The 56,317-nt window shown below is 76.5% G+C and carries 56 protein-coding genes, 1 tRNA gene and 1 riboswitch (1 of these 58 running past the window's edge); of the genes, 20 read left to right on the forward strand and 37 right to left on the reverse strand.

What is annotated here, in order from left to right:
* Nucleotides 1-10: 10 nt before the first annotated feature.
* The 4 genes from hpt to dacB are packed head-to-tail and all read right to left on the reverse strand — an operon-like array spanning nt 11 to nt 4,088.
* On the reverse strand, nt 11-592 hold the full coding sequence (hpt, locus tag BLT39_RS02020) for a hypoxanthine phosphoribosyltransferase (protein WP_091057767.1): 582 nt from the start codon (nt 590-592) through the stop codon (nt 11-13).
* Complete coding sequence (gene tilS, locus BLT39_RS02025) at nt 589-1,560, reverse strand: tRNA lysidine(34) synthetase TilS (RefSeq protein WP_091057770.1); 972 nt, start codon at nt 1,558-1,560, stop codon at nt 589-591. Before tilS ends, hpt begins: the two co-directional genes overlap by 4 nt.
* A gap of 1 nt (nt 1,561) precedes the next feature.
* A complete protein-coding gene (locus tag BLT39_RS02030; protein ID WP_207507520.1) occupies nt 1,562-2,635 on the reverse strand; it encodes a zinc-dependent metalloprotease in 1,074 nt (357 codons plus the stop codon).
* Between the two features lie 46 nt (nt 2,636-2,681).
* On the reverse strand, nt 2,682-4,088 hold the full coding sequence (gene dacB / locus BLT39_RS02035) for a D-alanyl-D-alanine carboxypeptidase/D-alanyl-D-alanine endopeptidase (RefSeq protein ID WP_242658089.1): 1,407 nt from the start codon (nt 4,086-4,088) through the stop codon (nt 2,682-2,684).
* Nucleotides 4,089-4,194: 106 nt separating this feature from the next.
* On the opposite strand from dacB, the gene BLT39_RS02040 reads away from it, so the two are divergent.
* A complete protein-coding gene (locus tag BLT39_RS02040; protein ID WP_091059257.1) occupies nt 4,195-4,689 on the forward strand; it encodes an inorganic diphosphatase in 495 nt (164 codons plus the stop codon).
* A gap of 73 nt (nt 4,690-4,762) precedes the next feature.
* Here the strand turns inward: BLT39_RS02040 and BLT39_RS02045 are convergent, their stop codons facing one another.
* The 4 genes from BLT39_RS02045 to arsM all read right to left on the reverse strand — a co-directional run bounded on the left by BLT39_RS02045 (nt 4,763) and on the right by arsM (nt 8,097).
* Complete coding sequence (locus tag BLT39_RS02045) at nt 4,763-5,737, reverse strand: NAD(P)H-dependent flavin oxidoreductase (RefSeq protein ID WP_091057777.1); 975 nt, start codon at nt 5,735-5,737, stop codon at nt 4,763-4,765.
* 61 nt (nt 5,738-5,798) lie between these two features.
* Nucleotides 5,799-6,212, reverse strand: coding sequence for an arsenate reductase ArsC (locus tag BLT39_RS02050; RefSeq protein WP_479723789.1), 414 nt, complete (start codon nt 6,210-6,212; stop codon nt 5,799-5,801).
* Nucleotides 6,209-7,339, reverse strand: coding sequence for an ACR3 family arsenite efflux transporter (gene arsB / locus BLT39_RS02055; RefSeq protein WP_091057784.1), 1,131 nt, complete (start codon nt 7,337-7,339; stop codon nt 6,209-6,211). The genes BLT39_RS02050 and arsB overlap by 4 nt, the downstream gene beginning before the upstream one ends.
* Nucleotides 7,336-8,097: an arsenite methyltransferase gene (gene arsM / locus BLT39_RS02060; RefSeq protein WP_091057788.1), complete on the reverse strand. Its 762-nt coding sequence runs from the start codon at nt 8,095-8,097 to the stop codon at nt 7,336-7,338. The genes arsB and arsM overlap by 4 nt, the downstream gene beginning before the upstream one ends.
* Nucleotides 8,098-8,197: 100 nt before the next feature.
* Between arsM and BLT39_RS02065 the strand changes: the two genes are divergently transcribed.
* Nucleotides 8,198-8,554, forward strand: coding sequence for an ArsR/SmtB family transcription factor (locus BLT39_RS02065; protein ID WP_091057791.1), 357 nt, complete (start codon nt 8,198-8,200; stop codon nt 8,552-8,554).
* A 30-nt stretch (nt 8,555-8,584) separates the two neighbouring features.
* On the opposite strand, the gene BLT39_RS02070 is transcribed toward BLT39_RS02065, so the two are convergent.
* The 7 genes from BLT39_RS02070 to BLT39_RS02100 all read right to left on the reverse strand — a co-directional run bounded on the left by BLT39_RS02070 (nt 8,585) and on the right by BLT39_RS02100 (nt 16,199).
* A tRNA-Thr gene (locus tag BLT39_RS02070) sits at nt 8,585-8,657 on the reverse strand.
* Between the two features lie 59 nt (nt 8,658-8,716).
* On the reverse strand, nt 8,717-9,898 hold the full coding sequence (locus tag BLT39_RS02075) for a DNA polymerase III subunit delta' (protein WP_242658090.1): 1,182 nt from the start codon (nt 9,896-9,898) through the stop codon (nt 8,717-8,719).
* Nucleotides 9,895-10,533, reverse strand: coding sequence for a dTMP kinase (gene tmk / locus BLT39_RS02080; RefSeq protein ID WP_091057795.1), 639 nt, complete (start codon nt 10,531-10,533; stop codon nt 9,895-9,897). Before tmk ends, BLT39_RS02075 begins: the two co-directional genes overlap by 4 nt.
* A gap of 36 nt (nt 10,534-10,569) precedes the next feature.
* Nucleotides 10,570-11,316, reverse strand: a complete 747-nt coding sequence (locus tag BLT39_RS02085; protein WP_091057799.1) for a class I SAM-dependent methyltransferase — start codon at nt 11,314-11,316, stop codon at nt 10,570-10,572.
* Nucleotides 11,317-11,321: 5 nt separating this feature from the next.
* Nucleotides 11,322-14,228: a type I DNA topoisomerase gene (topA, locus tag BLT39_RS02090; protein ID WP_091057802.1), complete on the reverse strand. Its 2,907-nt coding sequence runs from the start codon at nt 14,226-14,228 to the stop codon at nt 11,322-11,324.
* A gap of 136 nt (nt 14,229-14,364) precedes the next feature.
* Nucleotides 14,365-15,885: an alpha/beta hydrolase gene (locus tag BLT39_RS02095; RefSeq protein ID WP_091057805.1), complete on the reverse strand. Its 1,521-nt coding sequence runs from the start codon at nt 15,883-15,885 to the stop codon at nt 14,365-14,367.
* Entirely contained in the window at nt 15,882-16,199 is a 318-nt protein-coding gene (locus tag BLT39_RS02100; protein ID WP_091057809.1) for a hypothetical protein, read from the reverse strand. Before BLT39_RS02100 ends, BLT39_RS02095 begins: the two co-directional genes overlap by 4 nt.
* Nucleotides 16,200-16,357: 158 nt before the next feature.
* On the opposite strand from BLT39_RS02100, the gene BLT39_RS02105 reads away from it, so the two are divergent.
* Complete coding sequence (locus BLT39_RS02105; RefSeq protein ID WP_242658091.1) at nt 16,358-18,952, forward strand: DEAD/DEAH box helicase; 2,595 nt, start codon at nt 16,358-16,360, stop codon at nt 18,950-18,952.
* Between the two features lie 26 nt (nt 18,953-18,978).
* Here the strand turns inward: BLT39_RS02105 and BLT39_RS02110 are convergent, their stop codons facing one another.
* The 7 genes from BLT39_RS02110 to ssd form a co-directional block, all read right to left on the reverse strand.
* Nucleotides 18,979-19,341 (reverse strand): Rv3654c family TadE-like protein, encoded by a 363-nt coding sequence (locus BLT39_RS02110; protein ID WP_091057812.1) that lies wholly within the window; start codon nt 19,339-19,341, stop codon nt 18,979-18,981.
* Nucleotides 19,338-19,667 (reverse strand): TadE family type IV pilus minor pilin, encoded by a 330-nt coding sequence (locus BLT39_RS02115; RefSeq protein ID WP_091059264.1) that lies wholly within the window; start codon nt 19,665-19,667, stop codon nt 19,338-19,340. Before BLT39_RS02115 ends, BLT39_RS02110 begins: the two co-directional genes overlap by 4 nt.
* Before the next feature lie 41 nt (nt 19,668-19,708).
* Complete coding sequence (locus tag BLT39_RS02120) at nt 19,709-19,897, reverse strand: DUF4244 domain-containing protein (RefSeq protein WP_091057816.1); 189 nt, start codon at nt 19,895-19,897, stop codon at nt 19,709-19,711.
* Between the two features lie 141 nt (nt 19,898-20,038).
* Nucleotides 20,039-20,755: a type II secretion system F family protein gene (locus BLT39_RS02125; RefSeq protein WP_091057819.1), complete on the reverse strand. Its 717-nt coding sequence runs from the start codon at nt 20,753-20,755 to the stop codon at nt 20,039-20,041.
* A complete protein-coding gene (locus BLT39_RS02130) occupies nt 20,752-21,516 on the reverse strand; it encodes a type II secretion system F family protein (protein WP_091057821.1) in 765 nt (254 codons plus the stop codon). The genes BLT39_RS02125 and BLT39_RS02130 overlap by 4 nt, the downstream gene beginning before the upstream one ends.
* Nucleotides 21,513-22,649 carry a TadA family conjugal transfer-associated ATPase gene (locus tag BLT39_RS02135; protein WP_091057824.1) on the reverse strand — a complete coding sequence of 379 codons (1,137 nt, stop codon included), beginning with the start codon at nt 22,647-22,649 and terminating at the stop codon, nt 21,513-21,515. The genes BLT39_RS02130 and BLT39_RS02135 overlap by 4 nt, the downstream gene beginning before the upstream one ends.
* Complete coding sequence (gene ssd / locus BLT39_RS02140) at nt 22,642-23,679, reverse strand: septum site-determining protein Ssd (protein ID WP_242658092.1); 1,038 nt, start codon at nt 23,677-23,679, stop codon at nt 22,642-22,644. The genes BLT39_RS02135 and ssd overlap by 8 nt, the downstream gene beginning before the upstream one ends.
* A gap of 151 nt (nt 23,680-23,830) precedes the next feature.
* Here ssd and BLT39_RS02145 point away from each other — a divergent pair, with 151 nt between their 5' ends.
* Genes BLT39_RS02145 through BLT39_RS02165 form a run of 5 tightly spaced genes read left to right on the forward strand, consistent with a single transcriptional unit; the run spans nt 23,831 to nt 28,286 of the window.
* Nucleotides 23,831-24,631: an HAD family hydrolase gene (locus BLT39_RS02145; RefSeq protein WP_091057833.1), complete on the forward strand. Its 801-nt coding sequence runs from the start codon at nt 23,831-23,833 to the stop codon at nt 24,629-24,631.
* Nucleotides 24,628-25,764 carry a MacS family sensor histidine kinase gene (macS, locus tag BLT39_RS22670; RefSeq protein WP_091057837.1) on the forward strand — a complete coding sequence of 379 codons (1,137 nt, stop codon included), beginning with the start codon at nt 24,628-24,630 and terminating at the stop codon, nt 25,762-25,764. Before BLT39_RS02145 ends, macS begins: the two co-directional genes overlap by 4 nt.
* Entirely contained in the window at nt 25,761-26,408 is a 648-nt protein-coding gene (locus BLT39_RS02155) for a response regulator (protein WP_242658093.1), read from the forward strand. Before macS ends, BLT39_RS02155 begins: the two co-directional genes overlap by 4 nt.
* Nucleotides 26,409-26,437: 29 nt before the next feature.
* Nucleotides 26,438-27,850 carry an argininosuccinate synthase gene (gene argG, locus BLT39_RS02160; RefSeq protein ID WP_091057845.1) on the forward strand — a complete coding sequence of 471 codons (1,413 nt, stop codon included), beginning with the start codon at nt 26,438-26,440 and terminating at the stop codon, nt 27,848-27,850.
* Between the two features lie 10 nt (nt 27,851-27,860).
* Nucleotides 27,861-28,286: a YkvA family protein gene (locus BLT39_RS02165; RefSeq protein WP_091057849.1), complete on the forward strand. Its 426-nt coding sequence runs from the start codon at nt 27,861-27,863 to the stop codon at nt 28,284-28,286.
* Here BLT39_RS02165 and BLT39_RS02170 read toward each other — a convergent pair.
* Nucleotides 28,264-29,286, reverse strand: a complete 1,023-nt coding sequence (locus BLT39_RS02170; RefSeq protein ID WP_091057853.1) for an aldo/keto reductase — start codon at nt 29,284-29,286, stop codon at nt 28,264-28,266. The two genes, BLT39_RS02165 and BLT39_RS02170, sit on opposite strands and share 23 nt — an antisense overlap.
* Nucleotides 29,287-29,296: 10 nt before the next feature.
* A complete protein-coding gene (locus tag BLT39_RS02175; protein WP_242658094.1) occupies nt 29,297-30,121 on the reverse strand; it encodes a Fic family protein in 825 nt (274 codons plus the stop codon).
* A gap of 24 nt (nt 30,122-30,145) precedes the next feature.
* On the opposite strand from BLT39_RS02175, the gene BLT39_RS02180 reads away from it, so the two are divergent.
* From BLT39_RS02180 to BLT39_RS02190, 3 genes are read left to right on the forward strand one after another with little or no spacing between them, the layout of a single operon-like run.
* Complete coding sequence (locus BLT39_RS02180; protein ID WP_091057858.1) at nt 30,146-30,682, forward strand: histidine phosphatase family protein; 537 nt, start codon at nt 30,146-30,148, stop codon at nt 30,680-30,682.
* Nucleotides 30,679-31,200: a bifunctional adenosylcobinamide kinase/adenosylcobinamide-phosphate guanylyltransferase gene (cobU, locus tag BLT39_RS02185; protein ID WP_091057862.1), complete on the forward strand. Its 522-nt coding sequence runs from the start codon at nt 30,679-30,681 to the stop codon at nt 31,198-31,200. The genes BLT39_RS02180 and cobU overlap by 4 nt, the downstream gene beginning before the upstream one ends.
* Nucleotides 31,197-31,967 carry an adenosylcobinamide-GDP ribazoletransferase gene (locus tag BLT39_RS02190; RefSeq protein WP_242658095.1) on the forward strand — a complete coding sequence of 257 codons (771 nt, stop codon included), beginning with the start codon at nt 31,197-31,199 and terminating at the stop codon, nt 31,965-31,967. The genes cobU and BLT39_RS02190 overlap by 4 nt, the downstream gene beginning before the upstream one ends.
* A gap of 163 nt (nt 31,968-32,130) precedes the next feature.
* On the opposite strand, the gene BLT39_RS02195 is transcribed toward BLT39_RS02190, so the two are convergent.
* The 6 genes from BLT39_RS02195 to BLT39_RS02220 all read right to left on the reverse strand — a co-directional run bounded on the left by BLT39_RS02195 (nt 32,131) and on the right by BLT39_RS02220 (nt 41,880).
* The gene (locus tag BLT39_RS02195) at nt 32,131-32,706 is read right to left on the reverse strand and encodes an FKBP-type peptidyl-prolyl cis-trans isomerase (RefSeq protein ID WP_242658096.1); all 576 of its coding nucleotides are present in this window, start codon (nt 32,704-32,706) and stop codon (nt 32,131-32,133) included.
* The gene (cobN, locus tag BLT39_RS02200) at nt 32,703-36,317 is read right to left on the reverse strand and encodes a cobaltochelatase subunit CobN (RefSeq protein WP_207507522.1); all 3,615 of its coding nucleotides are present in this window, start codon (nt 36,315-36,317) and stop codon (nt 32,703-32,705) included. The genes BLT39_RS02195 and cobN overlap by 4 nt, the downstream gene beginning before the upstream one ends.
* A 51-nt stretch (nt 36,318-36,368) precedes the next feature.
* Nucleotides 36,369-36,434: riboswitch (cobalamin riboswitch) on the reverse strand.
* Nucleotides 36,435-36,459: 25 nt separating this feature from the next.
* Complete coding sequence (locus BLT39_RS02205; protein ID WP_165640099.1) at nt 36,460-38,196, reverse strand: SpoIIE family protein phosphatase; 1,737 nt, start codon at nt 38,194-38,196, stop codon at nt 36,460-36,462.
* An 81-nt stretch (nt 38,197-38,277) separates the two neighbouring features.
* Nucleotides 38,278-39,933, reverse strand: a complete 1,656-nt coding sequence (locus tag BLT39_RS02210) for a class I adenylate-forming enzyme family protein (RefSeq protein WP_091057870.1) — start codon at nt 39,931-39,933, stop codon at nt 38,278-38,280.
* Nucleotides 39,930-40,898 carry a cyclase family protein gene (locus BLT39_RS02215; RefSeq protein WP_091057873.1) on the reverse strand — a complete coding sequence of 323 codons (969 nt, stop codon included), beginning with the start codon at nt 40,896-40,898 and terminating at the stop codon, nt 39,930-39,932. Before BLT39_RS02215 ends, BLT39_RS02210 begins: the two co-directional genes overlap by 4 nt.
* Nucleotides 40,899-40,977: 79 nt before the next feature.
* Nucleotides 40,978-41,880: a TetR-type transcription factor C-terminal domain-containing protein gene (locus BLT39_RS02220; RefSeq protein ID WP_091057876.1), complete on the reverse strand. Its 903-nt coding sequence runs from the start codon at nt 41,878-41,880 to the stop codon at nt 40,978-40,980.
* A gap of 92 nt (nt 41,881-41,972) precedes the next feature.
* On the opposite strand from BLT39_RS02220, the gene BLT39_RS02225 reads away from it, so the two are divergent.
* Nucleotides 41,973-43,208, forward strand: coding sequence for an acyl-CoA dehydrogenase family protein (locus BLT39_RS02225; protein ID WP_091057880.1), 1,236 nt, complete (start codon nt 41,973-41,975; stop codon nt 43,206-43,208).
* 102 nt (nt 43,209-43,310) lie between these two features.
* Nucleotides 43,311-44,222, forward strand: coding sequence for an NAD(P)/FAD-dependent oxidoreductase (locus BLT39_RS02230; protein ID WP_091059283.1), 912 nt, complete (start codon nt 43,311-43,313; stop codon nt 44,220-44,222).
* On the opposite strand, the gene BLT39_RS02235 is transcribed toward BLT39_RS02230, so the two are convergent.
* A complete protein-coding gene (locus BLT39_RS02235; protein ID WP_242658097.1) occupies nt 44,209-44,961 on the reverse strand; it encodes a putative protein N(5)-glutamine methyltransferase in 753 nt (250 codons plus the stop codon). The genes BLT39_RS02230 and BLT39_RS02235 overlap by 14 nt on opposite strands.
* Nucleotides 44,962-45,003: 42 nt before the next feature.
* On the opposite strand from BLT39_RS02235, the gene BLT39_RS02240 reads away from it, so the two are divergent.
* Nucleotides 45,004-46,650: a hypothetical protein gene (locus BLT39_RS02240; RefSeq protein WP_131801382.1), complete on the forward strand. Its 1,647-nt coding sequence runs from the start codon at nt 45,004-45,006 to the stop codon at nt 46,648-46,650.
* A 124-nt stretch (nt 46,651-46,774) separates the two neighbouring features.
* A complete protein-coding gene (locus BLT39_RS02245) occupies nt 46,775-47,062 on the forward strand; it encodes a hypothetical protein (protein WP_091057888.1) in 288 nt (95 codons plus the stop codon).
* Here the strand turns inward: BLT39_RS02245 and BLT39_RS02250 are convergent, their stop codons facing one another.
* On the reverse strand, nt 47,063-47,893 hold the full coding sequence (locus BLT39_RS02250) for a helix-turn-helix domain-containing protein (protein ID WP_091057892.1): 831 nt from the start codon (nt 47,891-47,893) through the stop codon (nt 47,063-47,065). It lies immediately after the preceding gene.
* Nucleotides 47,894-47,930: 37 nt separating this feature from the next.
* Between BLT39_RS02250 and BLT39_RS02255 the strand changes: the two genes are divergently transcribed.
* On the forward strand, nt 47,931-48,473 hold the full coding sequence (locus BLT39_RS02255) for a TIGR03086 family metal-binding protein (protein ID WP_091057896.1): 543 nt from the start codon (nt 47,931-47,933) through the stop codon (nt 48,471-48,473).
* 1 nt (nt 48,474) lies between these two features.
* Here BLT39_RS02255 and BLT39_RS02260 read toward each other — a convergent pair whose 3' ends face one another.
* Nucleotides 48,475-48,798: a tetratricopeptide repeat protein gene (locus BLT39_RS02260; protein ID WP_091057900.1), complete on the reverse strand. Its 324-nt coding sequence runs from the start codon at nt 48,796-48,798 to the stop codon at nt 48,475-48,477.
* A gap of 126 nt (nt 48,799-48,924) precedes the next feature.
* Between BLT39_RS02260 and cobG the strand changes: the two genes are divergently transcribed.
* From cobG to BLT39_RS02275, 3 genes are read left to right on the forward strand one after another with little or no spacing between them, the layout of a single operon-like run.
* Nucleotides 48,925-50,073 (forward strand): precorrin-3B synthase, encoded by a 1,149-nt coding sequence (gene cobG, locus BLT39_RS02265; RefSeq protein WP_091057905.1) that lies wholly within the window; start codon nt 48,925-48,927, stop codon nt 50,071-50,073.
* A complete protein-coding gene (locus tag BLT39_RS02270) occupies nt 50,070-50,693 on the forward strand; it encodes a precorrin-8X methylmutase (RefSeq protein WP_091057909.1) in 624 nt (207 codons plus the stop codon). The genes cobG and BLT39_RS02270 overlap by 4 nt, the downstream gene beginning before the upstream one ends.
* A complete protein-coding gene (locus BLT39_RS02275) occupies nt 50,690-52,243 on the forward strand; it encodes a precorrin-2 C(20)-methyltransferase (RefSeq protein ID WP_091057913.1) in 1,554 nt (517 codons plus the stop codon). The genes BLT39_RS02270 and BLT39_RS02275 overlap by 4 nt, the downstream gene beginning before the upstream one ends.
* Nucleotides 52,244-52,298: 55 nt before the next feature.
* Here BLT39_RS02275 and BLT39_RS02280 read toward each other — a convergent pair whose 3' ends face one another.
* The gene (locus tag BLT39_RS02280; protein ID WP_242658098.1) at nt 52,299-53,240 is read right to left on the reverse strand and encodes a hypothetical protein; all 942 of its coding nucleotides are present in this window, start codon (nt 53,238-53,240) and stop codon (nt 52,299-52,301) included.
* Nucleotides 53,241-53,425: 185 nt separating this feature from the next.
* Here BLT39_RS02280 and BLT39_RS02285 point away from each other — a divergent pair, with 185 nt between their 5' ends.
* Nucleotides 53,426-54,622, forward strand: coding sequence for an MFS transporter (locus tag BLT39_RS02285; protein WP_242658099.1), 1,197 nt, complete (start codon nt 53,426-53,428; stop codon nt 54,620-54,622).
* Here the strand turns inward: BLT39_RS02285 and BLT39_RS02290 are convergent.
* The 3 genes from BLT39_RS02290 to BLT39_RS02300 form a co-directional block, all read right to left on the reverse strand.
* Complete coding sequence (locus BLT39_RS02290) at nt 54,609-55,217, reverse strand: PilZ domain-containing protein (protein WP_091057920.1); 609 nt, start codon at nt 55,215-55,217, stop codon at nt 54,609-54,611. The genes BLT39_RS02285 and BLT39_RS02290 overlap by 14 nt on opposite strands.
* Nucleotides 55,218-55,320: 103 nt before the next feature.
* Nucleotides 55,321-55,968, reverse strand: coding sequence for an HAD hydrolase-like protein (locus BLT39_RS02295; RefSeq protein ID WP_091057923.1), 648 nt, complete (start codon nt 55,966-55,968; stop codon nt 55,321-55,323).
* On the reverse strand, nt 55,956-56,317 hold the 3' portion of the coding sequence (locus BLT39_RS02300; RefSeq protein ID WP_207507524.1) for a cobalt-precorrin-6A reductase. Its footprint extends 349 nt past the window's final position; only the last 362 of its 711 coding nucleotides appear in the window; its start codon lies beyond the right edge, outside the window; it ends in the stop codon at nt 55,956-55,958. The genes BLT39_RS02295 and BLT39_RS02300 overlap by 13 nt, the downstream gene beginning before the upstream one ends.

Raw genomic sequence — 56,317 nt, forward strand, 5'->3', positions numbered from 1 at the left:
GATCAACCCGCTAGGAGGAGTACACCTCGGGCTTGAGGGTGGCGATGTAGGGCAGGTCCCGGTACCGCTCGGCGTAGTCCAGGCCGTAGCCCACGACGAACTCGTTGGGGATGTCGAAGCCGACGTACTCGACCGGGACGTCGACCTTGACCGCGTCGGGCTTGCGCAGCAGCGCGCACACCTCGAGGCTGGCCGGCCCGCGCGAGCCCAGGTTCTTCAGCAGCCAGGACAGGGTCAGCCCGGAGTCGATGATGTCCTCGAGCACCAGCACGTGCTTGCCGGTGATGTCGCGGTCGAGGTCCTTGAGGATCCGCACGATGCCCGAGGAGCTGGTGGCCGAGCCGTAGGAGGAGACGGCCATGAACTCCATCTGGGTGGGCAGCTGCAGCGCCCGGGCGAAGTCGCTCATGAACAGCACCGCACCCTTGAGCACCCCGACCAGCAGGACCTCGCGGCCGGCGTAGTCGACGGCGATCCGGTCGGCGAGCTCGCGGATCTTGTCGTCGATCTGCTCGGTGGTCAGCAGCACGTGGTCGATGTCGGGGCCGTAGCCGTGGTCCGGGCCGAGGGGGCCGCGGGGCGTCTCGCTCACGGGTGGGGCTCCTCGCTGGGGGGTGCGCTGGGGTCTGCTCGGGGGCCTTGCAGCGCAAGCCTGCCAGACGCCCGGACGACGCCCCCACCGCCGGGGAGGTCCACCCGGCCCTGCCCGCGCCAGCCGACGACGAGGGCGTCGACGGCGTGCAGGTGGACGGCGGCCAGGTCACCGGTGCCCGCCTCGAGCAGCCACCGGCGCAGCACCCGGCGGCGCAGCGCGGCCGGCAGCGGGGCCAGCGCGGCGCAGTCGGTGGGGTCGGCGACGGCGGCGGCCAGCTCGTCGAGGGCCTCGGTGTCCTCGCGCAGCAGGTCCGCCGTCCGGGCCAGGGCCGCGGCGACCCCGCCGCCGAGCACGTCCTCCAGCAGCGGCAGCACCTCGGTGCGCAGCCGGACCCGGGTGAACGCGGGGTCGGTGTTGTGCGGGTCGTCCCACACCGGCAGGCCCAGGGCGGTGCACGCGGCCCGGGTGCTGGCCCGCGGCAGGCCCAGCAGCGGGCGCCACCACGGCGGGCGCGACCCGGCCATCCCGGCGATCGACCGCGGGCCGCTCCCCCGCCCCAGGCCCAGCAGCACGGTCTCGGCCTGGTCGTCGCGGGTGTGGCCCAGCGCCACCCGCGCGCCGTGCTCGCCGGCGGCGGCCGACAGCGCGGCGTACCGGGCCTCCCGCGCCGCCGCCTCCGGGCCCCCCGCCGTCCCCACCCGGACGCGGCGGACCAGCACCGGGTCCAGCCCGAGGTCGCGCAGCAGCCCGGCCGTGGTCGCCGCGCGCTCGGCGGAGCCGGGCTGCAGGCCGTGGTCGACGGTCACCGCCCCGGCCGGCACCCCGGCGCGGGGTGCCTCGAAGGCGACCGCGGCGGCCAGCGCCAGGGAGTCCGCGCCGCCGCTGCAGGCCACCAGCACCGGGCCGGTGAGGCCGGGGCGCACCGCCGAGCGGACCGCGGCGACGGCGGGGTCGGGTCCGGCCACCTCAGTAGGGGGTGATGACCCGGTCGACCCAGCGCTGGGGGTCGGTCAGCTCCTCCTTGCGCGGCAGGGTCCCGGGCGACGTCCAGACCGTGTTGAAGGCCTCCATGCCGACCCGGTCGACGACGCCGGCGACGAAGTGCCGGCCGTCGGCGTACTGCTGCATCTTCTGCTCCAGGCCCAGCAGCCGGCGCAGCACGCGGTCCAGCGGGCCGACGCCCTTGCGGCGCTGGCCGAAGCGCGTGCGCAGGGTGCGCACGCTGGGGACGACGTCGGGGCCCACCCCGTCCATGACGAACTCCGCGTGCCCCTCCACCAGGCTCATCACCGCGGTGACCCGGTCGAGCACGGCCTGCTGGGCGGGGTCGCCGACCAGCGCCATCAGCCCGCCCGGGGCGTCGCCGTCGACGGGCTTGCCGCGCACGGCGTCGGAGAGGCTGGCCACCACGTCGCGCAGCCGCTCGCGCAGCGCCGCGGGGTCGAGGTCGCTGACCCGGACGAACTCCTGGACCTGGGACTCCAGGTAGGTGCGCAGCCACGGGAAGGCGGTGAACTGCAGCTGGTGGGTGACCTCGTGCAGGCAGACCCACAGCCGGAAGTCATGCGGGTCGACGCCCAGCTTCCGCTCGGCGTCGACGATGTTGGGCGCCACGAGCAGCAGCCGGCCGCCGGTGCCGAAGACCTCGTACTGGCCGAGCACCTTGGACGACACGAAGGCCAGCACACCGCCGGCCTGCAGCCCGGTCGCCCGCCCGCCGACCGCCCGGGCGACCGCGCCGGGGCGGGTCCCGCTCCGCTCCTGCAGCGCCTCGGTCAGCGGGTCCAGCAGCGCAGCCATGCCGCCGGTGTTGGCCCGCACCCAGCCGGGCCGGTCGACCACCGCGGTGACCGGGGTGGGGGCGCCGGCGGCGGGGGTCAGCCCGGTGAGGCCCTCGACGTGGGCGACCGCGGTGCCGGCGCACCGGTGCAGCTCCTCGACCACCGCGGCGGCCTCGGCGCGGGTGGTCTCCGGGCCGGCGCCGGCCAGCCGCGAGGCCGTGCGCGCGGCCAGGTCCCAGTCCACCAGCGAGTCGGGCATGCGCCGACGGTACGGGCCCCGGCGGCACGGGCCCCGACGTCGCGGCTCAGGAGCAGCCGCAGGCGGCCATGCGGGCGGCGACGGCGTCCAGCGCGGCCTCCGACGCCGACACGTTGCCCGGTGTGCCGTCGGCGAGCAGGGCGAAGGCGAGCAGCCGGCCGTCGGCGGTGACCACCAGCCCGGCGAGCGCACTGGTGGTGGCCAGCGTGCCGGTCTTGGCGCGCACCGTGCCGGGCGCGGTGGCGGGGTCGGCGTCGCCGCGGTCGGCCAGCGTCCCGGTGTAGCCGGCGACCGGCAGGCCGGACAGCAGGGCGCCGAGCTCGGGCTGCGCGCCGCCGGCGGCGGCCTCCAGGACGTCGACCAGCAGCCGGGCGGGCACCCGGTCGGTGCCCGACAGCCCGCTGCCGTCGGACAGGGTCAGCCCGGTGGTGCCGAACCCGGCGGCGGCGACGGCGGCGGTGACCGCCTCGGCGGAGCCGGCGAAGCTGGCCTCCCGGCCGGTGGCCAGCGCGACCTGGCGGGCGAGGTCCTCGGCGAGGAGGTTGTCCGAGGCGGTGAGCGCCTGCTCGACCAGCCGCTCGACCGGCGCCGACCGCACCGTGCCGAGCACCTGCGCGCCGGCCGGGGCGGTGCCGAGGGAGACCGGGGCGCCGGGGACCCCGAGCGCGGTGGCCAGGGCGGCGCCGGCGTCGGTGCCGGGCTGGCCGCTGCGCTGGGCGAGGCCGGGGTCGACCCGGGCGCCGTCGACGGCGGCGGCGGTGACCGGGGCGGCGTAGGTCGAGGGCGCGTCCTCCGAGCCCCAGGCGGGGGCGGTGAGCGGGCCGGTGTAGAGCGAGCCGTCGACGACGACCGAGGTGACCGGCGCCCCGCCGAGGGCGGCCTGCACCTGGGCGGCGAGGTCGGCGACCGTGGCCGCGCCCGGGTAGCTCTGCGAGGGCGCGGTGGTGGACAGCGTCGGGTCACCGCCGCCGACGAGCACGACCTCGCCCGGCTGCGCACCGGCGACCACCCGGGTCTCGATGGTGGCGCCGGGCCCCAGGGTGGTCAGCGCGGCGAGGCCGGTGAGCAGCTTGGCGGTCGACGCCGGGGTGCCCGGGTCGTCGGCGTCGGTGTCGAGCAGGGTGGTGCCGGTCGCGACGTCGACCACCTCGGCGGACAGGCCGCTGCCCAGCGCGGGTGCGGCCAGCAGGGGAGCCAGCGCGGCCTGCAGCGTGACCGGGTCGGGGGTCGGGGCGCCGGTGGACAGCGCGGCCAGCGCCGCGGCGGGCTCGGTGAGCTCCGGCAGCTGCGCCTCGGGGACGGCGACGGCGTCGGTGGGGACGGCGGCGACGGCGTCCGGGTCGGGGTCCTCGCGGGTGGCCAGCAGCACCGCGCCGGCCCCGAGCGCGGCGACCACGCAGAGGGCGACCAGGACCTGCCAGAGGCGCTTGCGCCAGTTCCTGCGGGGCCGCACGGAGACCGGTGCAGGGGCCGGCGGGGCGCTGGCGATGACCCCTCCCCCACAAGGTTGTCCGACCCTCGGGGTCCCACGACCGCCGGGCGTGGGCCACACTACGTCGGTGCAGTTCGACGTGACGGTAGAGATCCCCAAGGGCCAGCGGAACAAGTACGAGCTGGACCACGCCACTGGACGCATCCGGCTGGACCGGATGCTGTTCACCTCGACGCGGTACCCGGCCGACTACGGGTACATCGAGGCGACCCTCGGTCAGGACGGCGACCCGCTCGACGCGCTCGTGCTCCTGGAGGAGCCGACGTTCCCCGGGTGCCTCATCACCTGCCGGGCCATCGGCATGTTCCGGATGACCGACGAGGCCGGGGGTGACGACAAGGTGCTCACCGTGCCGGCGACCGACCCGCGGATGGCCCACCTGAAGGACATCACCGACGTGTCGGAGTTCGACCGGCTGGAGATCCAGCACTTCTTCGAGACCTACAAGGACCTCGAGCCCGGCAAGAGCGTCGAGGGCGCCAACTGGGTCGGCCTCGCCGAGGCCGAGGCCGAGATCAACGCCTCCTTCGAGCGCGCCAAGCAGGCCTCGAACCACCACTGACCACGCCGGCCCACCACCGCACCCGGACGACCGAGGGGCGCCGCACCGAGCAGGTGCGGCGCCCCTCGTCGTGTCAGACCGGCGCGGGGGTGATGACGGCGGCGTCGAGGGCGGCCTTGGCCTCGGCGTACTCCCGGCCCAGCCGGGCGACCAGCTCGGCGGCGGGGACGACGGCGTCCACCGTGCCGATGCCCTGGCCCGAGCCCCACACGTCGCGCCAGGCCTTGGCCCCGCCGTCGGACCCGAAGCTCATCGCGCTGGGGTCGGAGGTGGGCAGGTCGGCCGGGTCGAGACCGGCGGCGCGGATGGAGCCGGCCAGGTAGTTGCCGTGCACGCCGGTGAACAGGTTGCTGTAGACGATGTCGGCGGCGGAGCTGTCGACCACCATCTGCTTGTAGCCCTCGGCCGCGCGGGCCTCGGTGGTGGCCAGGAACGCCGAGCCGACGTAGGCGAGGTCGGCGCCGGCGGCCTGCGCGGCCAGCACGGACGAGCCGTGCGCGATGGCGCCGGACAGCGCCAGCGGGCCGTCGAACCAGCGGCGGATCTCCCGCACCAGCGCGAACGGCGACGTCGTCCCCGCGTGGCCGCCCGCGCCGGCCGCGACCGCGATGAGCCCGTCGGCGCCCTTGTCGACCGCCTTGTGCGCGAACCGGTCGTCGATGACGTCGTGCAGCACGATGCCGCCGTAGGAGTGCACCGCGTCGTAGACGTCCTCGCGGGCGCCCAGCGAGGTGATCACGATCGGGACCTGGTGCTCGACGCAGAGCGCGACGTCGGCCGCGAGCCGGTCGTTGGAGCGGTGCACGATCTGGTTGACCGCGTAGGGGGCGACGGTCGCGCCGGTGGCCGCGGCGGCGGCGAGCCGCTCGTCGATCTCGGTCAGCCAGTCACCGAGCTGGGCGGCCGGGCGGGCGTTGAGCGCCGGGAAGGAGCCGACCACGCCGGCCGAGCACTGGGCGACGACCAGGTCGGGACCGGAGACGATGAACATCGGCGAGGCGACGACCGGCAGGCTCAGCCGTCCCCGCAGCACGTCGGGCAGGGTCATGGCCGGGACGGTACACAGTCAGCCCTGACCGCCCACGACGACGCTGCCGGGCGGCCCGGGGTCACCCGGTGGCCGGTGCGGTGCCCAGCTCGACGAGCAGGCCGCGGATGCGCGCCTCGATCTCGTCCCGGATGGGCCGGACCGCGTCCACGTCCTGGCCGGCGGGGTCGGGCAGGTCCCAGTCCAGGTAGCGCTTGCCCGGGAAGACCGGGCAGGCGTCGCCGCAGCCCATGGTGATGACGACGTCCGAGGCCTGCACGGCCTCGGCGGTGAGCACCGTCGGGGCGGCGGCGGAGATGTCGACGCCGACCTCGGCCATCGCCGCCACCGCGGCGGGGTTGACCCGGTCGCCGGGCAGCGAGCCGGCGGACCGGACCTCGACGGCGTCCCCGGCCAGGTGGGCCAGCCAGCCGGCGGCCATCTGCGAGCGGCCGGCGTTGTGCACGCAGACGAACAGGACGCTGGGGGTGCTCACCACTGGCTCCTCGAGGACGGGGTGACAGGGACGGTGGGGTCGCCGGGGAACCAGCGGCGGGCGGCCCACAGGGAGACGTAGACCAGGGCGACCAGGACGGGGACCTCGACGAGGGGTCCGACGACGCCGGCGAGGGCCTGCCCGGACGTCACCCCGAAGGTGCCGATGGCGACGGCGATGGCCAGTTCGAAGTTGTTGCCGGCGGCGGTGAAGGCCAGCGTGGCGGTCCTGGCGTAGCCCAGGCGCAGCCGCAAGCCGAGCAGGAACGACCCGCCGAACACGAGCGCGAAGTAGGCGACCAGGGGGACGGCGATGCGGACGACGTCCCACGGCTTCGAGGTGATCGCCTCCCCCTGCAGGGCGAAGAGCACCACGACGGTGAAGAGCAGGCCGTAGAGGGCGACGGGCCCGATGCGGGGCAGGAACCGGGACTCGTACCAGTCGCGGCCGCGGGTGCGCTCGCCGACGGTGCGGGTGGCGAACCCGGCGGCCAGCGGGATGCCGAGGAAGACCAGGACCGAGGTGACGATGGCCCAGACGCTGACCTCGGCCGAGGTGGTCGACAGGCCCAGCCAGCCAGGCAGGACCTGCAGGTAGAACCAGCCCAGGGCGGCGAAGGCCAGGATCTGGAAGACCGAGTTGATGGCGACCAGGACGGCGGCGGCCTCGCGGTCCCCGCAGGACAGGTCGTTCCAGATCAGCACCATCGCGATGCACCGGGCCAGGCCCACGATGACCAGCCCGGTGCGGTACTCGGGCAGGTCGGGCAGCAGCAGCCAGGCCAGCGCGAACATGAGCGCCGGGCCCACCAGCCAGTTCAGGGCGAGGGAGGCCAGCAGGAGCCTGCGGTCGCCGGTGACGCGGTCGAGCTCGGCGTAGCGGACCTTCGCCAGCACCGGGTACATCATCAGCAGCAGCCCGACGGCGATCGGCAGGCTGACGTCGCCGACCGTGACCGCCTCGAGCGCAGTGCCGAGGCCTGGGACGGAGCGGCCCAGCAGGAGCCCGAGGGCCATGGCCGCGACGATCCAGACCGGGACGAACCGGTCCAGGGTGGACAGCTGCACCAGGACCGGGGTGCCGGGGGTCGAGCCCGGGCGGCGGGCCTCGCGGACGGGATCGCTCACGGGGCGGGCTCGGCGGGCTTGGTGGCGGCGACGACCGCGCCGTGCAGGCCGTCGGCGACCTCGTGGGTGAAGGTGACGGTGGCGTCGACGAACCCGGCCGCGGCCAGCCCGGTCAGGTACTCCTCGCGGGACAGGGCGCCGGCGATGCAGCCGACGTAGGAGCCGCGCTCGGCGCGCTCGTCGGGGGTGACGTGGTCCTCGGCGACGACGTCGGAGATCCCGATCCGACCACCGGGGGCCAGCACGCGGAAGGTCTCGGCGAGCACGGCGGGCTTGTCGGTGGACAGGTTGACCACGCAGTTGGAGATCACCACGTCGACCGCGGCGTCGGGCAGGGGGAGCTCCTCGATGGTGCCGGCCAGGAACTCCACGTTCGTCACCCCGGCCTTCGCCGCGTTGGCGCGGGCCAGCTCGAGCATCTCGGCGGTCATGTCCACGCCGTAGGCGAAGCCGGACGGGCCCACCCGGCGGGCGGACAGCAGCACGTCGATGCCCCCGCCCGAGCCCAGGTCCAGCACCCGCTCACCCGGGCGCAGGTCCGCCACCGCCAGCGGGTTGCCGCACCCCAGCGAGGCCAGCACCGCCTCGGCGGGCAGCTGCGCGCTGGACCCGGCGTCGTACAGCGCGGCACCGAACCGGTCGTCGACCTGCAGCACCTCCGCCGCGGGAGCGCAGCACCCGTCCGTGCCGCCGTCGGTGACCGCCCGGGCGGCAGCGGCGTACCGCGCCCGGACCTCCTCGCGCAGGCCGTCGGCCATGGCCCCTCCGATCCATCGACGACTGTCGATGGGGACCCTGCCGCAGACATCGACGATCGTCAATATCGACAGCTGTCGATGCGTGCGGCACACTCGGCCCATGACGACGGCGCTGCACACGACGGCCGCCACCCAGGCCTGCTGCGCACCGCTGGTCGCCGCTCCCCTCGACCCGCAGGACGCCGAGGCGCTGGCGCGCACGCTCAAGGCCCTCGCCGACCCCACCCGGCTCCGGCTGCTGTCGCTGGTCGCCGCGCACGAGGGCGGGGAAGCCTGCGTGTGCGACCTCACCGACCCCGTCGGCCTCTCCCAGCCGACGGTGTCCCACCACCTCAAGGTGCTCGTCGACGCCGGCCTGCTCACCCGCGACAAGCGCGGCGTGTGGGCCTACTACGCCCTGGTGCCCGGCGCGCTGGACGCGGTCGCGGCCGTGCTGGGCACGCAGCTGCGCCGCTGAGGAGGGCCCCGGCGCTGCGGGTGGGAGGAGAGCCGCCTGTCGGAATCGAACCGACGACCTTCTCATTACGAGTGAGATGCTCTACCGACTGAGCTAAGGCGGCGTTGGTGCGTCGAGGAGCCTACGCGACGGCGGTGCCGCACCCGGGCGCCACCCCGGACCTCACGCGGGCAGCCGCAGCGCCACGCACATCGCCTCGATCGCGATCTGCGGCTTGACCGCCTGCTCCAGCGCGGTGCGGGCGGCGAGGACGGCGTCGATGCGGCGCAGCGCGCCCTCGGCGCCGACCCTGCGGGCGAGCTCGAGGGCGTCGGCGCTGCGGTCGGGGTGGTTGAGGTGCCGCACCCGGGCCAGGTCGCCGCGGACCGTCGCGATCACCAGCGCGTCGCGGTAGAACGCGGCCAGGTCGACCAGCGCCCGGTCGAGGGTGTCGCGCCCGATGCGGGTGGCCCGCGACTTCTGCTGCTTCTCCAGCTCCTTGAGCTGACCCGCGCCCCGCGACGCCGCGGCCACCCCCGGCCCGCGGGCCCCCACCCCGAGCGAGGCCTTGACCGCCTCGGTCTCCGCGGCGTCCAGCGCCCCGCTGGCCGCCGCGGACTCCGCCGCGGCCGTGCCGACCAGGTCGTCGGCGGCCCGCAGGCACGCGCCCAGGCTGGACAGCGCGAGCGGGACGTCGAGCACCGCCTTGCGGGCCGCGCGGGCGTCCTCGTCGCGGGCCAGCCGCCGGGCCCGGCCGATGTGGCCGCCCGACGCCGCGGCCGACCACTGCGCGAGCACCGGCTCGACGCCGTCGCGGCGGACCAGCACCTCGCTGATCGCCGCGGCCGGCGGGGTGCGCAGGGACACCACCCGGCAGCGCGACCGGATGGTCACCGACACGTCGTCGGGGTGCAGGGACGGCGCGCACAGCAGGAAGACCGTGCGCGGCGGCGGCTCCTCCAGCATCTTCAGCAGCGCGTTGGCGGCCTGCTCGGTCATCCGGTCGGCGTCCTCGACGACCACCACCTGGAACCGGCCCTGGGACGGCGCCCGCCCGGCCAGCCCGATGACGGTGCGCATCTCCTTCACGCCGATCGACAGGCCCTCGGGCACCACCAGCCGGACGTCGGCGTGGGTGCAGGCCAGCACCGTGCGGCAGGCGTGGCAGGTGCCGTCGCCGCCGTCCGGGCACTGCAGGGCCGCGGCGAAGGCCCGGGCGGCGACCGACCGGCCGGAGCCGGGCGGGCCGGTGAACAGCCACGCGTGGGTCATCGAGGCCGGGGAGGCGACGGCGTGCTGCAGCTCGGCGACGGCCTCCGGCTGGCCGACCACGTCGCGCCAGACGCCCTCGGGCAGGGCGGTCACGGGGTCTCCCCCACCAGCTCGGCGACCCGCGCGCGCACGTCGCCGGCGACGTCGTCGGCCGGGCGGGCGGCGTCGAGGACGAGGTAGCGCTCCGGCTCGGCACCGGCCAGCGCGAGGAAGGTGGCCCGGACCCGGCGGTGGAAGCCGACCGGCTCGCCCTCCAGCCGGTCGGCCGCCGCCCGGCCGCGGGCGCGGGCCAGCCCGACCTCGGGCGGCAGGTCCAGCAGCACGGTCAGGTCGGGCCGCAGCCCCGCGGTCGCCCAGCGGGAGATGCCGGCGACCTCGTCGACGGCGAGCTCCCGGCCGGCGCCCTGGTAGGCCAGCGAGCTGTCGACGTAGCGGTCGGTGACCACGACCTCGCCGGCGGCCAGCGCCGGGCGGACCACCTCGTGCACGTGCTGGGCCCGGTCGGCCGCGTAGAGCAGCGCTTCGGCCCGGGGGGCCAGCCCGGTGGTGGCGGGGTCGAGCACCAGCGACCGCAGCACGGCGCCGACCGCGGTGGGTGCGCCCGGCTCCCGGGTGGTGCGCACGGCACGGCCCCGGCCGGCGAGCCAGTCGTGCAGGAGGGCGACCTGGGTGGACTTCCCGACGCCCTCACCGCCCTCGAAGGCGATGAACACCCCGGCTGCGGACACGCGGCCACGGTACCGGCGGGGTCCGACGGTCCGGGCTCAGCGCGGGGTCAGCCGGACCGAGTGCGTGGCGTAGGGCAGCTCGAGCTCGGTGCGCCCGGCGGTGCCGGGGTGCTCGGCCAGCAGGGTTCGCAGGTCGTCGAGGAACGCCGTCCGCTCCTGGTCACCCATCACGGCCACGTAGCTGCGGGTGGCGATGCCCGCGACCACCTGGTCGGGGGTCAGCCGCTGCACGTACCGCGACTCGTGCTCGGCGACGTCGGCGGGCAGCTCGGCGGCGAACCGGTGCACCACGCCCTGGTCGGCCTCGTGGTCGCGGGCCTCGGCGGTCAGCCGCTCCCCCAGCGCGCCCACCCACGGCACCGTCTCGTCGCGCACGTTCCAGACGAATCCGACCACCCCGCCGGGCCGCAGCACGCGGCGCAGCTCGGGGGCGGCCCGGGGCGGGTCGAACCAGTGCGCGGCCTGCCCGGCGACGACGGCGTCCACGCTCGCATCCGGGAGCGGCACGGCCTCGGCGCCGCCGACGGCGGTGGCGACACCGGGGTGGCGGGCAGCGAGCTCGGCCAGCATGCCCTCGGACGGGTCGACCGCGACCACCTCGTGGCCGGCGGCCAGCAGCTCGTCGGTGAGCTTGCCGGTGCCGGCGCCGAGGTCGAGCACCCGCAGCGGACGGTCGCCGAGCAGGAACGCGACGGCCTCGGCCGGGTAGCCCGGGCGCAGCTGGGCGTACGCCCGGGCCACCGAGCCGAAGGACAGCCGGCGGGCGTCGAAGGCCCCGGGCACGCGGGTCAGCTCCCGGCGGGGACGGCGCCCTCGCCCGCCGTCGTCCGGGCCGCCGCCGTGGTCGCCTTGGTCGCCGTCTTCTTGGCGGTGGCCGTCTTCGTGGCGGTGGTCGCCTTCTTCGCCGTCGCCTTCGCGGCGGTCGCCTTCTTCGCCGTCGTCTTCTTCGCGGCCGCCTTCTTGGTGGCCTTCTTCTTGACCGGGGCGCGCTCGCGGCGGTCGGCCAGCAGCTCGGCGGCCCGCTCCAGGGTGATGGTCAGCGGGTCGTCGCCCTTGCGCAGGCTGGCGTTGGACTCCCCGTCGGTGACGTAGGGCCCGAAGCGGCCCTCGCGGACGGTGACCAGGCCGTTGGTGACCGGGTCGGGTCCGAGCTCGGCCAGCGGCGGCTTGGCCGCGGCGCGGCCACGCTGCTTGGGCTGGGCGAAGATCGCCAGTGCCTCGTCGAGCGTGGTGGTGAAGAGCTTGTCCTCGCTGTCGATCGAGCGTGAGTCGGTGCCCTTCTTCAGGTAGGGCCCGTAACGGCCGTTGAGCGCCTGGATCTCCTCGCCGTCCTCGGCCTTGCCGACGGTGCGGGGCAGCGACAGCAGCTTGAGGGCGTCCTCGAGGGTCACCGTCTCGGGCTGCATGGTCTTGAACAGGCTGCCGGTGCGCGGGGACTCCTTGCTGCCCTCGGGCACCACCGTGGTGACGTAGGGGCCGTACCTGCCGGCCTTGACCACCACGGGCAGGCCGGAGTCCGGGTCGGTGCCCAGCTCGCGGTCGCCCGAGGGCGCCTCGAGCAGCTCGCGGACCTTGTCGGTGGTGAGCTCGTCGGGGGCGATGTCGTCGGCGATCGAGACGCGGGCACCCTCCTCGCCGCCGGCCTGCAGGTAGGGGCCGTAGCGGCCCACCCGGACGACGACCGGCTCGCCGTGCGGACCGGTGGCGCGCAGCGGGATGGAGTTCACGCCGCGGGCGTCGATCTCCTCCAGCCGCTGGCCGACGACCTGCTTGAGCCCGCCGGAGGCCGCGATGCCGCCGGCGTGGCCGCCCTCGCCGCCGAAGTAGAACTCGGTCAGCCAGTCGACCCGGCGCAGCGTGCCGCCCGCGATCTCGTCGAGCTCGCCCTCCAGCGAGGCGGTGAAGTCGTAGTCGACCAGCGCCGTGAAGTGCTGCTCGAGCAGGTTGACCACCGCGAAGGCGATGAAGGTGGGCACCAGCGCGGAGCCCTTCTTCCACACGTACCCGCGGTCCTGGATGGTCTGCATGATCGAGGCGTAGGTGGACGGGCGGCCGATGCCGAGCTCCTCCAGCGCCTTGGTCAGGCTGGGCTCGGTGTAGCGCGCCGGGGGCGAGGTGGTGTGGCCCTTGGCGTCGAGCTTGGCGGTGTCGAGCACCTGGCCGCGCTGGACCCGGGGCAGCCGGCGCTCGGAGTCGTCGGCCTCCGCGTCGTCGCCGGTGGCGCCCTCGTCCTTGCCCTCGACGTAGGCGCGCAGGAAGCCGGGGAAGGTGATGGTGCGGCCCGAGGCGGAGAACTCGGCGACCTCGTCGGTGGAGGACCGGCCGGTCAGCCGGATGGTGACCGTCTGGCCGACGGCGTCGGCCATCTGGGAGGCGACCGTGCGCTGCCAGATCAGCTCGTAGAGCCGGAACTCCTCGCGGGCGAGCTGCCCGGCGAGCTGGCCGGGGGTGCGGAAGGAGTCACCGGCCGGGCGGATGGCCTCGTGCGCCTCCTGCGCGCCCTTGGACTTCTTCGAGTAGTGCCGCGCCTCGGCCGGCACGAACGCGTCGCCGTAGAGCTCGCGGGCCTGGGTGCGGGCGGCGCGCAGCGCGGTCTCGGACAGGTTCGTCGAGTCGGTGCGCATGTAGGTGATGTGGCCGTTCTCGTACAGCCGCTGGGCCGTGCGCATCACCTGCTGGGAGGACCAGCCGAACTTGCGGCCGGCCTCCTGCTGCAGCGTCGAGGTGGTGAAGGGGGCGTAGGGCCGGCGGGTGTAGCGCTTCTCGTCGACCCGGGTGACGCTGACCTGGCTGCCCTCGAGCCGGGCGGCGAGCCCGCGGGCCCCGGCCTCGTCCAGGTGCACCACGTTGCTGGCCACGGCACCGGTGTCGGGGTCGAAGTCGCGACCGGTGGCGATGCGGCTGTCGTCCAGCGCGACCAGGTTCGCGGTGAGCTGGCGCGGCTCGCCCTCGTCGGCGGTGTCGGCCGCGGCGACGTCGAAGGTGCCGGTCAGCGACCAGTAGTCGGCGGCGGTGAACCGCATCCGGGCGCGCTCGCGCTCCACGACGATGCGGGTGGCCACCGACTGCACGCGGCCGGCCGAGAGCTTGGGGAGCACCTTCTTCCACAGCACCGGGGAGACCTCGTAGCCGTAGAGCCGGTCGAGGATGCGGCGGGTCTCCTGCGCGTCGACCAGCGCGGTGTCCAGCTCGCGGGGGCTGGCCACGGCGCGGGCGATCGCCTCGGGGGTGATCTCGTGGAACACCATCCGGCGGACCGGGACGCTGGGCTTGAGCGTGTCGACCAGGTGCCAGGCGATGGCCTCGCCCTCGCGGTCCTCATCGGTGGCGAGGTAGACCTCGGAGGCGTCCTTCACCAGCTGCTTGAGACGGGTGACCTGCTGCTTGCGGTCGGGGCTGATCACGTACAGCGGGGTGAACCCGTTGTCCACGTCGACGCCCAGGCGCGCCCAGGACTCGCCCTTGTGCGCGGCCGGCACGTCGGCGGCGTTGCGCGGCAGGTCGCGGATGTGGCCGACGCTGGCCTCCACGACGTAGTCGTTGCCGAGGTAGCCCGCGATCGTCTTGGCCTTGGACGGCGACTCCACGATGACCAGCGGCTTGCCACCGCGGGCCCCGGCGGCGCGCTTGCGCGGCGGGGTCGCGGGGGCCCCGGCGTCGGTGGCGGCGGCGGGCTTCGCGGTCTTGGTGGGCAACGCGGGACTCCTGTCGGTGGTGCTGACTGCACGTGCCGGGCCGGCGACGCTGCGCCCCTCGGCGGACGCCACGGTAGGCCACCCGCCGCCGACGGGGCCCGGCGACGGCGCCCGCCCGGCGCGGCGGCGGCCCCGGTCAGCCACCGTCGCGGCGGCCGACGAGGACCTCGGCGACCGCCTGCAGGGTGGGGTGGTCGGCGTCGAGGTACTCGGTGTGGCCCTGGCCCGGGTCGGTCGGCAGACGGGTGTCGCCGAACCCGGCGTCGAAGGGGCTGCGGCCGAACCACGCCGACCAGGAGATCGGGTCGGCCGGGGTCCACGCGCCGTACACCTCGCCCGCCTCGAGGTCGGCGGCGTCGTGGCTGCCGGTGCCCGGGCTGCCCAGCAGGACCACCGCGTCGGCGGCGAGCCGCCCGCCGGCGCGGGCCGCCGAGCCGGTCACCAGCGTCCCGTAGCTGTGCGCCACGACCGTGGTGCGCGGGGGTGGCGGTCCCCCGGCCGCCGCGCCCGCTGCCCGGGCCGCGGCCAGCCCGTCGAGGGTGCGGTCGAGCTCGGGGCCCGACGACCGGGCGTTGAGGGTGGAGAAGAAGCTGCCCCAGGACGGCGTCCGGTAGCCCAGCCAGACCAGCACGGCCACCGCGGCGCCGGGTGCGGCGGCCTGCGCGAGGCCGCCGAGCGAGGTCGCCGAGGCGACCAGCCCGGGCAGGTCGTCGGCCGGGGTGGTGTTCATGCCGGGCACGAGCACCCCGACCGCACCGGCGGTGTCCAGGTCGCCGACCGACACCGCGACCAGGTCCTCGGCCGGGTCGAACAGCAGCAGCTGCACGCCCTCGCGCCCGGCCAGCTGCGTCGCGGTCGTCACCGCCACCGCGTACCCGGGCCGGTCGGGATGGGCCAGGGCGTCGGCGAGCAGCTGCCGGTTGGCCTGGTCGCGGGCGGCGGCGGGCAGACCGTCGAGCCCGCCGACCCCCGCCGGGTCGGCGAGCAGCGCGGCGGCCCGGGCGGCCGGGGTCAGCCCGTCCCACCACGCCGCGGCCGCGGGTGCGGGCAGGTCCACGGGCACGGTCGGCGCCACCGCCCCCGCCGCGGTGGCCAGGGCCAGCGGCCCGAACGCCGTGGGGACGTCGCCGGTGCCCAACCCGGCCAGCGCGGCGTGCGCCCCCGCGGCGGCCAGCACCGCGGCGTCGGCGGCGGCGAACGCGGCGCGCGCGTGCTGCTCGGCGCAGGTGGCCGCGCGCTCCCGCGCGGCCACCTCGGCGAGCTGGTCGGCGTCCATCACCGGTGCACCGACCGGGGCGACCCGGCCGGCGTCGTCCAGGACCACCGGACCGGCCGCCGCCCAGGACCGGGCCTGCGCGGCCTCCTCCTGGGCTGCCCCGGCCCGGGCGGCGACGACGGCTAGCTCCTCGGCGCCCGCGTCGAGCGCGCCCCCGACCTCGGTGCCCACCGCGGCCAGCTCGACCAGCGCGGTGGCGGCCGCGTCGGCGGCCGGGCCGGACCACAGCTCCGCCCGGCGCAGCTGCCCCCGGACCGCGTCCAGGCGCCCCTGCCACCCGCGCAGCCGGGCCGGCACCTCGCCCACGGCGGCGACGGAGGCCCGCAGCGCCGGCAGGTCCCAGGACTCGACGGCGGCCAGGCTCGACGTCGGGCCGCTCATCGGGCGGTGGGCGCGTACCGGCCGGCACCCACGCGCTCGCTGAGCAGCCCGTCCAGCGCACGGTAGGAGGCCAGCGCCTGGGCCAGGGTCTGGGCCACCGCCGTCGCCCGGTCGGCGAGCGCGCCGACCGCGCCCGCCGCGAGCAGGCCGACGGCGGTCAGCTCGGCGGCGGCCGGACCGCCCAGGGCGCCACCGAGCCGGGCGCCGTCGGCCCGCAGCACCTGGCCGTCGGCGGACAGCTCGGCGCCGAGACCGGTCAGCTGGGCCACCAGCTCGCCGACGGCGTCCAGCTGCAGGGTCACGGTGTCGGGCACGGGGTCTCCTCGGGGCGCGGGGACCGCCGCTGCGGTCCCGGTGCGCGCACCCTCGCCGCGGGGACCGACGGCGCGCGGGCCGTCGTCCACACGCGGGGGCGGTGTCCACAGATGCCGCGGCGACCTGGTGGGTTGCCAGCGGGTGTGACAGTGGTGGGGTGACGTCGGCCGCCGCACCGCTGCCCCGGGACCTCCCGGGCGACGAGCTGCTCGACGCGCTGCTGGCCGGCACCCCGGAGGAGGACTCCCCGGTCACCCACGTGCACCGGCTCCCGGTCCGGCAGGCCGCGCACGGCAGCTGGCCGGCGTGGACGCCCCCGGAGCTGCGGGACCGCCTGGTCTCCCGCGGTGTCCGCGAGCCCTGGGCGCACCAGGTGGCCGCCGCCGAGCTGGCGCACGCCGGTCAGCACGTGGTCGTGGCGACCGGGACCGCGTCGGGGAAGTCGCTGGCCTACCAGCTGCCGGCGCTGGCCGCGCTCGCCGCCGACCCGCGGGCGTGCGTGCTGTACCTGGCGCCCACCAAGGCGCTGGCCCGGGACCAGCTGGCCGCGGTGTCCGGGCTGGCCCCGGCCGACGTCCGGCCGGCGGCCTACGACGGCGACACCCCGCAGGAGGACCGGGAGTGGGTGCGCCGGCACGCGCGGTGGATCGTCACCAACCCGGACATGGTGCACCGCGGCATCCTCCCGGCGCACCAGCGCTGGTCCTCCACGCTGCGGCGGGTGGCCTACGTCGTCGTCGACGAGTGCCACGCCTACCGCGGCGTCTTCGGGTCCCACGTCGGGCACGTGCTGCGCCGGCTGCGCCGGGTGTGCCGCCGCTACGGGGCCGACCCGGTGTTCCTGCTCGCCTCGGCCACCGTCGCCGACCCCGCGACGGCGGCGTCCCGGCTGGTCGGCGCGCCGGTCGCGGCGGTGACCGACGACGGCTCGCCCCGCCCCGGGGCCACCTTCGCGCTGTGGGAGCCGCCGCTGACCGAGCGCACCGGTGAGCACGGCGCCCCGCTGCGCCGCTCGGCGGCCGCCGACGCCGCGGGGCTGCTCGCCGACCTGGTGCAGCAGGGCGCCCGGACGCTGGCCTTCGTCCGCTCACGGCGGTCGGCGGAGTCGGTGGCCGACCAGGCCCGCCGCATCCTGGCCGACCGCGGCCGCGCGGACCTGTCCCGCCGGGTGGAGTCCTACCGCGGCGGCTACCTGCCCGAGGAGCGGCGCGAGCTCGAGCGCGCGCTGTCGGCCGGCGACCTGCTGGGCGTGGCGACGACCAACGCGCTCGAGCTGGGCATCGACATCGCCGGGCTGGACGCCGTCGTGCTCGCCGGCTACCCCGGCACGCTCGCCTCCCTCTGGCAGCAGGCCGGCCGCGCCGGCCGGGCGCAGCGGGAGTCGCTGGTGGTGTTCGTCGCCCGCGACGACCCGCTGGACCACTACCTGGCCCACCACCCGCAGGCGGTCTTCGGCCGGTCGGTGGAGGCCACCGTCACCGACCCCACCAACCCCTACGTGCTCGGGCCCCAGCTGTGCTGCGCGGCCGCCGAGCTGCCGCTGACCGAGGACGAGCTGGAGGTGTTCGGCGGCGAGCCGGCCCGCGAGGCGCTGGGCCGGCTGGTCGCCGAGGGGCAGCTGCGCCGCCGGCCGACCGGCTGGTACTGGGCCGGCCGCGGCCGCCCGGACGTGGACATCCGCGGCTCGGGCGCGGAGCCGGTGTCGATCGTCGAGGGCGCGACCGGCCGGCTGCTGGGCACCGTGGACGGCGGCGCCGCGCACTCGGCGGTGCACGCCGGGGCGCTGTACGTGCACCGCGGGGAGACCTACGTCGTCGACGAGCTCGACGTCGAGGACGCCTGCGCCGCGGTGCACGCCGAGAGCCCCGAGTGGACGACGGTCGCCCGCGACGTCACCGACCTGTCGATCGTGGACGTGGACACCACCCGCCGGCTGGGCACGGTCACCGCGCACACCGGCGCCGTCGACGTGACCAACCAGGTGGTGGCCTACCAGCGCCGGCGGATCGGCACCGGTGAGGTGCTCGCGGAGTTCCCGCTGGACCTGCCCGCGCGGCAGCTGCGCACCCGGGCCGTCTGGCTGACCCTCGACGAGCGCGCGCTGCAGCGCGCCGAGCTCTCGGACAAGGAGCTGCCGGGCTCGCTGCACGCCGCCGAGCACGCCGCGATCGGCATCCTGCCGCTGCTGGCGACGTGCGACCGGTGGGACCTCGGCGGGGTCTCCACGGCGCTGCACCCGGACACCGGCCAGGCGACGATCGTGGTCTACGACGGCCACCCGGGCGGGGCCGGGTTCGCCGAGCGCGGGCACGCCGTGCTGCGCCGCTGGCTGACCGCCACCCGGGCCACGGTGGCCAGCTGCGAGTGCGAGTCGGGCTGTCCGTCGTGCGTGCAGTCGCCCAAGTGCGGCAACGGCAACGACCCCCTGGACAAGGCCGGCGCGGTGCGGGTGCTCGACGTGGTGCTCGACGAGCTGGCCGCCGCCGGTGACGTGCCGACCGCCGACGAGGACGCCGACGACGACGCCGACCAGGCACCCGCCGACCCGCTGGGGCCCGGCGGCCCGTTCGCGCAGGCCCGGGCGGGGACCTCGGCTGCGCACTCCCGCGCGCTGCGCCGTCGCGCCCAGCTCGGCGCCGCACCGCCGGCGCGGGCCGTGCGCCGCCGGCGGCCCGAGCCCAGCGAGGCCGACCCGCCCCCGGCCGAGGACGACCCGTTCGCCGCGACCCCCGAGGACGACATCGTCTTCTGACGCCGGGCGCCGTCGTCCGGGGCCGGTCACGGGTCGGCGTCCCAGGGCACCGGCCCGGCCCGCGCCCGGCCGCCGGCGGCGAGCAGCCCCAGCGGTCCGAGCCGGACCGGCACCGACACCTCGACGGCGACCACGGCACCCGGACCCACCGAGCAGCCGACCAGCTCGGCGCCGTTCTCGGCGGCCACCGCGGTGCCCGCAGCGCACGGACCGGGGTCACCGCGCACCGCCCGCGCGGCCACCGCGAGGGCGGCGAGGTCGGCCGCCGAGCCCGCCCGGTGCCGGGCCACCACCGCAGCCCCCACCAGCACGGCCGCGGCACCCACGAGGGCCAGCACCGCGGCCAGCGCCGTGGTCCACACCGTGGCCGAGCCGCGTTCGCCGGTCACCCGGCACCGGGCTCGACCAGGGCCGTAGCGGTCGCCGAGACGGTGAGCGCCAGCGGCAGCGGGCCCAGCGGCTGCACGCGGGCGGACACCGTCACCCGCACCCGGTCACCGGCGGTGGCCGTGCGCACGGCTGCCCCGTCGGGGCCGGCCCGTCCGGCGAGGTCGGTGACCACCGCGGCGGCCTCGCCGCGGGCGGCGGCCCGCGCGCCCTCCCGTGCGGCGTCGACGCAGCGCAGCTGGGCACCCACCAGCACCACCGCCGCCACCGCCCCGGCCAGCACGACGAGCAGGACCGGCAGGACGACCGCGGTCTCGGCGGTGACCATGCCCCCCTCGGGGCGCCGACCGACCCGGGCGCGCGCCACCGTCAGGCCAGCGTGGCCAGCGCCCGGGACACCAGGGCACCGAGCCCGGCGACCACGGAGTCGCCGGTGACCACCTGGTAGAGCACCGCGGCGAACGCGCACGCCGCCACCGTGCCGACCGCGTACTCCGCGGTGCTCATCCCGTCCTCGGGGTCCGCCGTCACCCGCCGCACCCACCGCCAGTCCCTCATCCCGCACCTCCTCCTCGGCCCGTCCGTCGGGCCCTGCGGGGAGCCTGCGGCGCCGAGGGGCCCGCGGGGCGGGGCCGACCCGATCTGTGGACGGCCCTCCCCGGTGTGGACGACGGCGGGCAGCTCCGCGGCGGGTGTGCTTCACCCGAGCACGTCGGCGGCGACGCCGAGCACCAGCGGCACCACGCCCAGGCAGAGGAACGCGGGCAGGAAGCAGGCGCCCAGCGGGGCCAGCACGGCCACCCCGGCCCGCTGCACCGCCGCCGCGGTGGCCGCGCGCTGCGCCGCGCGCCGGTCGACGGCCAGGGCCTGCAGCGCGGGCACCACCGACGACCCGCTCTCCCCCGCCCGCGCGACCACCCGGGCCAGCGGCGCGACGTCGACGGGGACACCGGCCCAGGCCCGGCGCGGGTCCGCACCCAGCCGCACCCGGGCGGCGACCTCGGCCAGCACCGCACCCAGGGGACCGCCCAGGGCGTCGCCGACCGACCCGAGGGCCCCGCCGACCGGGGTGCCGGCGGCCAGGCAGACCGCGAGCAGGTCGCAGGCCACCGGCAGGTCCGCCCGCAGCTGCCCGCCCGGGTCCGGGGCGGCGCCCGCCCGACGGGCCCACCGCTCGACCCCGACGACCACCCCGGCGGCCAGCAGGAGGGTGCCCGGCCCGGCCCCGCCGACGGCGACGACGGCGACGCCCGCCACCCCGGCGAGCACCCACCGGCGCACCGGACCCGCCTGCTGCGGGAGCGGCCGGTCGACCGGTGCCGCAGGTGGCTGCAGGCGGGCGGCGGCCCCGGGCGCCCGCGGCCAGGTGAGCAGCGCGGCCACCAGCAGCCCGGCGGCGGGGAGCGCACCGTTCACCGGGTGGCCGCCCGCTCGGTGAGCCGGCGGGTCCACGCCAGGCCGGCCGCCTCGAGCCCGCAGCCGGCCACCAGCAGCGCCGTGCCGACCGGGGTGGTGGTCAGGACCGTCCAGGGGTCGGCACCGATGCCGGCGCCCATGAGCAGGCCGATCACCGGGAGCCCGGCGAGCACCCGGCCCGACGCCCGCGGGCCGGCCAGCGCGACGGCGAGCTCCTCACGGGTCCGGGCCCGCGCGCGCAGGTCGTCCTCGGCGGCACCGACCGCGGCGGCCAGGGAGCACCCGGTGCGCACGCTCACCGCCCGCGCCGTGGCGATGCGGTCCAGGCACGCCCGCGCGGGGGCGGGCGTGCCCGGGGGCGCCGACCCGCCGAGCAGGACCGGGCGCAGGGCCCCGGCCGCGCGCGGGTGGGGGCAGCCACCGACGGCCGTGGTGGCCGCGTCGCCGAGGGGGCGGCCGGCCCGCAGCTCGGCGGCCAGCACCCCCAGCGCCTCGGCGAGCGCGGCCTCCTGGGCCCGGGCGTCGCGCTCGTCCGCCCGGCGCCGGCGGGCCCGCAGGACGCCGTGCACCGCGGCCGCCGCCAGCCCGGCCACCACCGGGGTGGAGAGCACCGCCCCCACGGCGGCGGTGAGCGCGACGAGGACCGCCGGCGACGGGGCCAGCACCCTCCCGGGGCGGCGCGGGTGCAGCCGGCTCACCCCACCGGGCCGACCCGGCCACAGCAGCGCCGCCGCGGCCAGCAGCAGGAGGACGGCGGTCACGGCGGGCCCAGCAGCTCGGCCAGCTCCGCGGCCGCGGGGGTCGGCCCGCCGTCGGCGCGCCACCCGGCGGCCACCTCGACCAGGTCACCGGTGCGGCGGACCACGCCGAGCTCGACCACCTGGCGGCCGACGGCACCCCGGCGCAGGTGGACCACCACCGACAGCGCGGCGGCGGCCTGGCTGTGCACCGCGGCCCGGCCCAGCCCGGCGGCGGTGCCCAGGGCCTCGAGCCGGGCGGGGACGTCGGCGGCCCGGTTGACGTGCAGCGTGCCGCACCCGCCGTCGTGGCCGGTGTTGAGCGCGGCCAGCAGGTCGACCACCTCCGCGCCGCGGACCTCGCCCACCACCAGCCGGTCGGGCCGCATCCGCAGCGCCTGGCGCACCAGGTCGCGCAGGCCGACCGCACCGCTGCCCTCGACGTTGGGCGGCCGGGTGAGCAGCCGGACCACGTGCGGGTGGGCGGGGTCGAGCTCGGCGGCGTCCTCGCACAGCAGCAGCCGCTCCCCCGGGTCGGCCAGACCGAGCAATGCCGACAGCAGGGTGGTCTTGCCGGTCCCGGTGCCGCCGGTGACCAGGAACGCCGCGCGGCGGCGGACCAGTGCGGCCAGCAGATCCCCCGACCGGCCCGGCAGCGCCCCGGCGGCGGCGAGCTCGGGCAGGCCGAGCCGGGCGCGGCGCAGCACCCGCAGCGAGAGGCAGGTGCCCGAGCCCGAGACCGGCGGGAGCACCGCGTGCAGCCGGGTGCCGTCGGGCAGGCCGACGTCCACCCACGGTGCCGCGTCGTCCAGCCGCCGCCCGGCCGACGCGGCCAGCCGGACGGCGAGCCGCCGCACTGCCTCGTCGTCGGCGAAGGCGACGTCGGCGCGCTCCAGGCCGGCGCCCCGGTCGACCCACACCGCGCCCGGGCCGACGACCAGCACGTCGGTGGTCCCCGGCCGGCGCAGCAGGGGCTCCAGCACCCCGGCCCCGGAGAACTCGTCGACCGCGGCGCGCACCGCGGTCAGCACGTCGTCGTCGCCCAGCAGGCCCCCGGACTCCTGCCGGACCAGCGCCGCCACCTCGGCCTGGCTGGGCAGCCCGGGCACGGCGCCGGCCAGCCGGTGCCGCACCCGCTCGACCAGCGGCTCAGCCACCGGTGACCGCCCGCTGCAGCCGTGGCAGCAGCCGGCGCCCCACTTGCCCCAGCGGGGTGCGCGCGCCGGTCTGCGGCGGCTCGCCGCGCTCGCCGCGCGGCAGGGCGGAGCGGTCGTGCACCAGCTCGGCGACGACCGGGCGGTCCAGCGCGGCGCCGACCTCGGCAGCCCCCAGCCCGCCGGGCGCGGTGCGGACCACGAGCACCGCGCGGGCCCACACCGGGTCGGCGAGCAGCGCCGCGGCCGCGGCCAGCGCGCGCACCCGGCCGGGCACGACCAGGACGACCAGGTCGGCCTCGGCCAGCACGGGCTCGACCAGCGCCGGGTCGGCCCGCACCGGCAGGTCGACGACGACGGGGTGGCCCCCGGCCCGGGCGGCGGCGACCACCGCGGCCAGCGCCGCGGCGGGCACCGGCGCGGGTGCCTCGCGGGAGGGGGCCAGCACGTGCACGCCGTGGGCCCGGGGCAGCGCGGCCACCACCGGTGCACCGTCGACCCGGCCGCGCAGACCGGCCAGGTCGGGCCAGCGCAGGCCGTCCTCCCACTCCGCGCCCAGCACCAGGTCCAGACCGCCGGCGTGGCCGTCGGCGTCGACCAGCACGGTCGCGCGCTCCCCGCGCAGCGACAGCGCGAGCGCGGTGGCCAGGGTGCTGGCCCCGGCGCCGCCGCAGGCACCGGCGACCACGGTGAGGGTGCCGGTCTCGACGGGGTCGGTGACCGCGCGGACCGCTCGCTCCACCAGCCAGCCCTCGTCCTGCGGCAGCCGGACGACCCGCTCGGCGCCCAGCGCCAGGGCGGCGTCGAACGCCGCGGGGCCGAGCTCGCCGTGCGCGGCCACCACCACCCCGGGCCGGCGGGGCAGCGCGAGCACCGCGGGCGCGGCGAGGGCGTCGGCGCCGACGAGCACCAGCGGCGCGGCCCGGTGCGCGCGGCGCAGGGCGGCTCCGCCGTGGGTGAGCTCGGCGGTGGTGCCGGCCGCGGCGAGCAGGTGCAGCAGGTCGTCGACCAGGCCGGCGTCGGAGCTGATCACGAGGGGATGGGGAGTGGCGTCCACACCGGGCAGTGAGCACCCGCGATGGCCTCCGCGGTGGCCGCGCGACGGATCTGTGGACAACCCGTCCGGGTGTGGACGACGGCGAGCCGCCCGTCGGCCCCCCGTGCTGCCCTTAGCCTCGTGCCCCATGGACCGCGTCGAGCCCCGCAGTGCGGTGTTCTTCGACCTGGACAAGACCGTGATCGCCAAGTCCAGCACCCTGGCCTTCGGCGGACCCTTCTACCGGGGCGGGCTGATCAACCGCCGGGCGGTGCTCAAGGGCGCCTACGCCCAGTTCGTGTTCTCCCTCGCCGGCGCCGACGCGGTGCAGATGGAGCGCATGCGCGCCCAGATCACCGCGATGTGCACCGGGTGGAGCACCGAGACGGTGCACGACATCGTCCGGGAGACGCTGCACACGATCGTCGACCCGCTGGTGTACGCCGAGGCGGTGGACCTCATCGAGGCGCACCGGTCGGCCGGCCGCGAGGTGGTGATCGTCTCCAGCAGCGGCGCGGAGATGGTGGAGCCGATCGGCGAGATGCTCGGGGTGGACCGGGTGGTCGCGACCCGCATGGTGGTGGCCGAGGGCCGCTACACCGGGGAGATCGAGTTCTACGCCTACGGCGAGGGCAAGGCCGAGGCGATGCGCGCGGTCGCCGCGGAGCGGGGCTACGACCTGGCCGACTGCCACGCCTACTCCGACTCGATCACCGACCTGCCCATGCTCGAGGCCGTCGGCCACCCCACGGCGGTCAACCCCGACCGCGCCCTGCGCCGGGCGGCCACCGAGCGCGGCTGGCCGGTGCTGGTGTTCTCCCGGCCGGTGGCGCTGTCGGCCCGCACCGGGCAGCGGACGCCGGTGGTCACCGGCGCCGCCGTCGGGGTGGGTGCCGCGGTGGTCGGGCTGGCCTGGTTCGCCCGTCGGCGGGCGCTGCGCACCGGATGACCGCGCCCGGCGGGCCACCGGTCCGGCACCGTGACCTGCTCGCCCCGCTGTGGCGGGTGGTGGTCGCGTTCCGGCTGGTGACCTGGGTGGTCGCCGTCCTCGGCTGGTTCCGGGAGCGCGGGGACTACCCCGGGATCGCCGCACCGCTGGCGGTGCTGGGCGCCATGGCGGTGTGGACCGGCGTGGTCACGGTGCTCTACAGCCGCGCGTCGGGCCGGCGGGTGCGCACCACCCTGCTCGACCTCGGCGTCACGGTCCTGCTGCTGGCCGCCACGGTGACCACCCAGCCGGCCGGGGCGCTCGGGCAGGGCGCCCCGATCGTCACCTCCATCTGGGTCGCCGGCCCGGCGCTGGCGATGGCGCTGGTGCGCGGGCGGCTCGGCGGCCTGGCCGGGGCACTGGTGGTCTGGGCGGCGGTGACGACCCTGCGCGGGTACGTCGGCGACCGCGAGGTGTTCAACCTGACCCTGCTGGTGCTGGTCTCGGTCCTGCTGGGGCACGCCGCGACCATCACCGGGCAGGCCGAGACGGCCCTGCGCGAGGCCGCCGCCGCGCAGGCCGCCGCCGCCGAGCGGGAGCGGCTGGGCCGGGCGGTGCACGACGGCGTGCTGCAGGTGCTGGTCGCGGTCCGCCGGCGGGCCCGCTCCTCCGCCGAGCTGGCCGACCTGGGCCGGCTGGCCGCCGAGCAGGAGGTCGCGCTGCGCGGCCTGCTGACCACCGGGGCGCCGGTCGCCGTCGGCACCACCGACCTGGGCACGGCCCTCCGGCTGCTGGCCACCCCCGACGTCGAGGTCAGCGGCCCGGCCGAACCCGTCGAGGTGCCCGCGCACACCGGCGGCGAGCTGGTGGCCGCGGTCCGCGAGGCGCTGGCCAACACCGCCGGGCACGCACCCGGTGCGCGGGCCTGGGTGTCGCTGGAGCCCGCCGACGACGAGGTGGTCGTGGTGGTCCGTGACGACGGCCCCGGCATCCCCGAGGGCCGGCTGCCGGCCGCCGAGCAGGAGGGCCACCACGGCGTGCGGTCCTCCATCTGCGGCAGGCTGGCCGACCTGGGCGGGTCCGCCGTCCTGCGCACCGGGCCCGGGCAGGGCACCGAGTGGGAGCTGACCGTGCCGAGGGAGGGCGAGCGGTGACGACGGTGATGGTGGTCGACGACCACCCGATGTGGCGGGGGGCCGTGGAGCGCGACCTCGCCGCCCGGGGCTTCGACGTGGTGGCCACCGCCGGCGACGCCGGGGCCGCGGTCCGGCGTGCCCAGGCCGTGCGGCCCGACGTGGTGGTGATGGACCTGCAGCTCGGCGAGGGGTCCGGGGTCGACGCCACCCGCGACGTGGTGGCCGCGTTGCCGGCCACCCGGGTGCTGGTGCTGTCGGCCAGCGCGGAGCAGTCCGACGTGCTGGAGGCGGTCAAGGCCGGGGCGTCGGGCTACCTGGTGAAGTCCGCGTCCGCCGACGAGCTGGCCGACGCGGTCACCCGCACGGCCGCCGGGGACGCGGTGTTCTCCGCGGGCCTGGCCGGGCTGCTGCTCGGGGAGTACCGGCGGCTGCAGGCCGGCCCGGACGACGGCGCCCCCCGGCTGACCGAGCGCGAGACCGAGGTGCTCAAGCTGGTCAGCCGGGGTCTGTCGGCCCGGGCGATCGCCGAGCGGCTGGTGCTCAGCCACCGCACGGTGGAGAACCACGTGCAGAACACCCTGCGCAAACTGCAGCTGCACAACCGGGTCGAGCTCACCCGCTACGCCATCGAGCACGGCCTGGCCGACCCCGGTGATGCATGACAATGCGGCCCAGTGCATAATCTCTTGTCGTGTCCAAGGTACTGACGTCCCTCCCCGTCGGCGAACGCGTCGGCATCGCCTTCTCCGGTGGTCTCGACACCTCCGTGGCGGTCGCCTGGATGCGCGACAAGGGCGCGGTCCCCTGCACCTACACCGCCGACATCGGCCAGTACGACGAGACCGACATCGGCTCGATCCCCGGCCGGGCGGTCCAGTACGGCGCCGAGATCTCCCGGCTGGTCGACTGCCGGGCGGCGCTGGTGGAGGAGGGCCTGGCGGCCCTGACCTGCGGCGCCTTCCACATCCGCTCCGGTGGGCGCGCCTACTTCAACACCACGCCCCTGGGCCGCGCGGTCACCGGCACGCTGCTGGTCCGGGCGATGCTCGAGGACGGCGTGCAGATCTGGGGCGACGGCTCGACGTTCAAGGGCAACGACATCGAGCGGTTCTACCGCTACGGCCTGATGGCCAACCCGTCGTTGCGGATCTACAAGCCGTGGCTGGACGCCGACTTCGTCACCGAGCTCGGCGGCCGCAAGGAGATGAGCGAGTGGCTCGTCGAGCACGGCCTGCCCTACCGGGACTCCACGGAGAAGGCCTACTCGACCGACGCCAACATCTGGGGCGCCACCCACGAGGCCAAGTCGCTGGAGCACCTGGACACCGGGATCGAGATCGTGCAGCCGATCATGGGCGTGCGGTTCTGGGACCCCGAGGTCGAGATCGCCCCCGAGGACGTGACGATCGGCTTCGAGCAGGGCCGGCCGGTGAGCATCGACGGGCAGCGCTTCGACACCGACGTGGACCTGGTCCTGGCGGCCAACGCGATCGGCGGCCGGCACGGCCTGGGCATGAGCGACCAGATCGAGAACCGCATCATCGAGGCCAAGAGCCGCGGGATCTACGAGGCCCCGGGCATGGCGCTGCTGCACATCGCCTACGAGCGGCTGGTCAACGCCATCCACAACGAGGACACCCTCGAGACCTACCACCGCGAGGGACGGCGGCTGGGCCGGCTCATGTACGAGGGCCGCTGGCTGGACCCGCAGGGCCTGATGCTGCGCGAGTCCCTGCAGCGCTGGGTGGGCGCGGCGATCACCGGCCAGGTCACGCTGCGGCTCCGGCGTGGCGAGGACTGGACGATCATGGACACCCAGGGCCCGGCCTTCAGCTACCACCCGGACAAGCTGTCGATGGAGCGCACGACCGACTCCGCCTTCGGCCCGGTCGACCGGATCGGTCAGCTGACCATGCGCAACCTCGACATCGCCGACTCCCGCGCCAAGCTCGAGCAGTACGCCGCCATCGGCATGCTGGGCTCGCACGCCGACCTGGTCGGCTCGCTGGAGGCCGGCGGCGCCGACGCCATCGCCTCGCGTGGCCAGGCCAGCCGCGAGGACGAGCTGCTCGACCGCGCCGCCATGGAGGTCGGCACCGACTGATGGCCCGCCGATGAGCTGGTGGCAGGTGCTGCTCGGCGTCCTCGCCGGGCTGGCGCTGGTCTACGCCGTCCTGCTCGGGCTGCTGTGGGCCTACGCGCGGCGGCACCCGGAGACGGTGCCGACCCGGGAGGCGTGGCGGCTGCTGCCCGACGTCGTCCGGCTGGTGAAGCGGCTGGCCGGGGACGGGTCGCTGCCCCGCGGCGTCCGGGTCCGGCTGGTCCTGCTGCTGGTCTACCTGGCCTCGCCGGTCGACCTGGTGCCCGACGTGCTGCCGGTCATCGGGTACGCCGACGACGCCGTGGTGGTCGCGCTGGTGCTGCGGTCGGTGGTGCGGGCGGCCGGGCCCGACGCGCTGGCCCGGCACTGGCCGGGCAGCCCCGCCGGCCTGCAGCTGGTCCGGCGGCTGGCCGGGCTCAGCGGCGCAGGGCCTGCTTGACGCGGTCCAGCACCGGGGCCGCCCGCTGCAGCAGCGGCCCGGCCTCCTCCTTGGCCCGCTCGGCGAGCGTGCTCACCGCCGACTGCGGGTCGAAGGCCAGCGCCGCGGCGGTCAGGGCGGTGACCTCGTCGGCGGCCAGGTCGAGGTCGGCCGCGGCCGCGTTGAACTCCAGCTGCTCCACGCTGGAGGCCCCGGGGATGGCCACCGTGCGCGGCTGGGCCAGCAACCAGGCCAGCGCGACCTGGGCGGGGGCGACGCCGTGGGCGTCGGCGACCTCGCGCAGCACCGCCAGCAGCGGCTCCACCCGGCGCAGGTTCTCGGTGCCGAAGAGCTTGTTCATCGCCCGCACCCCGCCGGGGCGGTTGTCCACGCCGTACTTCCCGCCCAGCAGGCCCTGCGCCAGCGGGCTGTAGGCGATGACCAGCCGGTCCTCGGCCTGCGCGAAGGGCACCAGGTCGGCCAGCGGCCCGGCCGCGGCGAGGGAGAACTCGACCTGGTTGCTGATCACCGGGCGGCCCAGCGCGGCGTCGGCCTCCCGCCAGCGGTCGAGGGAGTAGTTCGAGACGCCGACGGCGCCGATGCGGCCCTCGTCCAGCAGCGCCCCCATGCCCTTCATCGTCACGGTGTCGGGGACGACGGGGTTGGGCTGGTGCACCTGGTAGAGCGGGATGCGCCGGACGCCGAGCCGCTGGGCGCTGCCCTGCCACGCCTTGCGCACCAGCTTCGGGAACGGCGCGACCGGCAGGACCTTGGAGGCGAGGACGACGTCGTCGCGGGCGTCGGCGAGCGCGGCGCCGAGGATCCGCTCGCTCTTGCCGGGGCCGTAGACCTCCGCGGTGTCGAACAGCGTGATGCCCAGCTCGAGCGCGCGCCGGACGATGGCGGTCGCCCCCGCGCCGGCGTAGTCGTCGCCGTAGCCCCACTCGCGGGAGCCGAACTGCCAGGTGCCCAGACCGATCCGCGAGACCTGGCCCAGACCGTCGACGTCGAGGGAGCGCATCGCCCCAGTCTCAACCGCGCAGCAGGGACTCGCAGATCGCCAGGCCCTCGCGGGCGCCGAGCTCGGTGGCCCGCGCGCAGTGCACCAGCCAGCCAGCAACGCCCTCGGCGGTGCCGCTGCGGTAGCCGGCCAGTGCGTCGGCGTAGGCCGGGGCGCCCAGCTCGGCGAAGCCCACCTCGGGCACCGACACCGCCTTGGGGTCCAACCCCCGGGCGATGCCGGTCAACCGCCCGGCCGCCCGGGCCACGACGCCGCTGCCGGCCGTGAAGGGCTCGACCGCGGCCAGCTCGCCGTGCACCACGGCGGCCACGAGGACGGCGGGCGCCGACGTCGCGCCGGTGACCAGGGCGAACACCCCGCCCAGCCGCGGACCGGCCTGCGCGGAGGGCCGCCCCAGCTCCTCGCGCGGGGCGAGGTCGGCGGCGGCCAGCACGTGCATGCGGGCCAGCACCTGCCCCGGCGCCCGGTCCCAGGTCTCGACCATCGAGCCCAGCGCCACCGACACCCGCAGCGCGCCCTGCAGGGTCGGGTCGGACACGTCGCCGGTGCGCACCTGGGCCAGCGGGACGTCGACGCCCTCCAGCGCCGCGGACGCCCGGGCCCCGCGCAGCGCGGACTCCGAGCTCACCCCGGCGGACTCCCGGCGCAGCACCTTGTGCCCCAGCAGCCGGTCGACGGCGGTGCGGGCGGCCTCGGCGGCGTCCCGCACGCCGGGCAGGTCCAGCAGCGGCGCGAGCGGGTCGGGGCCGGCCGGGCGGCTCCGGGGGGCGCCGCGCCGGGCGCCGAGGGCGGCCGCGCCGGGGCCGTCGGTGGGTGGCCGCATGGGGATGGTCACTCCTCGACCCTAGGCTCCCCCTCGATGACCACCGTCCTGCTCGTCCGCCACGGACAGAGCACCTGGAACGCCGCCGGCCTCATGCAGGGCCAGACGGCGCACGTGCCGTTGTCCGAGCTCGGCCACGAGCAGGCCCGCGCCGCGGCCGCCGAGCTCGCGGGGCTGGCGCCCGGGGCCATGGTGGCCAGCGACCTGCACCGCGCCGTGCAGACCGCCGAGCACTGCATGGCCGCGACCGGACGACGGTTCACCACCACGCCGGCGCTGCGCGAGCAGGGCTACGGCGTCCTGGAGGGCCGGCCCTCCCGCGAGCTGTGGGACGTCGTGGACTGGACCGACGTGCACTGGGCGGCCCAGGGCGGGGAGTCCCTGGCCCAGCTGCACGCCCGGGTGGCCGCCTACCTGTCCGACCTGCAGGCCGCTCCCCCGGCCGACGTCGTCGCCCTGGTCACCCACGGCGACACGATCCGGGCGGCGCAGGCCGTGGTCGCCGGCGACGGACCCGAGGGCATGCCGCACACCACCCCGCACAACGGCTCGATCACCCGGCTCGAGCTGTGAGCCGCACGCTGGTGCTGGGCGGCTCCCGGTCGGGGAAGTCCGCGCACGCCGAGTCGCTGCTCGAGGGCCGGGACGACGTCACCTACCTGGCCACGTCGGACCCCCGCCCGGACGACGCCGAGTGGACCGCCCGGGTCGCCGCGCACCGGGCCCGCCGGCCGGCGAGCTGGACCACCAAGGAGACGACCAACCCCGGCGAGCTGGTGCTGCCCGGCGTCTACCTGGTCGACTCGGTGACCACCTGGGTGACCGCGATGATGGACGCCAGCGGGGTCTGGGACGGCGGCCAGCGCGCCCGCGACCGGCTCTCCCGCCGGGTCGACGAGCTGCTCGAGGCGTGGGTGATGACCCCCGCGCACGTGGTGGCGGTCAGCGACGAGGTCGGGCTGGGCGTGGTGCCGGAGACGACGTCGGGCCGGCTGTTCCGCGACACCCTCGGCACGGTGAACCAGCGGCTGGCCGCGACCGCCGACGAGGTCTGGTTCGTCGTCGCCGGGCTGCCCCAGCGCCTGCGGTGAACGCCGCGGACCACGTCCGGGAGTCCTTCGTCTGGCTGACCGCCTTCCGGGTGCGCCCACCGGTGCCGGACCCGGGCGGGCGGGGGGTGCTGCCGTGGGCCCCGGTCGTCGGTGTCGCCCTGGGCGGCGGCGCGGGCGCGGTCGGCTGGGCGGGCAGCACCTACGCCGCACCGCTGGTCGGGGCGGTCCTCGCCGTGGCCGCGCTGGCGCTGGCCACCCGGGGCCTGCACCTGGACGGGCTCGCCGACACCGCCGACGGGCTCGGACCGCTGCGCGGCCGGGAGCGGGCGCTGCAGGTCATGCGCTCCGGCGACGTCGGCCCGTTCGGCGTGGCCACGCTCGTCCTGGTGCTGCTGCTGCAGGTGGCCTGCGCGGCGTCGCTGCTGCCGTCGGGTGGGGGCTGGCAGGCGATCGCGGTGGCGGTGCTGGTCTCGCGGCTCGCGCTGACCCGCGCCGGGCTGCCCGGTGTCCCGGTCGCCGAGGGCTCGGCCATGGCCGCCGCGGTGGCGGGCACGGTCTCGCGGCGCTGGTTCGCGGGGTGCGTCGTGGCGGTCGCGCTCGCCGTGGCGTCGGCGGCCGAGGGCGACCCGGTGCGGGGCCTCCTGCTGGGCGCGTCGGCGGTGCTCGGCCTGCTGGCCGGCGAGGTGCTGCACCGGCACGCCCGGTCCCGGCTCGGCGGGGTGAACGGCGACGTCCTGGGCGCGACGGCCGAGGTCACGACGGCGGCCACCCTGCTCGCCGCCGCGGTCCTGCTGCCCCTCGGCTGAGGGTGGCCGCACATCACCGACGGTGTGCGCACCGGGCGACGGCCGGCCACCGTGGGAGATGTCCGGCCACCCCGGCTGCGGGGGTGGGAGGTGACCCCTGGCGGTGGGAGGCCGTCGCGACCACCTCCCACCGTGCGGGACCGCCTCCGACCCCGGCCAGGGGTCAGTCGACGGAGACCAGGTCCACCACGAAGACGAGGGTGGCGCCGCCGGGGATGGGGCCCTGCCCCGCCGGGCCGTAGCCCAGGTCGCTGGGGATGGTGATGACCCGCCGGCCGCCGACCGCCATGCCCTGCACGCCCTGGTCGAAGCCCGGGATGACCCGGCCCGCGCCCGCGGTGAAGGGCAGCGTGGAGTCCGCTCCCCGGTTCCAGGAGGCGTCGAAGGTCTGCCCGGTGTCGTAGAAGGCACCCACGTACTTCACCTCGACCTGCGACCCCGACTCGGCCACCGGCCCGTCGCCGACCACCACGTCGGAGACCACCAGCCCGCACGGCGGCGCGGCGTCGGTCCCGGTGACCTCCGGCGCCACCGACAGGTCCGCCGACACCGACGACGGCGCCTCCGCGGTGGCCGGGGCGTCGGTGCAGGCAGCTGCCTCCGTCGTCGGGCCCGCCACCGCCGGCGACGACGCGGTCGCCGCGCCGGACGAGGAGCCCGAGGAGGTGGTGGAGGACCCGCACGCGGCCAGGAGCAGCGCGGCGGGCAGGACGAGCAGGGCGGAGCGGGTGCGGGTCACGAGGTCCTCTCGGCGGGGGTACGGGGTCCTGCTTCGAGGTCGCCCTCGGTGTCCAGGTAGGTCTGGCGCAGCGCGGCCAGGACCTCGGGGTCGGGCTCGGCCCAGAGCTCGCGGTCCACGGCCTCCAGCAGCCGCTCGGCGATCCCGTGCAGCGCCCAGGGGTTGGACTCCTCCAGGAACGCCCGGTTCTCCGGGTCCAGCACGTAGCTCTGGGTCAGCTTCTCGTACATCCAGTCGGCGACCACGCCGGTGGTGGCGTCGTAGCCGAACAGGTAGTCCACCGTCGCGGCCATCTCGAAGGCGCCCTTGTAGCCGTGCCGGCGCATCGCGGCGATCCACTTTGGGTTGACCACCCGGGCCCGGAAGACCCGCGAGGTCTCCTCCACCAGCGAGCGGGTGCGCACGTGCTCGGGCCGGGTGGAGTCACCGATGTAGGCCTTCGGCGAGCTGCCGGTCAGCGCGCGGACCGTGGCGACCATCCCGCCGTGGTACTGGAAGTAGTCGTCGGAGTCGGCGATGTCGTGCTCGCGGGTGTCGATGTTCTTCGCCGCCACCGCGATCCGCCGGTAGGCGGTCTCCATGTCCGGCCGGGCGGCGGCGCCGTCGAGGTCGCGGCCGTAGGCGTAGCCGCCCCACACCGCGTAGACCTCGGCCAGGTCGGCGTCGGTGCGCCAGTCCCGGCTGTCGATCAGCGACAGCAGGCCCGCCCCGTACGCGCCGGGCTTGGAGCCGAAGACCCGGGTGGTGGCCCGGCGGCGGTCGCCGTGCTCGGCCACGTCGGCGTCGACGTGCTTGCGCACGTAGTTGTCCTCCGGCGACTCGTCGAGACCGGCGGCCAGGGTCACCGCGTCGTCGAGCATGGTCACCACGTGCGGGAAGGCGTCCCGGAAGAACCCGGAGATGCGGACGACGACGTCGATGCGCGGCCGCCCGAGCTCGGCCAGCGGGATCGGCTCGAGCTCCTTGACCCGGCGGGAGGCCTCGTCCCAGACCGGCCGGACGCCGAGCAGCGCCAGCACCTGGGCGACGTCGTCACCGCTGGTGCGCATCGCCGACGTGCCCCACACCGACAGGCCCACCGACGCGGGCCAGGAACCCTCCTCGTTCCGGTAGCGCTCCAGCAGGCCGTCGGCCAGGCCCTGCCCGGTCTCCCAGGCCAGCCGCGAGGGCACCGCCCGCGGGTCGACGGAGTAGAAGTTGCGCCCGGTCGGCAGCACGTTGACCAGCCCGCGCAGCGGCGAGCCCGAGGGCCCGGCCGGCACGTAGCCGCCGTCCAGGGCGTGCAGCGCCAGGTCGATCTCGTCGGTGGTGCGGGCCAGCCGCGGCACCAGCTCGTCGACGGCGAAGTGCAGCACCCGCTCCACCTCGGGGTGCGCCGCGCCCAGGACGTCGTGCACCACCGGCGCGACGGCCTCCGACGTCCAGCCGGCGGCCTCCAGGCCCTCCACCAGCGCCAGCGCCCGGGCCTCCACGGCGTCGGTCTCCGCCAGGCCCGCCGTCCCGTCCTCGACCAGGCCCAGCGCCTCGCGCAGGCCCGGCATCGCGACCGCGCCGCCCCAGATCTGCCGGGCGCGCAGGATCGCCAGCACCAGGCCCACCCGGGCGTCGCCCTCGGGCGGGGAGCCGAACACGTGCAGGCCGTCGCGGATCTGCGAGTCCTTGATGGCGCACAACCAGCCGTCGACGTGCAGGATCATCTCGTCGAACTCGGCGTCGTGCGGCCGGTCCTCCAGGCCCAGGTCGTGGTCCATCTTCGCGGCCTGGATCAGCGTCCAGATCTGCTGGCGGATCGCCGGCAGCTTCGGCGGGTCCATCGCGGCGATGTTGGCGTGCTCGTCGAGCAGCTGCTCCAGCCGCGCGATGTCGCCGTAGGAGTCCGCGCGGGCCATCGGCGGCACCATGTGGTCGACCAGCACCGCGTGCGCCCGGCGCTTGGCCTGCGAGCCCTCGCCGGGGTCGTTGACCAGGAACGGGTAGACCACCGGCAGGTCGCCGAGTGCGGCGTCGGGCGCGCAGGACGCCGAGAGCCCCACCGTCTTGCCCGGCATCCACTCCAGGTTGCCGTGCTTGCCCACGTGCACCAGCGCGTGCGCGCCGAACTGCGACCGCAGCCAGTGGTAGGCGGCCAGGTAGTGGTGGGAGGGCGGCAGGTCGGGGTCGTGGTAGATCGCGATCGGGTTCTCCCCGAACCCGCGCGGGGGCTGCACCATCACCACGACGTTGCCGGCCCGCAGGGCGGCGAAGACGATGCAGTCGTCGGTCGGGTCGACGAACAGCTGCCCGGGCGGCGGGCCCCAGTGCTCGACCATCCGGTCGGCGAGCTCGGCGGGCAGGGTGTCGAAGAAGCGGCGGTACTCGGCGGCCGGGATGCGCACCGGGTTGCCGCTCAGCTGCTCCTGGGTGAGCCAGTCGGGGTCCTGCCCGCCGGCCTCGATGAGCGCGTGCACCAGGGCGTCGCCGTCGAGGTCCGCGACGCCGGGCAGCGATCCGGGGCCGTCGAACGGGCCGATGTCGTAGCCCTGCCCGGCCATGGCGGCCAGCAGCCGGACGACGGAGGCCGGGGTGTCCAGTCCCACCGCGTTGCCGATCCGGGCGTGCTTGGTCGGGTAGGCCGACAGCATCACCACGACCTTGCGCTGCGCCGGCGGGGTGTGCCGCAGCCGGGCGTGCGCGACGGCGATGCCGGCGACCCGCGCGGCCCGCTCGGGGTCGGGCACGTAGGAGGTCAGGCCGTCGGCGTCGACCTCCTTGAAGGAGAACGGCACGGTGATGATCCGGCCGTCGAACTCGGGGATGGCCACCTGGTTGCCGACGTCCAGCGGGGAGAGCCCGTCGTCGTTGCCGGCCCAGGTCTCCCGGTCGCTGCCCAGCACCAGGCCCTGGATGACCGGGATGTCGAGCCGGGCGAGCTCGCCGACGTCCCACGCGCCGTCGTCCCCACCTGCCTGGGCGGTGGCCGGGCGCGAACCGCCGGCCGCGAGCACGGTGACGACCATCGCGTCGACGGTGCGCAGCACGTCGAGCATCGCGGGGTCCACGGCGCGCAGCGAGGCCGTGTAGACCGGCACCGGCACCCCGCCGGCGGTCTCGACCGCGGCGCACAGGGAGTCCACGAACGCGGTGTTCCCGGCCAGGTGGTGCGCCCGGTAGTACAGGACGGCGACCCGCGGCCCGGTCGCGGTGGTGGCCCGGTCGACCACGCCCCAGGCGGGTGCCTCGGCGGGCCGCTCGAAGCCCTCGCCGTCCAGCAGCACGGTGTCGGCGAGGAAGCGGTGCAGCTGCACGATGTTCTCGGGGCCGCCCTGCGCGAGGTAGGCGTGCGCCTCGGTGGCCACGCCCATCGGCACGGTCGAGAGCTCCATCAGCTCGGCGTCGGGCAGCTGCTCCCCGCCCAGCACCACCACCGGGACGCCGAGGCCCAGCAGCGGGGCCACCATGTCCTCGTACTTCCGCCGCGACCCGAGGATGCGGAAGACCACGAGGTCGGTGCCGCGGGCGAACTCGACGAGGTCGCCGACGCGGTAGGGGTTGCCCAGCCGCCACCCGGAGTCGCTCGTGCGGGCGGCGAGCAGGTCGGTGTCGGACGTGGACAGCAGCGTGAAGGTGCGCACCGTGAGCCTTCCCCCGGGTCCGCGCCCGGAGTTCGTGGGGCACGGCAGCCGCAGTGTCTGGCTCCCCCCGAGGGGGTCACAGTGGCGGGACCGCACCGGGGTCGCACCGGTTTCCTGCGCACTGCCGTGGTTGGCGCCGACGCTACCCGGCGGTCCCGGGCAGGTCGGGCACGACGGCCGGGCCGGCCTCCCACGGGCGGGGCAGGTCCTCGGGGTGGGCGCGCAGCGCGATGAGGGCGACGTCGTCCTCGGGGTGGCGGGGCACCGTGGCCAGCACCCGGTCGCACAGCTCGTCCAGGCCCACCCCGGCGCGCACCAGCCGGCCCACGACCTGCACCAGCCGGGCGGTGCCGGCGTCCAGGTCGCTGCCGCGGCGCTCGACCAGGCCGTCGGTGTGCAGCAGCAGGGTGCTGCCCGGCGGCAGGGGGACCTCGTGGTCGTGCCGCGGGGCGGTGTGGTCGACCCCGAGCAGCAGGTCGCGGCCCTCGAGCAGCACCACGTCGCCGTCGGGGTCGACCAGCAGCGGCGCGGGGTGGCCGGCGTTGGACCAGCGCAGCAGCCGGCCGGCGCCGGTCTGCTCCACCCGGGCGACCAGCACGGTGGCCAGCGTGCCGACGTCGAGCCCGGCGACCGCGCGGTCCAGGGTGGTCAGCACCTGCGCCGGCGTCCCGCCCGCGGCCCACACGATGCCGCGCAGCACGTTGCGCAACTGGCCCATCGCCGCGGCGGCCTCCCGGTCGTGGCCGGTGACGTCGCCGATCACCAGGTGGGTCGCGCCGTCCGGGCCGAGGAACGCGTCGTACCAGTCACCGCCGACCTGCGCCTCGGCCGCGGCCGGCACGTACCGCGGCACCACGTGCAGGTGGTCGGGCTCGGGCGGGGCGGTGAGCAGCGAGCGCTGCAGCGTCTCGGCCAGCCGGGCCACCGCCGAGGCCGCCTCCGCGGCGGCGCCGGCGGAGGCGATCCGGGTCAGGGTCTGGGCGGTGAGGGCACCCAGCGCGCTGACGAACTCGCGGTCGGCCGGCCGCCAGTACCGGTCGACCCGCTGCCCGAGGGCCAGCGACCCGATCAGCCGGTTCGCCGACCGCAGCGGCACCGAGCACCCCGACCGCACACCCGAACGGCGCCAGACGCCGACCCCGCCGGGGAACAGCCGCGCCGCGGTCTCCAGGTCGGGCACGAAGTGCGCCCGGCCGTGGACGGCGGAGTCGACCATCGGCAGCGGGAAGTCGGCCGGGAGCCGGCGGACGGTGTCGACCGTCTGGGCGTCCAGGGGCGCGTCGACGTAGGTGGTGACCGCCGACCCGTCGTCGTCGGTCACGCAGAGGATGACCCCCGTGGTGCCCAGCGTCGCCGCGGCGTGCCGGGTGACCACGGCCAGGGCGGCACCGACGGTCTCCGCGCCGCCCAGCTCCTCGGCGACGGTCACCAGCCCCGCCATCCGGGTGGCGTCGGCGAACTGCTGCTGGGCGGCCTCGCGGCCGTCGGTCACGTCGACGTTGGTGCCGACCATCCGCACGGGCGCGCCGGTGTCGTCCTGGAGCACCCGGCCCAGCGCGGCGACCCACCGGACGGCGCCGTCGGGGTGCACCACCCGGAACTCCACGTCGAGCAGGTCACCTCCGACGATGGCCTCGTCGAGGGCCCCCTGCACCACCGGCCGGTCGTCGGGGTGGATGGCCAGGTCGATGTCGGCGACGGTGCCGGTGAGCTCGACCCCGCTCAGGCCGAAGATCGCCCGGCTGCGGTCGTCCCAGACCAGCTCGTCGGTGCGCAGGTCCCAGTCCCACAGGCCCAGGCCCGCCGCCGAGGTCGCCACGGCGAGCCGGGCCAGGAGCACGTCCCGGTCACCGGCGACCTCACCACGCGTCGTGGCCACGCGGGCAGTATGCGGTACGGCAACCTCCGGAATCGAGCACCACGCGGTGGCCCGCTGCCCCCGGGCCACCGCGCGGTGCACTCACCCCCGGGCGCGCAGCTCGCGCCGCAGGATCTTGCCGGTGGTGGTCTTGGGGAGCTCCTCGACCACCTCGACGTACCGCGGGTACTTGTAGGCCGCCATCCGCTCCTTGGCCCAGGCGATGACCTCGTCGGGGTCGACCGTGGCGCCCGGCTTGGTCGAGACGTAGGCCTTGACGGTCTCGCCGCGCACCTCGTCGGGGATGCCCACCACGGCGACCTCGCGGACGGCGGGGTGCCCGTAGAGCACGTCCTCCACCTCGCGCGGCCACACCTTGTAGCCGGCCGCGTTGATCATGTCCTTCTTGCGGTCGACCAGGAAGAACCAGCCCTGCGCGTCCATGAACCCGACGTCGCCGGTGCGCAGCTCCCCGCCGGGGATGGACTCCGCGGTCGCGTCGGGCCGCTCCCAATAGCCGGGCACGACCTGGGGACCTGCGGTGGCGAACTCGCCCACCTCGCCGACCGGCACCTCCTCGCCGTCCTCCCCGAGCACCCGCACCACGGTGTCGTAGACCGGCACCCCGACGCTGAGCGCGCCGGAGTTCTCGTCGACCGGGGCCTTCACGCCCATCGGCACGCCGTGCGAGGGGCTGTTGGTCTCGGTCAGCCCGTAGATGTTGTGCACGTAGACGCCGAGCTTGTCCTCCAGCTGGTCGGTGACCGCCGGGGCGATCGGCGCCCCGCCGGAGTAGACCGCCCTCAGCGAGGAGAAGTCCTCGCGGGTGGCGCCGGCGGCGTTGCCCAGCGCGATGAACACCGCGATGGCGCCGACGGTGAAGGTCGGCCGGTGCTCCCGGATGGCCTCGAGCACCACGTCGGGGTGGAACCGGTGGGCGATGACCAGCGGGCAGCCGACCAGCATCGCGATGGCCACGTGCCCGATCAGCCCGGTGATGTGGAACAGCGGGGCCACGCCCAGCACCACGTCGTCCGGGCCCAGCCGCATCCACTCGCGGTAGGTGCAGGCGTTGAACGTCATGGTCGAGTGCGTGTTCATCGCACCCTTGGGCCGGCCGGTGGTGCCCGAGGTGTAGGTCAGCACCCCGATGTCGTCGCCGGACAGCTCGACCGGGGGCGGCTGCTGACCGGCGAACCGGGTGGCCAGCTCGTCGAGGTCGGTGGTGCCCTCGGGGGTGCTCTTCGTCGTCCCCTCGAACAGCCGGGGGTCGGCGCGGGTCTGGTGGTCCAGCCCCGAGCAGGTGATGACCGTGCGCACCGACGTCTCCGGCAGCACGCCCCGGGCGACCGTGTCGTACAGCTCGTCCAGGCACAGCAGCGCCGTGGCCCCGGAGTCGGTGAGCAGGTAGGTCAGCTCGGCGGCCTTGTTCATCGGGTTGATCGCCACCGCGGCCCCGCCGGCCTTCCACGCGCCCAGCAGACCGATGACGAAGGCGGGGTCGTTCTGCACGTAGAGGCCCATCCGGTCGCCGCGGGCGAAACCGCCCTCCAGCAGCCCCAGGGCGAGGGCGTCGGAGGCGGCGTCGAGGTCGGCGTAGGTCAGGGTGCCGTCGAAGTACCTGATGGCGACCGCGTCGGGCGTCGCCGCGGTGGTGGCCCGGAAGACGTCGAGCAGCGTGGCGTGCTCGGGCGTGATCGAGGCCGGCTGACCCTCCCCGTAGAGGGCCAGCCACGGCTTGTCGGTGTAGACGCTCACTTGATCGCCAGCGGGTTCACCGGCGACCCCGAGCCCAGGTGCACCTTGAGCGGGGCGGCGGCGTACAGGAACGTGTACTGGCCGTCCTCGGCGCAGCTGTCGGCCAGGGTCTCCAGGTCGGCGATCTCGGTGAGGGTGACCCCGAGGTTGCGCATCAGCGCGCTGTGCAGCGGCAGCGCCGTCCCGTTGTTGGGGTCGAAGGTGACCTCGTTGGCGATGGTGTCGGTGACCAGGTTGGGGATCTCCATCTCCTGGAACCACTGCACCAGCTCGGGGCTGTACACCAGGCCCGGCTCGCAGAAGCCCTCGTAGAAGGCCTCGCCCTGGTCGTGGAACAACTGCAGGAAGTTCGTGCGGATGACCAGCACGTCCCGCTTCTGGATCTCCACACCCTGCGCCCGCGCGCACTCCTCGAGGTCGGCGTGGGTGAACGTCTCGGCCTTGTCCAGCGTGCGCTTGCCGCGGAAGCGGGCCATGTCGAGCAGGATGCCGCGGCCGACCACGCCCTTCTGCGCGATGGGCTCGACGCTGGCCTTCTGCAGGCCGCCGACGGTCGTGCGGGCGTCGAATCCGTTCCAGATCTTGCCGCCGTACCAGACGTGGCCCAGCGCGTCGTACTGCGTGGACCCCTGCAGGAACGCGTTGATCTTGTCGTCGGCGTAGTGCAGCCCGCCGGGGTAGGACGGGGCGTCGGAGCCGTCCCAGCTGGACTCGTCGAGGATCTGCGTGCGCTCGGCCGGCGTGCGGCCCGGCCAGACCGGGTCGCCCTTGGGGTCGCCGATCAGGCGCTGCAGGGTGTGCACCTCGCCCTTCTTCACGTGCGCGATGCCGCGCAGCACCTCGTCGGCGGTGAGGTAGTTCAGCGCACCCACCTCGTCGTCGGGGCCCCACTTGCCCCAGTTGGTCGGCGAGTCGGCGAGCAGGTCGGTCAGGTCGGGGACCGCGGGCTTCTCGGTGCTGGTCATGTCGTCTCCTCGTCGAGCGGCAGGGACCACCACGACCGGACGCTCGTCCGGTCGGCGCTGGCGTGCAGGATGATGCAGGTCACACCCGAGGGGGGTCAAGGTCGTCGCGACGGTCTCGCAACGCTCCCCCGCCCAGCAGTCGCAGGGCGTAGTCGACGTACTGCGCAGCGACCTCCTCGGGCGTCAGCGGTCCCCCCGGCCGGAACCACTGCGGGATCGCGGTGCACAGCGTGACGACGGCGCGGGCGCCCGCGCGGGGGTCGGCGACCGACAGCTGACCGGCGGCCACGGCGGCGGCCACCTCCTCGTCGACCGCCTGCTGCTGGGCCCGCCGGATCCCGGCCACCCGCTGGTAGTCCACCGGGGCGAGGCTGCGCATCTCGCTGGCCCCGAGGAAGGCCGTGGCCCGCCGGTGGGAGTGGAACAGCGCCAGGCACTCGACCAGCAGCGCCACCCGCTGGACCGGGTCGCCACCCGCGGCGCGGGCGCCGCGGACCCGGGCGTCGAGGTCGGCCATCGTGCGGTCGAGCAGCGCGACGAGCATGTCGTACTTGCTCTCGTAGTAGTGGTAGAGGCCGGAGACCGACAGCCCCGCGCGCGCGGCGATCGTCCGGATCGTCGACCCGTGGTACCCGACCTCGACGAAGCCGGCCAGGGCCGCGGTCAGCGCCGGGTCCAGCCGCAGCGGGCCGTAGCGGCGCCAGTCCTCGTCGGCGGGCGGCGGCGGGCCCGCGGCCGGCAACCCGGTGAGGACGCCGGGGCCCGGGCCGCGGCCGTCGGGGTCGAAGACCCGGGCCACCGGGACGCCGAGCAGGTCGGCGATGGCCGCGACCCGGACGGCGCTGACGCCGGTGTGCCCGTTCTCCACCGCGCTCAACGTCGCCGGGCTCACGCCCAGGCCGGCCGCGAGCGCGCGCAGGGTGACCCCGCGCGCGGTGCGCAGCCGGCGGATCGAGGCGCCGATGCCCGCGTCCGTGCCCATCTCTCCGGCCACCCTCCTCGCCCGGGACCGTCGGACCCCGCTGTTAGCGTGCCGCCACCGTGCACCGGCGCACGTGTTCAGGAAGGCTGATCATGACCCACTCCCTCGCCACCCCGTCAAGCCGCGCCACCGACCTGCACGCCCGGATGGTGGACTTCCTGAGCGACCAGGTGCTGCCGGCCGAGGCGGAGTACGAGCAGTCGCGCCGCGAGGCCGGCCCGGACGGGCACGACGTCCCGCCGGTGGTGGAGAAGCTCAAGACCGAGGCGAAGGCCCAGGGCCTGTGGAATCTGTTCCTGCCCAGCGAGTCGGGGCTGACGCAGCTGGAGTACGCGCCGCTGGCCGAGCTGACCGGCTGGAGCCTGGACCTGTTCCCCGAGGCCACCAACTGCGCGGCGCCCGACACCGGGAACATGGAGCTGCTGCACCTGCTGGGCACGCCGGAGCAGAAGCAGCAGTGGCTCGAGCCGCTGCTGGCCGGGGAGATCCGGTCGGCGTTCGCGATGACCGAGCCGGCGGTGGCCAGCAGCGACGCCACCAACATCGAGACCCGCATCGAGCGCGACGGCGGCGACTACGTCATCAACGGCCGCAAGTGGTGGACCTCGGGCGTGCTGGACCCGCGGTGCGCCGTGCTGGTGGTCATGGGCAAGACCGACCCGCAGGCGCCCAGGCACCGGCAGCAGTCGATGGTCGTCGTGCCGCGCGACACCCCGGGCATCACCGTCGAGCGCGACCTGCCGGTGTTCGGCCAGCACGACCAGCACGGCCACGGCGTGGTGCGCTTCGACGACGTCCGGGTGCCGGTGTCGTCGGTCATCGGCGAGGAGGGCGGCGGGTTCGCCGCCGCGCAGGCCCGGCTGGGGCCCGGGCGCATCCACCACTGCATGCGCGCGCTGGGCGCGGCCGAGCGGGCGCTGGCGATGATGGTCGCCCGGGTGACCGAGCGGGTCGCGTTCGGCAAGCCGCTGGCCGAGCAGGGCGTGGTGCAGCACCAGATCGCCGAGAGCCGCATCGAGCTCGACCAGGCCCGGCTGATCTGCCACCAGGCCTGCCAGGTCATCGACACGCAGGGCAACAAGGCGGCCAAGGACCTGGTCGCGATGGCCAAGGTCGCCGTCCCGCGGGCCGCGTCGAGCGTCATCGACCGGGCCATCCAGGTCCACGGCGGCGCCGGCGTCACCGACGTCACCCCGCTGGCCGCGATGGCCGGCTGGCACCGGGCGATGCGGCTGTTCGACGGCCCCGACGAGGTGCACCTGCGGTCGCTGGCCAAGAGCGAGCTCGGCCGCGCACCCCTGGTCCCGCTCGCCCGGGTCACCGTCTAGCCGGGTCACCCACCGCCGCTCGCCGCCGGTGCAGCCGGCTGCGTTTGCCAGACCGGCACGGATCGTTGCGGGTCCGGCCGGGTGGGCGGCACCGTCGCCGGCATGGATGCGGACGTGGTGGTCATCGGTGGGGGTCCGGCGGGGCTGAGCGGGGCGAAGGCGCTGGCCCGCTCGCTGCGGTCGGTGGTGGTCGTGGACGACGACCGGCCGCGCAACGCCCCGGCGGACGGGGCGCACAACGTGCTGGGGCACGAGGGCATCGCGCCCCGGGAGCTGCTGGCCATCGGCCGGCGGGAGCTCGAGGGCTACGGCGGCCGGGTGCTGGCCGGCCGCGTGGTCGACGCCCGGCCGGTGGACGGCGGGTTCGAGGTGCAGCTGGCCGACGGCGGCGTGCTGACCGCGCGGCGGCTGCTGCTGGCCGGCGGCGGGGTGGACGAGCTGCCCGACGTCCCCGGCCTGGTCGAGCGGTGGGGCCGCGACGTGCTGCACTGCCCCTACTGCCACGGCTACGAGGTGCGCGGCCAGGCGATCGGCGTGCTGGCGACCAGCGCGGTGTCGGTGCACTCGGCGCTGATGTTCTCCCAGCTCAGCCCCGACGTCGTCCTCCTCGCGCACGGGTACGCCCCGACCGCCGAGGAGCGCACGACGCTGGCGGCGCGGGGCGTGCGGGTCGTCGAGGGCACGGTGACCGGCGTCGAGGTGACCGAGGACCGGCTCTCGGGCGTCCGGCTGGTCTCGGGCGAGGTGGTCCCCCGCGATGCGCTGGTCGTCACCTCCTTCGTGCGGGCCCGCACCGACCACCTGACCGGGCTGGACCTGCCGGTCGAGGAGCTGCGGATGGGCGACCTGGTGCTCGGCACCCGGGTCGTGGCCGAGCCGACCGGGCGGACCCCGGTGCCGGGCGTGTGGGCGGCGGGCAACGCGGTGGAGCCGATGGGTCAGGTGGTCGCCTCGATGGCCGCGGGGCTGATGGCCGGCGCCCAGCTGAACATGGACCTGATCACGAACCCGTGACCCGGGTGCCGACGACGACCGCGGCGCCGCGGTCGTCGTCGGTGACCAGCCGCCCGGACAGGCCCCCGGCGGCCACCGCGGCCAGCGTGCCGGGCGCCTGCCGCCGGCTGGTCTCCAGCAGCAGCGCACCGCCCGGGGCCAGCCAGGCACGCGCCCCGGCAGCCACCCGCCGGTGCAGGTCCAGGCCGTCGGCGCCGCCGTCCAGCGCGGTGACCGGTTCGTGGTCGCGGGCCTCGGGCGGCATGTCGGCGATCGCGTCGGTGGGCACGTAGGGGGCGTTCACGCAGAGCAGGTCGACCCGGCCGCGCAGCTGCCCCGGCAGGGCGTCGAACAGGTCGCCGGCCCGGGCGTCGACGCCGTTGCGCCGGGCGCAGGCCACCGCGACGGGGTCGACGTCCGCCGCGATCAGCTCGACCTCCCCCAGCCCGGCGGCCACCGCGAGGCCGACCGCGCCGGACCCGCAGCACAGGTCGACGACCACCCGCCCGCCGAGCGCGACCGCCTCCTCGACCAGCAGCGCCGTCCGCTGGCGGGGCACGAAGACGCCGGGATCCAGCAGCACCCGCAGGCCGCCGAACGTGACCCAGCCGAGCACCTGCTCGAGCGGCTCGCCGGCCACCCGCCGGGCGACGAGGCCGGAGGGACCATCGAGGTCGCGGCCGTCGGCGGCCAGCAGCGCGGCCTCCTCCTCGGCGAAGACGCAGCCCGCGGCGCGCAGCCGTGCCACCACGTCGTCCACGCGACCAGTGTGCGCGGGGGTGCACCGGGGTTCACTGTGCCGGTGACCGAGGACTGGCGGGAGCTGCTGCCGACGGCGTTCCTGCTGGCCGGCAGCGACGCGGGCGCCCGGGACCTGCTCGCGCGCGGCCTGGCCCGCGGGGGCGGGGTCGACGGGCTCGTGCGCGCGCACCTGCGCCGCCGGGTGGGCCGCGACGTGGTGCTCAGCGGGACGTCGGGGACGCCGTGGTGGGTCTCCCCCGCCGACGCCGCGGCGGCCGCCGAGCTGGCCGCCGCGCTCGACGCGCTCACCCGGGCCGAGCGCGCGGCGGTGGTGCTGCACTGGTTCGAGGACCGGCCGGCCGCCGAGGTCGCGCAGCGGGTGCCCGGGGTGGACCTGGCCGCGCTGCCCGGCCGGCTGGGGGTGCCCGCCGACCGGCTGCCGGCCCGGCTGGAGCTGCTGGCCGGGACCGCCCAGCTCGGGGACCTCGACGACGCCGCGGTGGCCGACGGCGTCCGTGCGGTGCGCCGGCGCCGGTGGGTGCGGGCCGGCACGGCCGTCGCGGCGGTGGCCGTGCTCGCGGTCGGCGCGGCCACCCTGCCGGGGGTGGTCCGGCCCCCCGCACCCGCGGCGGAGGCCCCCGCGTCCACCCTGGGCCCGGCCCGCGGGTCGCTGGCCGGGGACACCGGTTTCGTGGCGGCGCTGCGCGACCGGCTGGACCCGGCACCGGACCCGCCGCGGCTGGTCTACGCCGGCGACGCGGCGGGGCGCCGGTGGGCGCTGCTGGCGCAACGGACCGGCGACGGCCTCCAGGTCACCTGGTTCACCGGACCGGCGAGCACGCCGGCCGCCTTCCTCGACCGGGCCCTGACCACCACCAGCGACACCCCGGCGCCGGTGCTCGCGGCGACCGCGGAGGACGAGCGCGGCGCCGCGCTGCTGCTGGTCACCGCCCCCGGCGACGAGGTCGAGGTGTCCTCCGGCGTCGACGTCGCCGCCGACGGCTCGACCTCCCGCAGCTTCCGCCCGGTGGGCACGGCCGACGGCGTCTCGGCCGTGCGGCTGGACCGGGACGGCGGGCAGGGGGTGGTGGCCCGGGTCAGCCGGGACGGCCTGCCGGTGTGGACCGGCCCGGCGTCCAGCCTGCTCACCCAGGGCGCGGCGGCCCCGCCGTCGGCGGTCCCCCGCTCGGGCACCGCGCCCGTCGACCCCCTGGCCTACGAGGTGGCCGTCGACGCCGTCGCCGGTCCGACCGGGCGCCGTCCGGGCAGCCTGGCGGTCACCGTGCTGGGGTCGGGCACCTTCCCCGCCCCGGGCGGTGCCACCGCGCAGGCGGTGACCGTCGCGGTGGCGCTCCCGGGGGGCGCGGTGGCCACGAGCACGGCGTCGGCCACCCCGGACGGCTCGGGCACCCCCTGCGGCACCGCGACCCACCCGGCCGGCACGGACCTGGCGACGCTGACCGTGGTCGCCCGCTGCGCCTCCTACGCCGGGGACTCCTCGACCTTCGGCGCCACGCTGGTGGTCGTCGCCCCGCCCGGCCAGGAGGTGGAGCTCAACACCGGTGCGGGCGGCGCGCTCACCGCACCGGCGCTGGAGGCCGGCTGGGGCTTCCAGGTCGACGGCGCCGACGACCTCACCGTGTTCCGGGCCGACTCGGCGTCCGGGGAGGTGGCCCGGGTGGGCGGCGGGCCCCTCGACGGCCCCTGACGCCACGCGGGAGCAACCTGCCAACAGCGGAACCGTTCCGTATCAGTTGTGGCTCTGGTGGACGCATTCCGGTGGTCCTAGTTTCGGTTGCACCCGATCCAGGGCTCCCCCGGAAGGCTCCCCGATGACCGCAGCGCTCTCCCCCGCCGACGGCCCCGACCTCGACCAGCCCGCCCTGCGCCTGGTCCCACCGCGACGGACCCTGACCCTGCTCGAGGCCGCCCGGATGTGCCCCGTCACCACGAAGGTGCTCTGGGTCGAGTATCTGACCCTGGGCGGCGCGCAGCGCTACGAGGAGTTCTGCGGCCACCTGGCCGACCCGGCCGACGGCGACCCCACCGAGCACGGCCTGGTCGTGCAGACCCTCGCGGAGGTGCTCGCCGACGAGGGCGTCGACGTCGACATCGCCTGATCAGCCCGGCCGGCGGTGCTCCGCGACGAACCGGCCCGGCGGCGTGCCGACCACCGACGTCCAGTCCCGGCTGAAGTGGGCCTGGTCGGCGTAGCCGAGCAGGGCCGCGGTCGCCGCCAGCGACCCCTCCCCCGTCCGCAGCCGCTCGGCGGCCTCCTGCAGCCGCCGTCGCTGCACCAGCCACTTGGGCGTCAGCCCCAGCCGTCGCTGCACCAGCCGCTGCAGGGTCCGCTCCCCCAGCCCGGTGGCCTCGCACAGCTGGCCCACCCGGACCAGGTCGGGCCGGGTCTCGACCAGCTCGACCACCCGGTCGACCAGCTCGCCCTCCGCGTCCACCGGCAGGGACGGGCGCAGCAGGTCGCCGAAGGCCGCCGTGGCCGCCGCGTGCGCCGCCGGGTCGCGAGGGTCGCGGGTCATCGCCGTGCGCACCCGGTCGGCCAGCTCCCGCCCGGGGTCGCCGAGCAGCTCACCGATGTCGACATGGCGATCGGTGAGGGTCGACATGTCGACACCGGACACCAGCGACCCGGCCGCCGGCGTGAGCATCACCCCGACGGCCCACCCCTCCCCGGCGAGCACGGTCTCCGACAACCCGGTGACCACCCCGTAGAAGCGGGCGTACCCGGTGCTGACGACGACGAGGCCGACCGGGTACTGCAGCACCCGCTGCACCGACTCCTGCCCCGGCGGCACCGACCAGACGGGGATCCAGAACCGCTGCACCAGCGGGGCGAGGTCGGCCGGCGGCGCGTAGCGGGACATCGTGTGCGAGCGGTCCCCGGGCGCACGCAGGTGCGCCCGCTCCACCGCACCGGTCGTGTCGGGTTCCATCAAGACCCACCCTGCCGCACCGCGCCAGGGTGGCGGCATGGACCAGACCGCCGCCCGCCACCGCGCCGCCGCCTCCGCCCTGACCGCCGTCCTGGACGCCGTGCCCGCCGACCGGTGGGACAGCCCCTCCCCCTGCGCCGGCTGGACCGCCCGCGACGTCGTCGCGCACGTCGTGGACACCCAGCGCGAACTGCTCACCCGGCACGGCGCGGACGTCGGTGCCCGGCCGGACCTCACCGACCCGGCCGCGGCCTTCCGCGCGCACACCGGCGTCGTGCAGGGGCTGCTCACCGACGAGCTGCTCGGGACCGGCTACGACGGCTTCTTCGGCCCGACGACGGTCGGCGCCACGCTGGAGCAGTTCTACGTGTGGGACCTGCTGGTGCACCGGTGGGACGTCGCCCGGGCCACCGGCGGGGACGAGACCCTCACCGGTGCCGAGCTGGACCGCGTCGAGGCCGGCGCGGAGGGGTTCGGGGAGGCGCTGCACATGGACGGCATCTGCGCACCGGCGCTGCCGGTCGACGAGGACGCCGACCGGCAGACCGCCGTGCTGGCCCGGCTGGGTCGCCGGGCCTGACTCAGCTCGCCGCGCCCAGCGCGTCGGCCACCCGGTGGTGGGTGGCCGCCTCGGCGGGGCGGTGCTGCCGCTCCAGGGTGCGGGCCAGCGCGCGGCGGGCCCAGCCGTCGGCGGGGGCGAGCTCGACCAGCTGGCCGAACGCCTCCTCGGCCCGGGCGAGCTGCGCGGACTCGAAGCAGGCCCGGCCGAGCAGCTCCAGCACCGCGATGTCCTGCGGGTAGGCCGCCACGACCGGGGCCAGGATCGCCACGGCCTCGGTCGGCTGCCCGCTGGTCAGGAACAGCTCGGCGCGGAGGAACTCGGAGTGCAGGTCGATGGTGGTCATCGTGGCCTCCTCTCAGGCGGCCGGTGGAACGCACGGGCACCTCTCGTGCTTCCCGGCCGCCCAGGTGCAGGATCCGCCCCCGCGCGCCGTACGTCGAGGTGGGCCGCACGTAACCTCGGGCGGGCCATGACTGCCCGCGACCGTGCCGACGCCTGCCCGGGTGCGGTGCACACCCACCTGGCCGCCGACGGCCGGCTGGCCCGGGTCCGGGTGCCCGGCGGGCTGCTGAGCGGGGCGCAGCTGCTGGTGCTCGCCCAGGCCGCGGTCGACCTGGCCGACGGCGCGCTGGAGCTGACCAGCCGCGGCAACGTGCAGCTGCGCGGCCTCGCCGACCACGCCCCGCCCGAACTGGCCCGCCGGCTGCACCACGCCGGGCTGCTGCCGTCCGAGGCCCACGAGACCGCGCGGAACGTGGTGGCCAGCGTGCTGTCCGGGCGGGCCGGCGGACTGGTCGACGTCCGGCCGGTGGTGCGGGCACTCGACGCCGGGCTGGTCGCCGACCCCGCGCTGGCCGCGCTGCCCGGCCGCTTCCTGGCCACCGTCGACGACGGCCGCGGCGACGTGCACGGCCTGACCGGGGACGTCGGCCTGGTCGCGGTGGCGCCCGACGCCCTCGCGCTCACCCTGGCCGGGCACGACTCCGGTCTGCGCGCGGCCCCGGCCGACGCGGCCGGCCTGCTGCTGCGCGGGGCCCGCGCGTTCCTGGACGAGCGGTCCGCCCAGGGGTCGTCCGCCTGGCGGCTGCCCGAGCTGGCCGACGGGCCGGCGCGGGTGGCGGCCCGCCTCGGGGGCACGGCCGTGCCGCTCGCGCCGGCCCCGGCCGACCCGCCGGTCGGCTCCGTCGAGCAGGGCGACGGCCGGGTGGCGCTGGTCGGGCTGGTGCCGCTGGGCCGGCTCACCACCGCGGCGCTCGACGTCCTCGTGCAGGTCACCGCGGCGCTGGGCAGCGAGGTGCAGCTGACGCCGTGGCGCAGCGTCGCCGTCCCCGACCTGCCCGACGAGTTCGTCGACGACGTGGCCACCGCGCTGCACTCCGCGGGCCTGGTGTTCGACGCGGCGAGCCCGTGGGCGCAGGTCACCGCGTGCGCCGGGCTGCCCGGCTGCGCGAAGTCGCGGGCCGACGTCCGGGCCGACGCCGCGCGGGCCGTGGCCACCGGCACGCTGCCGGTCGACGGGCCCCAGCACTGGGCCGGGTGCGAGCGCCGCTGCGGCCGCCCGGCAGGATCGGTCGACGTCCTGGCCACCGGTCAGGGCTACGAGATCGGAGCAGGGTGAGCTACCAGTACGAGCACGACGGCGCGGAGATCTACCGGCAGTCCTTCGCCACCATCCGCCGCGAGGCCGAGCTCGACCGGCTGCCGGCCGACGTCGCGCAGGTGACCGTGCGCATGATCCACGCCTGCGGGCAGGTCGACCTGGTCGACGACGTCGCGTGGTCCGACGGCGTGGTGGGCAAGGCCCGCACGGCGCTGGAGCGGGGTGCCCCGGTGCTCTGCGACGCGCAGATGGTCGCTGCCGGCGTCACCCGCAAGCGGCTGCCGGCCTACAACGAGGTGGTCTGCACGCTCAACGACCCGCGGACGCCGGACCTCGCCGCGGCCCTGGCCACCACCCGGACGGCGGCCGCCCTGCAGCTGTGGGGCGACAAGCTGGACGGCGCCGTGGTCGCCATCGGCAACGCCCCGACCGCGCTGTTCCACCTGCTGGAGATGGTCGCCGCCGGCGCACCCCGGCCCGCCGCGGTGGTCGGCATCCCGGTCGGATTCATCGGCGCGGTGGAGAGCAAGGACGCCCTGGCCGCCTCCGACCTGGACTTCCTCGTCGTCCGCGGCCGCCGCGGCGGGTCGGCGATCACCGCCGCCGCGGTCAACGCGCTGGCGAGCACCGCCGAATGACCGGGCGGCTGTACGGGGTGGGGCTCGGCCCCGGCGACCCCGAGCTGGTGACGGTCAAGGCGGCCCGGCTGATCGGCGCGGCCGACGTCGTCGCCTTCCACGCCGCCCGGCACGGCCGCTCGGTCGCCCGGGGGCTGGCCGAGCCCTACCTGCGCGCGGGCCAGGTCGAGGAGCTGCTGGTCTACCCGGTGACCACCGAGACCACCGACCACCCCGGTGGCTACCAGGGCGCGATCGACGAGTTCTACGCCGCGGCGGCCGAGCGGCTGGCCGCGCACCTGGACGCCGGCCGCGACGTCGTCGTCCTCGCCGAGGGCGACCCGTTCTTCTACGGCTCCTACATGCACATGCACAAGCGGCTGGCGCACCGGTACCCGACCGAGGTGGTGCCGGGGGTGACCAGCGTGAGCGGGGCCGCGGCGGTGCTCGGCCGCCCGCTGGTGGAGCGCGACGAGGTGCTCACCGTGCTGCCCGGCACGCTGCCCACCGAGGAGCTCGCCGCCTGGCTGGAGACCGCCGACTCCGCCGCGGTGATGAAGCTGGGCCGCACCTTCCCCGCCGTCCGGGACGCCTTCGCCGTCGCCGGGGTGCTCGACCGGGCCTGGTACGTGGAGCGGGCGACCACCGACCGGGAGCGGGTGCTGCCGCTGGCCGACGTCGACCCGGAGTCGGTGCCCTACTTCTCCCTCGCGCTGCTGCCGTCGGAGCTGACCGGCCCGGGCAACGACGCCGCCGACCTGGCCTCCCCGCCCCGGGTATCGGAAGCTCCACCCCCCTCGGCCACCCCGATGGCCGGGGTGGAGCTTCCGATACCCGTGGGGGTGGGCTCGGTGACCGTGGTCGGGCTCGGGCCCGGCGCCCGCTGGTGGACGACGCCCGAGGCCGCCGCCGCGCTGGCCGAGGCCGACGACCTGGTGGGCTACGGCCCCTACCTGGACCGGGTGGCGGCCAACCCGCGGCAGGTCAAGCACCCCAGCGACAACCGGGTCGAGGCCGAGCGCGCGGCCGCCGCGCTGGCGATGGCCCGGGCCGGCCGCCGGGTCGCGGTGGTGTCCAGCGGCGACCCGGGGGTGTTCGCGATGGCCGCGGCGGTGCTCGAGGTGGCCGCGGCGGACTTCCCCGACGTCCCGGTACGGGTGCTGCCCGGCATCACCGCCGCGCAGGCCGTGGCGTCGAAGGTGGGCGCCCCGCTCGGGCACGACTTCTGCATCCTGTCGCTGTCGGACGTGCTCAAGCCGTGGGACGTCGTCCTGGACCGGCTCCGCCACGCCGCGGCCGCCGACCTGGTGATCGCGCTCTACAACCCCCGGTCGAAGGCACGGCCGCACCAGCTGTTCGAGGCGCGCGAGGCACTGCTGGAGGTGCGCGACCCGGGCACGGTGGTGGTGGTCGGCCGCGACGTCGGCGGGCCGGAGGAGTCGCTGACCGTGACCACGCTGGGCGACCTCGACCCGGGCACGGTGGACATGCGCTGCCTGGTGATGATCGGCAGCACCCGGACCCGGGTGACCCCGTCCGGCCAGGTCTACACCAGCCGCAGCTACCCCTGACCGTGCACCCAGCGCCCTCCGATGACCGTTCCGGGGGCGCTGGCTGCACAGTCGATCAGCGCAGCGGCACGCCCAGCTGAGCGGCCCGCGCCACCAGCGCAGCGCCGATCCGCTCGACGAGGCCGGTCATGTCGTGGTGGTCCGGCGCGGTGACGTAGAACAGCTGCCAGCCGAGCGCCTGCACCTCGTTGAGCACGCGCCGGTCCTTCGGCAGCCGGAAGCGGGACTCGGGGTGCAGCGTCGTCGCCAGGTGCGGCGCGCCGTCGTACTCGACGGCGAACCGCAGGTGCGGCCAGGCGAAGTCGAGCTCCTTGACGCGTCGGCCGTCCGGCCGGGCCAACCGGTACTGGGCGACCGGACGCGGCCAGGGAGCGGCGTGCAACCTCAGCCGCAACCTCGTCTCGGGCGGGGAGCCGGCGAGGCCGTCGGCATCCCGCAGCGCTGCCTGCATGCCCCGGCAACCCCGCCCCGTCCACCAGCGCGCTGCGGAGCGCAGCGAGGCGATGGTCGTGAGACCGGCGGAGCAGAACTGGTCGAGGACCACCACCGACTCGACGTGGGTGCGGGCGGGGTCCCCAGCCAGGTCCAGCGCGGCGTGGTCGGGCCACAGGGTCGGGACGTCGCGCAGCCACGGCGGGCAGCCGATCTGGTGATCGGCGAACGACCGTCGGCGCACGACCAGGCCGCGGGTGCGGGTGCTGCGGCCCACCGGGACGGAGACCTCGACCTCCTCGGCTGCGGCCGCGCCGTCGGGGCCGTCGACGTCGACCCGCCAGAGCCAGGCCCCGCTCCGGCCGGTGACCACGCCGTCGGGGAGCAGGACGGCGGCCGCGCGGGCGCGCAGCTCGTGGTCGACCGGGGTGGTTACCGGCGCGTAGACGTCGCGGAGCACCCGCTGCCAGCGTGGACCGCGCAGCTGCTTGGGCGTGAGCAGGCCGCGGGCCACGGCGTCGGTGCCACGGAACGGGGCTGCGAGGACGTCGTCGGTGGCCAGCACGGCCCGCAGGCTGCCCGATCCGACCGGATCGTGCTGGCGCCGTCCACAGGCTGCGTCGAGTGTGCAGCTGCGGCCTCCCGCGTCCCGTCCTGGGGGCCGTGCCTGCACACTCGACGGCCGCAGGCGGCGGGCACCGGCGGCGGGTGGCGGGAACAGGTGCGGGGTGCAACGGCTTCACCCTCCCTGTGCGCACACTCTCGCGGCCGGCGGCGTTCTGGTCGGTGGCGGTGCTGCTGGTCCTGGTGCTCGCCGCCTCCGGCGTCCCGTCCCCGCTCTACCGGGTCTACGCCGAGGAGTTCGGGTTCGGCACCGGCACGCTGACCCTGGTCTTCGCCGTCTACGCCTTCGCCCTGCTGCTGGCCCTGCTCACCGTCGGCGCGCTCAGCGACCACGTCGGACGGCGGCCGGTGCTGGCGGTGGCGCTGCTGGTCGAGGCCGCCGCGATGGGCATGTTCGTGCTGGCCGACGGCGTGGGCTGGCTGCTCGCCGCCCGCGTGGTGCAGGGCCTGGCGACCGGTGCGATGACCGGCGCGTTCGGCGCGGCGCTGCTGGACCTGCAGCGGCCGGCCAAGCCGCTCGGCCCGCTCATCAACTCCGCCTCCCCCGGCTTCGGCCTGTCCGCGGGCGCGCTGGGCGCCTCGATCGCCGTCCAGCTGCTGGCCAGCCCCGGCGCGTGGGTGTTCGGCGTCCTGGCCGGGGTGTTCGTGGTGGCCGCGGTCCTGACCTGGGTGGCGCTGCCGGAGTCCTCCCCGCGGGCGCCGGGCGCGCTGGCGTCGCTGCGGCCCAGCGTGCACGTGCCGCGCACCAGCCGGCGCGCGTTCCTCGTCGTCCTGCCCTGCCTGGCCGCGACCTGGGCGCTGGGCGGGCTGTACGCATCCCTCGGCCCGTCGCTGGTGGCCGGGGTGTTCGGGGTGCAGAACCACGTGGCCGGCGGACTGCTCATCCTGGCCCTCAACGGCACCGGCATCATCGGGTCGCTGGCCACCCGCGGGCTGCCCCCGGCCACCGGGATGGTCACCGGCGCCCTGGTCTTCGTCGTCGGCGTGGGCGGCACGATCGCCGCGCTGGCCGCCGGGTCGCTCCCCCTGTTCTACGTCGCCGCGGTGGTCAGCGGCTTCGGCTTCGGGTCGGCGTTCCTCGGCGCGATGGCCACCGTGACCGCCGGCGTGGACCCCGCGCAGCGTGCGGGCCTGCTGTCGGCGGTGTTCACGGTCAGCTACCTGGCGTTCAGCCTGCCGGCGATCGCCGCGGGGCTGGCCGCCGGACCGCTCGGGCTGACGACGACGGCGGAGGTCTACGGCGCGGTCGTGGTGGCGCTGGCGCTGACCGCGGTGGCCGGGCTGGTCCGCGACCGCCGGCCGGTGCCGGTCACAGCAGACTGAGCCGCCGCTGCTCGCGGAGCGCGGCGAAGACCTGGGCCCGGATGAGGTCCTGCAGGCTCTCGGCCAGGTCGACGAAGGCGACGGTCACGTCCCAGCCTGTCTCGTCGCCGATGACGGTCTGCAGCTGACCGGGCAGCGGGAAGACCGCGCCGCGCAGCAGCAGGCCGATGTCCACCGCCGCGCCCTCGACCGGCGCGCCGGCGCCCAGCTCCAGCCGGCCGCGCAGACCCGCCTCGCTGAGGTCGGTGGTGCGGCCGCGCAGGACCAGCCGGCTGTCCCGCTCGGTGAGCTGCACCTTCAGCCGCAGCGGCGCACGGACGGCGTCCCGGCGGTTGCCGCGCTCGGCGGCGCCCACGGGCAGCAGCTGCCACCGGACGCCGGTGCGGACCGGCCACCGCATGGCCACCCGCGCCAGCACGGTGTGCACGCCCTCCGGCGCGGTCCAGTACAGGCGCAGCGGCTCGGTGGCGGCGGGGGCGACCGGGAGCTCCACGACGACGCCGTCGGCGTGCCGCTGGGCGACCCGGCCGGTGACCACCTCGGCCCCCGCGACGACGTCGACCAGCGCCCCCGGCACCGGCAGCTCCACGACCACGTCCACTCCTCCGTCTGTGCGGCGCTGGTGCGCCCTCTGAGCAGGGTGATCGGCCGGGGACGCCCACCTGATGAGTCCCCGGGCGGGTGATCACCCGCCCGGGTCAGCCGCGCAGCCGGGCCAGCGCGGCGGGCACCTCGTCCGGGTGCGCGACCACGACGGCCGCCCCGGCCTGCGCCAGCTCCCCCGGCCGGGCCGGCCCCCACCCGGCGCCGACGCACGGCAGGTCGTGCACGCGGGCGCCCACGACGTCCTGGGCGCGGTCGCCGACCAGCACCGGCTGCTCCCCCGGGTGGGCGGCCAGCGCCAGGCCGACGACCTGCTGCTTGTGCCGCACCCGGCCGTCCAGCGTCGCGCCGTGCACCCCGGCGAAGGCGTCCCGCAGCCCGGCGTGCTCGAGGATCCGCTCGGCGAAGGTCGCGGGCTTGGAGGTGGCGACGGCGAGCAGCTGGCCGTCCTCCCGCAGCGCCGTCAGCAGCTCCGGGACGCCGGGGAAGACGGGCGCGTCGAGCATCGCGCCGGCGCTGTAGTGCGCGCGGTAGGCGGCCACGGCGCGGTCGACGTCGGCGTCCCCGAGCCCGAACAGGCCGGCGAAGCCGTCCTGCAGCGGCGGGCCGACCATCGCGGTGAGCTGCTCGGCGGTCGGCTCGGGCAGCCCGAGCTCGGCGGCGGCGACCCGGATCGAGGCGTGGATTCCCGGCGCGGAGTCGACCAGCGTGCCGTCGAGGTCGAAGAGGGTCAGGACAGCCACTGGGCCGCCTCCGCGACGGTGCCGACGACGGGGACGCCGGCCGGCAGCGGGGGGCGGCGGACCAGCACCACCGGGATGCCGAGCTCGCGCGCGGCGACCAGCTTGGCCGCGGTCATGTGCCCTCCCGAGTCCTTGCTGACGACGACGTCGACGGCGTGCTCCCGCATGAGGGCGAGCTCGTCGGCCACGGTGAACGGACCGCGGGCCAGCACCAGGGTCGCGCCCGGGGGCAGCGGCTCGGTGGGCGGGTCCACGCAGCGCACCAGCACCGCGCCGGGCAGCCCGGCGAAGGCCCCGACCCCCTGCCGGCCGGTGGTGAGGAACGCGGTGCCGCTGACCACCGAGGCCG

The sequence above is a fragment of the Klenkia brasiliensis genome, assembly GCF_900100695.1.
Taxonomy (GTDB): domain Bacteria; phylum Actinomycetota; class Actinomycetes; order Mycobacteriales; family Geodermatophilaceae; genus Klenkia; species Klenkia brasiliensis.

Coding starts and splice junctions, on each gene's coding strand:
- BLT39_RS02030 (WP_207507520.1), bottom strand. CDS start 2,635: ATGCCCGACTCGCTGGTGGACTGGGACCTGGCCGCGCGCACGGCCTCG.
- BLT39_RS02045 (WP_091057777.1), bottom strand. CDS start 5,737: ATGACCCTGCCCGACGTGCTGCGGGGACGGCTGAGCCTGCCGGTCGTC.
- arsM (WP_091057788.1), bottom strand. CDS start 8,097: ATGGCCGACGGCCTGCGCGAGGAGGTCCGGGCGCGGTACGCCGCTGCC.
- BLT39_RS02065 (WP_091057791.1), top strand. CDS start 8,198: ATGACGACGGCGCTGCACACGACGGCCGCCACCCAGGCCTGCTGCGCA.
- BLT39_RS02095 (WP_091057805.1), bottom strand. CDS start 15,885: ATGAGCGGCCCGACGTCGAGCCTGGCCGCCGTCGAGTCCTGGGACCTG.
- BLT39_RS02115 (WP_091059264.1), bottom strand. CDS start 19,667: ATGGTCACCGCCGAGACCGCGGTCGTCCTGCCGGTCCTGCTCGTCGTG.
- BLT39_RS02120 (WP_091057816.1), bottom strand. CDS start 19,897: ATGAGGGACTGGCGGTGGGTGCGGCGGGTGACGGCGGACCCCGAGGAC.
- BLT39_RS02145 (WP_091057833.1), top strand. CDS start 23,831: ATGGACCGCGTCGAGCCCCGCAGTGCGGTGTTCTTCGACCTGGACAAG.
- macS (WP_091057837.1), top strand. CDS start 24,628: ATGACCGCGCCCGGCGGGCCACCGGTCCGGCACCGTGACCTGCTCGCC.
- BLT39_RS02165 (WP_091057849.1), top strand. CDS start 27,861: ATGAGCTGGTGGCAGGTGCTGCTCGGCGTCCTCGCCGGGCTGGCGCTG.
- BLT39_RS02170 (WP_091057853.1), bottom strand. CDS start 29,286: ATGCGCTCCCTCGACGTCGACGGTCTGGGCCAGGTCTCGCGGATCGGT.
- BLT39_RS02180 (WP_091057858.1), top strand. CDS start 30,146: ATGACCACCGTCCTGCTCGTCCGCCACGGACAGAGCACCTGGAACGCC.
- BLT39_RS02215 (WP_091057873.1), bottom strand. CDS start 40,898: ATGACCAGCACCGAGAAGCCCGCGGTCCCCGACCTGACCGACCTGCTC.
- BLT39_RS02220 (WP_091057876.1), bottom strand. CDS start 41,880: ATGGGCACGGACGCGGGCATCGGCGCCTCGATCCGCCGGCTGCGCACC.
- BLT39_RS02225 (WP_091057880.1), top strand. CDS start 41,973: ATGACCCACTCCCTCGCCACCCCGTCAAGCCGCGCCACCGACCTGCAC.
- BLT39_RS02230 (WP_091059283.1), top strand. CDS start 43,311: ATGGATGCGGACGTGGTGGTCATCGGTGGGGGTCCGGCGGGGCTGAGC.
- BLT39_RS02245 (WP_091057888.1), top strand. CDS start 46,775: ATGACCGCAGCGCTCTCCCCCGCCGACGGCCCCGACCTCGACCAGCCC.
- BLT39_RS02250 (WP_091057892.1), bottom strand. CDS start 47,893: ATGGAACCCGACACGACCGGTGCGGTGGAGCGGGCGCACCTGCGTGCG.
- BLT39_RS02255 (WP_091057896.1), top strand. CDS start 47,931: ATGGACCAGACCGCCGCCCGCCACCGCGCCGCCGCCTCCGCCCTGACC.
- BLT39_RS02260 (WP_091057900.1), bottom strand. CDS start 48,798: ATGACCACCATCGACCTGCACTCCGAGTTCCTCCGCGCCGAGCTGTTC.
- cobG (WP_091057905.1), top strand. CDS start 48,925: ATGACTGCCCGCGACCGTGCCGACGCCTGCCCGGGTGCGGTGCACACC.
- BLT39_RS02275 (WP_091057913.1), top strand. CDS start 50,690: ATGACCGGGCGGCTGTACGGGGTGGGGCTCGGCCCCGGCGACCCCGAG.